Origin of the sequence: uncultured Pontibacter sp. (genome assembly GCF_947499215.1) — a bacterium.
Classification (GTDB): Bacteria; Bacteroidota; Bacteroidia; order Cytophagales; family Hymenobacteraceae; genus Pontibacter.
Window position 1 is genome coordinate 173,015 of the sequence record NZ_CANMNI010000001.1, and the last position, 57,671, is coordinate 230,685.

52 protein-coding genes and 3 tRNA genes (1 of these 55 cut by a window edge) are annotated in these 57,671 nt (G+C 47.2%); 27 read left to right on the forward strand and 28 right to left on the reverse strand.

Annotated features, from left to right (window positions below; all coding sequences use genetic code 11):
• Both mtaB and Q1A04_RS00730 read left to right on the forward strand, forming a co-directional pair.
• Nucleotides 1-1,195: the 3' portion of a tRNA (N(6)-L-threonylcarbamoyladenosine(37)-C(2))-methylthiotransferase MtaB gene (gene mtaB, locus Q1A04_RS00725; protein WP_299699807.1), read on the forward strand. The gene continues 125 nt to the left of window position 1, outside the view; only the last 1,195 of its 1,320 coding nucleotides appear in the window; its start codon lies off the left edge, out of view; its stop codon occupies nt 1,193-1,195.
• Nucleotides 1,196-1,269: 74 nt separating this feature from the next.
• The gene (locus Q1A04_RS00730; protein WP_299699810.1) at nt 1,270-1,902 is read left to right on the forward strand and encodes an OmpH family outer membrane protein; all 633 of its coding nucleotides are present in this window, start codon (nt 1,270-1,272) and stop codon (nt 1,900-1,902) included.
• A 67-nt stretch (nt 1,903-1,969) separates the two neighbouring features.
• Here the strand turns inward: Q1A04_RS00730 and Q1A04_RS00735 are convergent, their stop codons facing one another.
• Complete coding sequence (locus tag Q1A04_RS00735; protein ID WP_299699813.1) at nt 1,970-2,347, reverse strand: DUF6678 family protein; 378 nt, start codon at nt 2,345-2,347, stop codon at nt 1,970-1,972.
• Nucleotides 2,340-3,578, reverse strand: coding sequence for an ABC transporter permease (locus Q1A04_RS00740; protein ID WP_299699815.1), 1,239 nt, complete (start codon nt 3,576-3,578; stop codon nt 2,340-2,342). Before Q1A04_RS00740 ends, Q1A04_RS00735 begins: the two co-directional genes overlap by 8 nt.
• Before the next feature lie 130 nt (nt 3,579-3,708).
• Between Q1A04_RS00740 and Q1A04_RS00745 the strand changes: the two genes are divergently transcribed.
• Complete coding sequence (locus Q1A04_RS00745) at nt 3,709-4,977, forward strand: asparagine synthetase B (RefSeq protein WP_299699818.1); 1,269 nt, start codon at nt 3,709-3,711, stop codon at nt 4,975-4,977.
• Between the two features lie 168 nt (nt 4,978-5,145).
• On the opposite strand, the gene Q1A04_RS00750 is transcribed toward Q1A04_RS00745, so the two are convergent.
• The 3 genes from Q1A04_RS00750 to lpxK all read right to left on the reverse strand — a co-directional run bounded on the left by Q1A04_RS00750 (nt 5,146) and on the right by lpxK (nt 8,786).
• Nucleotides 5,146-5,751 carry a tRNA-(ms[2]io[6]A)-hydroxylase gene (locus Q1A04_RS00750; protein ID WP_299699821.1) on the reverse strand — a complete coding sequence of 202 codons (606 nt, stop codon included), beginning with the start codon at nt 5,749-5,751 and terminating at the stop codon, nt 5,146-5,148.
• Nucleotides 5,752-5,762: 11 nt separating this feature from the next.
• Nucleotides 5,763-7,649: a putative porin gene (locus tag Q1A04_RS00755; protein ID WP_299699824.1), complete on the reverse strand. Its 1,887-nt coding sequence runs from the start codon at nt 7,647-7,649 to the stop codon at nt 5,763-5,765.
• 96 nt (nt 7,650-7,745) lie between these two features.
• Nucleotides 7,746-8,786 carry a tetraacyldisaccharide 4'-kinase gene (gene lpxK, locus Q1A04_RS00760; protein WP_299699827.1) on the reverse strand — a complete coding sequence of 347 codons (1,041 nt, stop codon included), beginning with the start codon at nt 8,784-8,786 and terminating at the stop codon, nt 7,746-7,748.
• 122 nt (nt 8,787-8,908) lie between these two features.
• Here lpxK and Q1A04_RS00765 point away from each other — a divergent pair, with 122 nt between their 5' ends.
• The 12 genes from Q1A04_RS00765 (at nt 8,909) to groL (ending at nt 21,479) form a co-directional block, all read left to right on the forward strand.
• Nucleotides 8,909-9,367 carry a hypothetical protein gene (locus Q1A04_RS00765; RefSeq protein ID WP_299699830.1) on the forward strand — a complete coding sequence of 153 codons (459 nt, stop codon included), beginning with the start codon at nt 8,909-8,911 and terminating at the stop codon, nt 9,365-9,367.
• A 58-nt stretch (nt 9,368-9,425) separates the two neighbouring features.
• Nucleotides 9,426-10,535 (forward strand): Nif3-like dinuclear metal center hexameric protein, encoded by a 1,110-nt coding sequence (locus tag Q1A04_RS00770; protein WP_299699833.1) that lies wholly within the window; start codon nt 9,426-9,428, stop codon nt 10,533-10,535.
• 4 nt (nt 10,536-10,539) lie between these two features.
• Nucleotides 10,540-11,271 carry a C4-type zinc ribbon domain-containing protein gene (locus Q1A04_RS00775; protein WP_299699836.1) on the forward strand — a complete coding sequence of 244 codons (732 nt, stop codon included), beginning with the start codon at nt 10,540-10,542 and terminating at the stop codon, nt 11,269-11,271.
• Between the two features lie 26 nt (nt 11,272-11,297).
• Nucleotides 11,298-12,782 carry a DUF3808 domain-containing protein gene (locus Q1A04_RS00780; protein ID WP_299699840.1) on the forward strand — a complete coding sequence of 495 codons (1,485 nt, stop codon included), beginning with the start codon at nt 11,298-11,300 and terminating at the stop codon, nt 12,780-12,782.
• 9 nt (nt 12,783-12,791) lie between these two features.
• Nucleotides 12,792-14,105 carry an anthranilate synthase component I family protein gene (locus Q1A04_RS00785; RefSeq protein ID WP_299699843.1) on the forward strand — a complete coding sequence of 438 codons (1,314 nt, stop codon included), beginning with the start codon at nt 12,792-12,794 and terminating at the stop codon, nt 14,103-14,105.
• A gap of 74 nt (nt 14,106-14,179) precedes the next feature.
• Nucleotides 14,180-15,619, forward strand: a complete 1,440-nt coding sequence (miaB, locus tag Q1A04_RS00790; protein ID WP_299699846.1) for a tRNA (N6-isopentenyl adenosine(37)-C2)-methylthiotransferase MiaB — start codon at nt 14,180-14,182, stop codon at nt 15,617-15,619.
• A 103-nt stretch (nt 15,620-15,722) separates the two neighbouring features.
• Nucleotides 15,723-17,000 carry a sigma-54 dependent transcriptional regulator gene (locus Q1A04_RS00795; protein WP_299699849.1) on the forward strand — a complete coding sequence of 426 codons (1,278 nt, stop codon included), beginning with the start codon at nt 15,723-15,725 and terminating at the stop codon, nt 16,998-17,000.
• On the forward strand, nt 16,984-17,508 hold the full coding sequence (locus Q1A04_RS00800; protein ID WP_299699852.1) for an LptE family protein: 525 nt from the start codon (nt 16,984-16,986) through the stop codon (nt 17,506-17,508). Before Q1A04_RS00795 ends, Q1A04_RS00800 begins: the two co-directional genes overlap by 17 nt.
• A gap of 27 nt (nt 17,509-17,535) precedes the next feature.
• A complete protein-coding gene (locus Q1A04_RS00805; RefSeq protein ID WP_299699854.1) occupies nt 17,536-18,876 on the forward strand; it encodes a tetratricopeptide repeat protein in 1,341 nt (446 codons plus the stop codon).
• Between the two features lies 1 nt (nt 18,877).
• Nucleotides 18,878-19,261 (forward strand): preprotein translocase subunit SecG, encoded by a 384-nt coding sequence (secG, locus tag Q1A04_RS00810; RefSeq protein WP_299699856.1) that lies wholly within the window; start codon nt 18,878-18,880, stop codon nt 19,259-19,261.
• Between the two features lie 253 nt (nt 19,262-19,514).
• Nucleotides 19,515-19,805 (forward strand): co-chaperone GroES, encoded by a 291-nt coding sequence (groES, locus tag Q1A04_RS00815; RefSeq protein WP_299699858.1) that lies wholly within the window; start codon nt 19,515-19,517, stop codon nt 19,803-19,805.
• 36 nt (nt 19,806-19,841) lie between these two features.
• Nucleotides 19,842-21,479, forward strand: a complete 1,638-nt coding sequence (gene groL, locus Q1A04_RS00820; RefSeq protein WP_299699861.1) for a chaperonin GroEL — start codon at nt 19,842-19,844, stop codon at nt 21,477-21,479.
• An 86-nt stretch (nt 21,480-21,565) separates the two neighbouring features.
• Here the strand turns inward: groL and Q1A04_RS00825 are convergent, their stop codons facing one another.
• Nucleotides 21,566-22,156: a hypothetical protein gene (locus tag Q1A04_RS00825; RefSeq protein ID WP_299699863.1), complete on the reverse strand. Its 591-nt coding sequence runs from the start codon at nt 22,154-22,156 to the stop codon at nt 21,566-21,568.
• A gap of 159 nt (nt 22,157-22,315) precedes the next feature.
• Complete coding sequence (locus tag Q1A04_RS00830; protein ID WP_299699866.1) at nt 22,316-23,902, reverse strand: peptide MFS transporter; 1,587 nt, start codon at nt 23,900-23,902, stop codon at nt 22,316-22,318.
• A gap of 213 nt (nt 23,903-24,115) precedes the next feature.
• Here Q1A04_RS00830 and pckA point away from each other — a divergent pair, with 213 nt between their 5' ends.
• Nucleotides 24,116-25,732 carry a phosphoenolpyruvate carboxykinase (ATP) gene (gene pckA / locus Q1A04_RS00835; RefSeq protein WP_299699869.1) on the forward strand — a complete coding sequence of 539 codons (1,617 nt, stop codon included), beginning with the start codon at nt 24,116-24,118 and terminating at the stop codon, nt 25,730-25,732.
• Between the two features lie 67 nt (nt 25,733-25,799).
• On the opposite strand, the gene Q1A04_RS00840 is transcribed toward pckA, so the two are convergent.
• A complete protein-coding gene (locus Q1A04_RS00840; RefSeq protein ID WP_299699872.1) occupies nt 25,800-27,317 on the reverse strand; it encodes a hypothetical protein in 1,518 nt (505 codons plus the stop codon).
• Between the two features lie 47 nt (nt 27,318-27,364).
• Between Q1A04_RS00840 and Q1A04_RS00845 the strand changes: the two genes are divergently transcribed.
• On the forward strand, nt 27,365-28,084 hold the full coding sequence (locus Q1A04_RS00845; RefSeq protein ID WP_299699875.1) for a 16S rRNA (uracil(1498)-N(3))-methyltransferase: 720 nt from the start codon (nt 27,365-27,367) through the stop codon (nt 28,082-28,084).
• Nucleotides 28,085-28,095: 11 nt separating this feature from the next.
• On the forward strand, nt 28,096-28,761 hold the full coding sequence (locus Q1A04_RS00850) for a DUF4159 domain-containing protein (protein ID WP_299699878.1): 666 nt from the start codon (nt 28,096-28,098) through the stop codon (nt 28,759-28,761).
• Nucleotides 28,762-28,884: 123 nt separating this feature from the next.
• Here Q1A04_RS00850 and Q1A04_RS00855 read toward each other — a convergent pair whose 3' ends face one another.
• Nucleotides 28,885-29,436: a hypothetical protein gene (locus Q1A04_RS00855; protein ID WP_299699880.1), complete on the reverse strand. Its 552-nt coding sequence runs from the start codon at nt 29,434-29,436 to the stop codon at nt 28,885-28,887.
• A 141-nt stretch (nt 29,437-29,577) separates the two neighbouring features.
• Between Q1A04_RS00855 and smc the strand changes: the two genes are divergently transcribed.
• Entirely contained in the window at nt 29,578-33,120 is a 3,543-nt protein-coding gene (smc, locus tag Q1A04_RS00860) for a chromosome segregation protein SMC (protein WP_299699883.1), read from the forward strand.
• Between the two features lie 77 nt (nt 33,121-33,197).
• Here the strand turns inward: smc and Q1A04_RS00865 are convergent, their stop codons facing one another.
• The 6 genes from Q1A04_RS00865 to Q1A04_RS00890 form a co-directional block, all read right to left on the reverse strand.
• Complete coding sequence (locus Q1A04_RS00865) at nt 33,198-33,545, reverse strand: MmcQ/YjbR family DNA-binding protein (protein ID WP_299699886.1); 348 nt, start codon at nt 33,543-33,545, stop codon at nt 33,198-33,200.
• A gap of 32 nt (nt 33,546-33,577) precedes the next feature.
• Nucleotides 33,578-34,129, reverse strand: coding sequence for a 1-acyl-sn-glycerol-3-phosphate acyltransferase (locus tag Q1A04_RS00870; RefSeq protein ID WP_299699889.1), 552 nt, complete (start codon nt 34,127-34,129; stop codon nt 33,578-33,580).
• 97 nt (nt 34,130-34,226) lie between these two features.
• Nucleotides 34,227-34,877, reverse strand: a complete 651-nt coding sequence (locus tag Q1A04_RS00875; protein ID WP_299699892.1) for a hypothetical protein — start codon at nt 34,875-34,877, stop codon at nt 34,227-34,229.
• 134 nt (nt 34,878-35,011) lie between these two features.
• Nucleotides 35,012-35,770, reverse strand: coding sequence for a patatin-like phospholipase family protein (locus Q1A04_RS00880; RefSeq protein ID WP_299699895.1), 759 nt, complete (start codon nt 35,768-35,770; stop codon nt 35,012-35,014).
• Nucleotides 35,771-35,774: 4 nt separating this feature from the next.
• A complete protein-coding gene (locus tag Q1A04_RS00885) occupies nt 35,775-36,617 on the reverse strand; it encodes an MBL fold metallo-hydrolase (RefSeq protein WP_299699898.1) in 843 nt (280 codons plus the stop codon).
• A gap of 250 nt (nt 36,618-36,867) precedes the next feature.
• On the reverse strand, nt 36,868-37,818 hold the full coding sequence (locus tag Q1A04_RS00890; protein ID WP_299699901.1) for an acetyl-CoA carboxylase carboxyltransferase subunit alpha: 951 nt from the start codon (nt 37,816-37,818) through the stop codon (nt 36,868-36,870).
• 225 nt (nt 37,819-38,043) lie between these two features.
• Here Q1A04_RS00890 and Q1A04_RS00895 point away from each other — a divergent pair.
• From Q1A04_RS00895 to Q1A04_RS00905, 3 genes are all read left to right on the forward strand, one after another.
• Nucleotides 38,044-38,117 (forward strand) — tRNA-Asp (locus Q1A04_RS00895).
• A gap of 58 nt (nt 38,118-38,175) precedes the next feature.
• Nucleotides 38,176-38,249 (forward strand) — tRNA-Asp (locus Q1A04_RS00900).
• Nucleotides 38,250-38,307: 58 nt separating this feature from the next.
• Nucleotides 38,308-38,381 (forward strand) — tRNA-Asp (locus tag Q1A04_RS00905).
• Between the two features lie 54 nt (nt 38,382-38,435).
• Here Q1A04_RS00905 and Q1A04_RS00910 read toward each other — a convergent pair.
• From Q1A04_RS00910 to Q1A04_RS00925, 4 genes are all read right to left on the reverse strand, one after another.
• On the reverse strand, nt 38,436-38,582 hold the full coding sequence (locus Q1A04_RS00910; protein WP_299699904.1) for a hypothetical protein: 147 nt from the start codon (nt 38,580-38,582) through the stop codon (nt 38,436-38,438).
• Between the two features lie 127 nt (nt 38,583-38,709).
• Nucleotides 38,710-39,822 carry a GDP-mannose 4,6-dehydratase gene (gene gmd, locus Q1A04_RS00915; protein WP_299699907.1) on the reverse strand — a complete coding sequence of 371 codons (1,113 nt, stop codon included), beginning with the start codon at nt 39,820-39,822 and terminating at the stop codon, nt 38,710-38,712.
• 51 nt (nt 39,823-39,873) lie between these two features.
• Complete coding sequence (locus tag Q1A04_RS00920; protein ID WP_299699910.1) at nt 39,874-40,809, reverse strand: GDP-L-fucose synthase; 936 nt, start codon at nt 40,807-40,809, stop codon at nt 39,874-39,876.
• Nucleotides 40,810-41,088: 279 nt separating this feature from the next.
• The gene (locus Q1A04_RS00925) at nt 41,089-41,916 is read right to left on the reverse strand and encodes a DUF481 domain-containing protein (protein ID WP_299699913.1); all 828 of its coding nucleotides are present in this window, start codon (nt 41,914-41,916) and stop codon (nt 41,089-41,091) included.
• 170 nt (nt 41,917-42,086) lie between these two features.
• Between Q1A04_RS00925 and Q1A04_RS00930 the strand changes: the two genes are divergently transcribed.
• The 3 genes from Q1A04_RS00930 to rmuC all read left to right on the forward strand — a co-directional run bounded on the left by Q1A04_RS00930 (nt 42,087) and on the right by rmuC (nt 44,684).
• Nucleotides 42,087-42,560 carry a hypothetical protein gene (locus tag Q1A04_RS00930; RefSeq protein ID WP_299699916.1) on the forward strand — a complete coding sequence of 158 codons (474 nt, stop codon included), beginning with the start codon at nt 42,087-42,089 and terminating at the stop codon, nt 42,558-42,560.
• Between the two features lie 63 nt (nt 42,561-42,623).
• The gene (locus Q1A04_RS00935) at nt 42,624-43,280 is read left to right on the forward strand and encodes an HD domain-containing protein (protein ID WP_299699919.1); all 657 of its coding nucleotides are present in this window, start codon (nt 42,624-42,626) and stop codon (nt 43,278-43,280) included.
• Between the two features lie 72 nt (nt 43,281-43,352).
• The gene (gene rmuC, locus Q1A04_RS00940) at nt 43,353-44,684 is read left to right on the forward strand and encodes a DNA recombination protein RmuC (RefSeq protein ID WP_299699922.1); all 1,332 of its coding nucleotides are present in this window, start codon (nt 43,353-43,355) and stop codon (nt 44,682-44,684) included.
• Nucleotides 44,685-44,773: 89 nt separating this feature from the next.
• Here the strand turns inward: rmuC and Q1A04_RS00945 are convergent, their stop codons facing one another.
• Both Q1A04_RS00945 and Q1A04_RS00950 read right to left on the reverse strand, forming a co-directional pair.
• A complete protein-coding gene (locus Q1A04_RS00945) occupies nt 44,774-45,493 on the reverse strand; it encodes a pirin family protein (RefSeq protein WP_299699925.1) in 720 nt (239 codons plus the stop codon).
• Between the two features lie 143 nt (nt 45,494-45,636).
• On the reverse strand, nt 45,637-46,413 hold the full coding sequence (locus Q1A04_RS00950; RefSeq protein WP_299699928.1) for an XRE family transcriptional regulator: 777 nt from the start codon (nt 46,411-46,413) through the stop codon (nt 45,637-45,639).
• 537 nt (nt 46,414-46,950) lie between these two features.
• Here Q1A04_RS00950 and Q1A04_RS00955 point away from each other — a divergent pair.
• On the forward strand, nt 46,951-48,402 hold the full coding sequence (locus tag Q1A04_RS00955) for a S8 family serine peptidase (RefSeq protein WP_299699931.1): 1,452 nt from the start codon (nt 46,951-46,953) through the stop codon (nt 48,400-48,402).
• Between the two features lie 75 nt (nt 48,403-48,477).
• On the opposite strand, the gene recQ is transcribed toward Q1A04_RS00955, so the two are convergent.
• Nucleotides 48,478-50,613: a DNA helicase RecQ gene (recQ, locus tag Q1A04_RS00960; RefSeq protein WP_299699934.1), complete on the reverse strand. Its 2,136-nt coding sequence runs from the start codon at nt 50,611-50,613 to the stop codon at nt 48,478-48,480.
• Between the two features lie 170 nt (nt 50,614-50,783).
• Here recQ and Q1A04_RS00965 point away from each other — a divergent pair, with 170 nt between their 5' ends.
• Complete coding sequence (locus Q1A04_RS00965) at nt 50,784-51,119, forward strand: four-helix bundle copper-binding protein (protein ID WP_299699937.1); 336 nt, start codon at nt 50,784-50,786, stop codon at nt 51,117-51,119.
• Nucleotides 51,120-51,194: 75 nt separating this feature from the next.
• Here the strand turns inward: Q1A04_RS00965 and Q1A04_RS00970 are convergent, their stop codons facing one another.
• From Q1A04_RS00970 to Q1A04_RS00995, 6 genes are all read right to left on the reverse strand, one after another.
• Nucleotides 51,195-51,527: a phage holin family protein gene (locus Q1A04_RS00970; RefSeq protein ID WP_299699940.1), complete on the reverse strand. Its 333-nt coding sequence runs from the start codon at nt 51,525-51,527 to the stop codon at nt 51,195-51,197.
• A 70-nt stretch (nt 51,528-51,597) separates the two neighbouring features.
• Nucleotides 51,598-52,689 carry an agmatinase family protein gene (locus Q1A04_RS00975; protein ID WP_299699942.1) on the reverse strand — a complete coding sequence of 364 codons (1,092 nt, stop codon included), beginning with the start codon at nt 52,687-52,689 and terminating at the stop codon, nt 51,598-51,600.
• The gene (gene speE / locus Q1A04_RS00980) at nt 52,661-53,989 is read right to left on the reverse strand and encodes a polyamine aminopropyltransferase (protein WP_299699945.1); all 1,329 of its coding nucleotides are present in this window, start codon (nt 53,987-53,989) and stop codon (nt 52,661-52,663) included. Before speE ends, Q1A04_RS00975 begins: the two co-directional genes overlap by 29 nt.
• Nucleotides 53,990-54,201: 212 nt before the next feature.
• A complete protein-coding gene (locus Q1A04_RS00985; RefSeq protein ID WP_299699948.1) occupies nt 54,202-54,849 on the reverse strand; it encodes a chemotaxis protein CheC in 648 nt (215 codons plus the stop codon).
• 11 nt (nt 54,850-54,860) lie between these two features.
• The gene (locus tag Q1A04_RS00990) at nt 54,861-56,495 is read right to left on the reverse strand and encodes a chemotaxis protein CheA (protein WP_299699950.1); all 1,635 of its coding nucleotides are present in this window, start codon (nt 56,493-56,495) and stop codon (nt 54,861-54,863) included.
• Nucleotides 56,492-57,616 (reverse strand): chemotaxis protein CheB, encoded by a 1,125-nt coding sequence (locus tag Q1A04_RS00995; protein WP_299699953.1) that lies wholly within the window; start codon nt 57,614-57,616, stop codon nt 56,492-56,494. The genes Q1A04_RS00990 and Q1A04_RS00995 overlap by 4 nt, the downstream gene beginning before the upstream one ends.
• Nucleotides 57,617-57,671 lie beyond the last annotated feature (55 nt).

A 57,671-nucleotide genomic window follows, 5' to 3' on the forward strand; every position in this document is an offset into this window, starting at 1 on the left:
CGTCATCAATACCTGCTCTGTCACAGATAATGCAGATAAGAAATGTCGTAAAATTGTGAAAGAGGCACTGAAGCACTCTCCTAACGCTTTCATTACCATTGTTGGGTGCTATGCCCAACTCAAGCCAAAGGAAATAAGTGAGATACCGGGTGTTGATGCTGTACTGGGTGCTGCCGAGAAATTTCAGCTGGTTGATATTCTCGAGACTTTTGAGAAAAAAGACAAACCGCAGGTATATGCCAGCGAAATCAGCGAGGCAAATACTTTCCACAACTCCTACTCCTTCGGAGACCGCACCCGCACTTTCCTGAAGGTGCAGGACGGCTGCGATTATTCCTGCACCTTCTGTACCATTCCCTTGGCCCGTGGCAATAGCCGTTCGGACAGTATAGCCAACGTGGTGCGCTCCGCGAATGAAATTGCCGAGTCAGGCGTGAAAGAGATCGTGCTGACTGGCGTGAACACTGGCGACTTTGGTTTGCAGGATGGGGCGCGTGTTGAGACATTTTATGGGTTGGTACAGGAGCTCGACAAAGTTGAAGGTATAGACCGCTTTAGAATATCTTCAATTGAGCCAAATCTTCTTAAAGACGAGATCATCGAATTTGTAGCGCAGAGTAAGCGTTTCATGCCGCACTTCCATGTTCCGCTGCAGTCAGGTTCTAACAAGATCCTAAAATTGATGCGCCGCCGCTATCAGCGTGAGCTATATGTTGACAGGGTAGCTAAAATTAAGGCCTTGATGCCGCACTGCTGCATCGGAGTTGACGTGATCGTGGGCTTCCCCGGTGAAACGGAAGAGGATTTCTTGGAGACTTATAATTTCATAAACGGCCTTGATGTAAGCTATCTGCATGTATTCCCCTACTCTGAGCGCGAGAACACCATGGCACCTGCCATGCCGGGCAAGGTGAGTATTAAGGACAGAAACCGTAGAGCCGATATGTTGCGCATTCTGTCAGAGAAGAAGAAGCGCTTCTTTTACGAGCAGAACCTAGGCCGAGAATTCACAGTGCTGTTTGAGGATGATGTGAAGGACGGTATCATGGAGGGCTTCACTGAAAACTATGTGCGTGTAGTCGCTAAGTATGATCCGGTGCTGGTGAACGAAACAAAGCATGTTCGCCTGACTGGCATCAATGAGCAGGGGCTGATGGAGGCAGAAGAAACCTATGCGGAGGTTTTCAAGCATTAAAAATTCTGAATTTTTAAAAATTAGCGCTATATTTTCAGCCTGAAACAATTAATAAAGTTTAAAAACCAATCACTGTGAACTTATCTAAAATTCTAATGGGGGTGGCTTTTGCTGCTCTTGTGACAGCTTGCAACACGGAACAGAAGCCACAAACTACTGGTGCAACCACTTCCACTACTACTGCTTCTGATAGCCTTTCTGCCCAACCGGACATTGTGTATGTGAACTCAGACTCACTGCTTAGCAAGTATGAGTACTTTAAAGATGCCCGTACCCGTTTCCAGTCGAAGACAGAAAAAGCTGAGAAAGATCTGCAAGCAAAAGCCCAAGCTTTTGAAAGAGACGTTCAGACTTATCAGCGTAATGGTGGCAACATGACAGTGGAGCAGCGTGCCTCTACAGAGCAAAAACTGTCTCAGCGTCAGCAGCAGCTTCAGCAGCAGGGCCAGACGACAGGCAACCAGTTGGCAACAGAGGAAGCCGAGGAAATGAAAAAAATCTATGACCGTGTGGAGGCTTACTTGCAGAAGCTTAGCCAAGAGCGAGGGTACAAAATGGTGCTTACCTATTCAAGAGGTCAGAGCGCTATCCTTTTCGGTGATGCATCGCTTGATATAACAGAGGAAGTACTAGCTGGCTTGAACCAAGACTACGATCAAGAGAAAGAAGCAGCTAAGACGAAAGATGCTGCGGCTAAGAAGAAATAACCTATTACAGGTATAAAATAAGAAAGGCGGGTCTTATGAACCCGCCTTTCTTATTTTATACCAAACTCTAGTGTGGTCTGGTATATCCGTATATTCTAAAGATTCCTCTCTCTAAAACATAAGGTATATTATTTTCTTTTAAGGCCTTCTGAATAAAGGCTGTATATTCATGCTTTAGAGCTGGAACTAAAACGCCTACACGTTCATCTTTAAAAGGGTAAATTTCGAGCCATTCAATCAGTTTATAACCTTCTGCAGCAATCTCGTTCCACCAAACCGGGGCAAATTTTGCTTTATTGTCGCTATCCAGTACGTATTTAATGTTTACAGCCGGATTAAACGTTTCATCTGAAGTGATTGCACTAACTAATTTATTCCATTTGGTGTTATTCATGACAGACACCAGTTGGTGTTCGTGCAGATAACGCTCTATTACCTTACTCATATCGGAGTGCATCAATCGGGTCGAGCTTGGAGGCGCGGTGTGCCGGGTAGTAGCCAGACAATACGCCCACAACCACACAAATCGTAAGTCCTACCATTACCCAGATCCAAGGCACAATAAAACCTCCCTCTCCTATCAACGAGGCAATGCCGTTCCCCATCAAAATGCCAAGGAAAATCCCGACCATGCCGCCAAGTATACAGATCATGATTGCTTCAATCAAAAACTGCAAGCGAATCTGCTGGGCTGTTGCCCCTAAGGCCTTTCGTACGCCAATTTCACGGGTTCGCTCATTTACCGATACCATCATGATGTTCATCAAGCCAACCGAGGCACCTAGCAGGGTGATAAAACCGATCACGAAACCTCCAACCTTGAGGTAACCAGATATTTCATTCAAGCTTTGAATAAGGGAATCACTTCGTTTTATCTCAAAAGACTCTTCCTGACCGAGCCGGTCTCCCCGCACGTTGCGCATAATGCCAGTCGCTTCGCCCATCACGTAAGTCAACTCGTCAGGCTTGGCGATTGAGGTTTTTATGTTATAGGTAAGTGTCCCTGTCTGTGGAATCTGGCGCCCGGTTTCCAGCGGTATGAGAATCATGCGGTCGCCGCCACTGCCGCCCATACTGCTACCCCGCTTCTCCAGCTCCCCTACAACTTTAAATCGGCGACCTAAAAAAGACACATACTGCCCTACCGGATCTGTTTTAGGAAAAAGCTTGTCAGAAATCTCTTTGCCGATAATGGCCACATTGGATCCCAACTCAAGTTCATAGTTTGAAAAGGAACGACCTCGTTCAAGGTTCAGATTTTGATTTGGAATGTAATATTCGTCACCAGCAATGATGTTGATGTTGGGGTTGGTTTTGTCATTGGCACTTTTTACAACTGTGGCACCCGAGACATTGGCAGAAAGGCTCACTTGTGAATTTGCCTCCATCAGCGCCTTGTATTCAATAGCTTGAGCGTAGGAAATATCCGGGTATACCTTGTCAGATCGGCTCTGATTGTTTCCTCTGCCGTTGTTCGTCTTCTTGCGTATGTCAAAAGAGTTGGCCCCCAAACTCGAAAAAGTCTGGTCGATCGAGTGCTTAATACCGTCAACAGCCGTCAATATACCTACCAATGACATAATACCGATAGAAATGATAAGACCGGTGAGGATGGTACGTAGCAAATTGCTTTTGATGGCGCGGATACTCTCTCGTATATTTTCGAGCAGGTTCATAGGTCAGCTGTTATATGCGAAACGTTCGGTCCTTCGTTAAGTATAAGGAAGAACGCCAGATTTCTAATTTAGCTCCAATATCTGAAAAAAGAACCAATTTCAATACATTTGTTCCCATACCTTGCCGCCCATGATGTTATTACGCTATACTTTGATGCTTACTGTTGGTCTGCTACTTTCGTTGAAAGCCATGAGCTCCACGGTTCTTATCCCGATGGATGAATCACAAAAAGACCACCTCAAATCATATGGTGCGGCTTACTGGGTACTTTCGAAAAGCGTCTCAGTTGACTGGCTGCTCAATTACCGGGGCGGCAGTTTTGCTTTTCAGCATGCACCGCAGCTAGAAAATGAACTCATTGTAAGAGGTATCAGCTACTCCGTAATATCCGATGCGCAATACAACACTATTCTGACACAGATCAGTGACCCGGAGGCGAACATGGATGTTATGAAGCTGGAGAAAGTGCCGAAAATTGCGGTCTACACTCCTAAATCAAAAATGCCTTGGGATGATGCCGTAACACTGGTGTTGACCTACGCCGAAATTCCGTATGACATGGTCTATGACGAAGAGATCATGCGCGGTGACCTGCCCAAGTATGACTGGCTGCACCTGCACCACGAGGATTTTACCGGACAGTATGGCAAGTTCTATTCAAGCTACCACCACTACCCTTGGTATCAGGAGCAGCAGCGGGATGCGGAGGCTTCTGCCAAAGAACTCGGTTTTAAAAAAGTGTCTGAGCTGAAAGGGGCTGTTGTACGCACCATCCGTGACTTCTGCGCGGGCGGTGGCTTTCTGTTTGCCATGTGCTCCGCCACCGACACCTACGACATCGCGCTGGCCGCTGAGGGCGTTGACTTTATCGAGGCGATGTACGACGGTGACGGAGCTGATCCCAACGCTCAGAGCAAGCTGGACTACAGCAAGTCGTTTGCTTTCAAAGATTTTACGTTGGTGCGCAATCCGCTGGAGTATGAGTACTCCAATATCGACATGCAGCCACAAGAACGCGGTCTGACAGAGGCCAATGACTTCTTTCAACTGTTTACCTTTTCAGCCAAATGGGACCCGATACCGACCATGCTGACACAGAATCACGCCAAGACCATTAAAGGTTTTATGGGACAAACTACGGCATTCCGCAAAAATTTAGTAAAGCCAGAGGTTGTTGTGATGGGGGAAAACAAAGAGATGGGGGAAATACGTTACATGCATGGTACCTTTGCCCGAGGCACTTGGACCTTTTACGGTGGGCATGATCCGGAGGACTATCAACATTTGGTAGGTGAAGACCCAACGGACTTGGCACTGCATCCCAATTCCCCCGGCTACCGACTCATCCTCAACAACATCCTCTTCCCAGCTGCCAAAAAGAAGAAACAGAAAACGTGATTACAGGTATCAGTAAGCAGTTATTAATAACAAGTAAGCAGTAAACATTTTTTACAAACTTGTAACAACTTAGGTATACATATAGCCGCCTACTATATACTTACAAATGGAAAGAATACTTTCGTATACCTATGCCTGATAACTGTTTACTGATAATTGATCACTGCACTAGTGCATCCTGTCCGGGCGGGGCTCTAGATTACGGATGATCTCTGCTTCGATCTCGAGCAGTTCCTTCAGGCGGGCATCCACTACATCAACGGGCATATACTCTTTAGCCAACTTCACAAAGCTTACATAATGGCCGGCTTCTGAAACCATCAATTCGTAATAGAACTTTTGGAGCTCTTCATCCTGAATGTTTTTCCAGAGTAGCTTGAAACGCTCACAGCTGCGAGCCTCTATCAAGGCGTTTATGAGCAAGTGGTCCATTAGCTGACGCTCGCGTTGACCTCCTTTTCGGATGTGCTTTGTCAACTCCACCACATACTCGTCCGGGCGGTTGCGTCCCAAGCCAAAGCCCCTCTTCTTTAGTTGGTCCATTACCCGTTCAAAGTGGCTCCACTCCTCTGCCACCAGATCAGTCATTTCCTCCACCAGCCTTGTTTTGTCAGGGTACTTCACGATGAGGGATATACCTGACGTTGCCGCTTTTTGCTCACAGTAAGCGTGGTCAACGAGTATCTCCTCAATATTTTTCTCAGCAATATTCACCCAACGCGGGTCGGTGGGCAGCTGTAATCGAAGTATGGTTTTGGTTGATTGAGAAGACATAAAGGGAAATATTAATCAAAGAACATCCACTTGAGACCGAAGATAAAGCTGAACTGGTTTCCGGGATAATAAGGCGTCATGAAATAGCCCGGGTCTGTGAGTCCTTGCGCGACATTAGATAGCTTCAGGAAGACATTCACACTTTTAATATCGGCCGTGATAAATACATCGGCAAGTGGGTATTTGCGAATCATGAAGTTGTTTTGCAGATGAAATTGCTGCGTCACCGGCATGTAAGCATCGGCCAGATAATCTGACGGGCTGTATACCTGCACTCCTAGCTGACCAATAAGGGCCCTTCTGAACAGGGCGCCTTCAAAGTACAGTTTGGAGTCAAATAGCCATTCTGGTATGCGGATCGTCTCTATATTGTCGGTGTTGGTATAAGCGACGAAATTCTCGAAGTTGATGGCTCCGAAGCGAATGCGGTGTTGCAGCTCCACACCATATAGGTGCTGGTTGCCTTGGAACTGGGCCGGCCGCGCTTGCTCGTTGAAATAAATGTGTCGCTTAATGTGGTTGTAGTGTCCTGTCAGGCGAACAAACTGCCGATTGCCTATTTTGGAGGCGAATGTGCCTTCGATGCGATCGGTCACAGAATTGTTAAAATTGTTGATCCATTCAAAGTGGTTGCTAATCATGCGTCTCTCCACCAAGGAAGGCGAGCGAAGCACACGCGTAACACGCCCTTGTAGAGGCCCTAGGCGCACATTGCCGCTTACCTTGTAGTCATTTGTCATCTGAAACTCGCCCTCTACCCCTACTAAGGCTTTCCCGTGGGTCAGGCGAAGCTCGCCGCCCACGAACAACTGCTCAAAGCTTTCAGCTATATTAACATAGCTTTCGGATGCTACAGAGTCTACGACAAACCGCTCCAGCACACGATTGTCTAACTTTGAGCTGCGTTGCTTTACATAAGCCTTGTAAAAAGACAGTTTGTTGTTACCGGTTACGCCTGCCACATTCTCCATTTCGCGATAGAGGGTACGATCGTCTGTTCTCTGAGGGTGTCTGTAGAGCGTGCTTGGGTAAAAGAAAGGCGTGCCGAGCGAATCGGCCATGGGGATTTGGTCATCCTCATAATCGTTTCGCTGGCGTCCCCAGTCAAAACCGTGAAACAGCTTTAGATTCTCTCCTGCCAGTTTGTAAATGTGCAGCAGGTGGTAGTTGTTTCGAAACTCTTGCGAGGCTGCCTGATCTAAATTGGTGATCGCATCCTGAAACAGGAACAAATTTTCTTCTCGTGCCTGTAAACCTCCCGTCTCTATCTGCTCGTGGTTTAGGTGGGTAAAGTTTGCAAAGAGGTCATACTTCTCATTCTCAGAGCGGTAATGTGTAAAGACCTTCACGGCTTGGCTGCTCACGTAGCCGTCCCGCCGCAGGTTTGACAGACCTATCTGCCGGTTAGCCGATACAATCTGGTAAGCGACACCGGCGCTCCAGCGTGGCGTGATGTTTCTGGCATGGGTGCCTTCAAATACCTGCTCCCCGCGCTGACCCTGTATGTAATAAAGGTGCGAGTAAGGAGATCGTGTGTCGAAATAGTTAATGCGGTCAGGTCGGTAGGCATAACGGTTAAACACCGGTTTGCCTAAGCGGGCCCCTATTTTGTCCGGCATTCTGAAAAGAATAGGCTGAGCCGCCGTGCCCACATTGCCTAGATGCTGAAAATAAGCCGTGTCTTGATACCAGAAGCGCTCATTATGCATGTTCTGAGTACTGGTGTCGATACGCTGTAGCAGATAGCGCCCTTCCAGCACATCGTTCTCGTAAAGTTGAAACGTGGTTCTGGGGCTGTACAACACTTTGGTGGTGTCGTCAATGATTTGCGCCTGTACCATTGGGGCAGACAGCAAACCGACTAAAAGCCATATTCCTACTAAGAGCTTACTTTTCACAAGCCAAAATTAGTGATTTTCATGCAACCCGTATACGTTCCGTTGCAAACTATGAGTTGATTTAAGACGAATTTAATAAATCGATCTCCTTAAACTTTAGTAAAAAGAGCTAACATGACGCTTTACTAATTTATTAAAAACCTCCTCCTGCTTTAAAAAATACACCTCAATCGGGATGTAAAACAGCGGCAGTTGGTGTGTTATTACAGATAAGGCGTCATCAGCAAGCTTAGCGGCATCCTTACGTGTCGTTATAACGCTGACCTCATCTTTGTGGTCCTTTCTTAAAATGTCCTTCAGTCTTGCGAGGTCTTGCAAGGTATAGTTGTAGTGATCAGGGTATTCAAGGTGCCGGATGACGGTATAGTGCTGGCTCAGGAAATCAAGCAAGGGCTGCGCATTCGCTATACCTGTCAGGAGAATGATGCTTTTTTTTACCTTTTGTGCATTGCCCATAGGTATGGAATTGCCATAACGAAAGCCACTAAAAAACACTAGTGCCTCGGGACGAGCATAGGCTTTGATTTGGCGCTCGATTTTCGTCATGCCTGCCTCCTCCAGTTGTTGTGGGCATTTAGTTACTATAATGACATCCGATCTTTTCGCCCCACTTCTTGGTTCACGCAATAGTCCGGCAGGAAGCACCAAGTCATTAAAAAATAAACGGTTATAGTCCGTTAGCATAATATTGAGCGATGGTGTAACCGGCCGGTGCTGCATAGCATCATCGAGTATGACTGCCTGCAGTTCTGGCTGCACTTGCAATAGGTTGTCTATACCCAAAGGCCTGTTCTCGCAGACGGCAACGGTTACCTCAGGAAAATCTCGGTGGTACTGATAAGGCTCATCACCGAGCAAAGCTGCTGTTGATGTTTCGTTAGCCAGCACAAAACCTTTGCTGCTGCGCTTGTACCCCCTGCTCAGTACCGCGCGGCTATACCCATTCAGCAGCCGGAGAAGGTACTCCACATGCGGGGTTTTACCGGTGCCCCCTACCGTTAGGTTGCCAACAGCCACCACAGGTATGGGAAATCGCTTGGAAGTAAGCCAACCCTTATCGTAAAGCCAGTTACGCACGAGCATGATGGCGCCGTACAGTAAGGAAAAAGGCCAGAGAAGGTAACGAAGAAATGTCATAGACGGCAGTATACCTGACAAAGGTAGGCAATAAAGCGAAAACAGGCTGTGATGTACTTGTTTTATATAAAGCAAAAGCACTATATTTATTACCGACAATACACGACCCAATTTACCTTCACATGAAAGCAAACAAATCTGTCACCCCGCTCTTGCTGCTCCTCTTGCTTTTTGGGGTGGCCTGCAGCCCCTGCGCCACCTTGCGGCCAGAGCCACCTGCCCCGGTAGCTTTTTATTTGGTGGACGCCTCTGGCAAAAGCGCATTCCTGAATCCAACCAAAGGCATACATCCGGACTCACTTCAACTAACACTTGATAACGAGCCATTCAACTATCTGTTTACAGGTATGGATGAGTCGATCGGTAACATGGTTTTCGAAACATATCCGGTTATTTACAACAAGTCGCGCGTGCGGATGCTGCTGCACTTAAACAGCCTGAACACCGACACCCTTGACATCGCCTATACCGTCAGCCGCGGCAAGTGCTATACCGACTATACCTACTCTGCCTTTTACTTTAACGGCAAAGAGCTGAAGCGCCACCCTGAGACCGGCTATCTGCAGTTACAAGTGCTATAAACTTTCAAGGCTGCTCTGATCTTAGTATTTTGCCAAATCTAATCAGACTGTATATTCTATGAAAGACAACCCCACCATAGCAGACATCATTAAACTACTGGAGCAGTATGCCCCCGTTCCCTATCAGGAAAGCTACGACAACTCCGGTTTGCAAACCGGTAACGCTGCTGATGAGGTAAAAAGCGTATTGCTCACCTTAGATTGCACCGAAGCCGTCATAGAAGAAGCCATAGCAAAAGGATGCAATCTGGTTGTCGCACACCATCCCGTTATTTTCAAAGGGCTCAAAAGCCTGACGGGGCGCAGCTATGTCGAGCGTACGATTATCAAAGCCATACAGCATAACATTGCCATATACGCCTGCCATACCAATCTGGACAGCGTGCATAACGGCGTGAATGCCAAGATCGCCGAGAAGCTCCAGCTATTAAACACACGCCTTTTAACATCCAAACCGCATACACTAATGCAACTGGCCTTCTTTGTGCCGGTAGATAACACCGAACAAGTATTGGAGGCTATACACAAGGCCGGTGCCGGGCGAATAGGTGAATACAGCGACTGCAGCTTTCAGGTACAGGGCACAGGCCGTTTCCTACCTTCCGAAAGCGCTGATCCGACCATAGGCAAACCGGGAAAACCCGAGCAGGTGAAGGAAAACCGGGTGGAGGTAATTTTCCCAGCTTTTAAGCAGCAGCGGATTATGCAAGCGTTGCTCGAGGCGCACCCCTACGAAGAAGTGGCACACTTTCTCACGCTGCTGGAAAACGGAAACCAAGAAGTTGGCATCGGGATGGTGGGCGAACTGCCGGAGCCGCTACAAGAGCAGGAGTTTTTGGATTACCTGAAAAGCCACATGCAACTGTCCGGTGCGCGCTATACCCCTGTTGGCGATAAAAAGATAAAACGGGTAGCCGTATGTGGTGGCTCAGGCAGTTTCCTGATCAAAGACGCCATCCGGCAGGGTGCCGATGCTTACGTGACGGCCGATGTAAAATACCATGAGTTTTTCGACGCGGAAGGCAAACTGCTGATCGCCGACATTGGACACTATGAGAGTGAGGTATTTACAAAGGAGATTTTTTATGATACAATTTCCAAAAACTTTACTAATTTTGCAGTCTATTTATCGGAAGTAAACACAAACCCTATCAGATACACCTATTAACTACATGGAAAGTACGGTAGCCAGCAAATTAGAAGCATTACTAAAGCTTCAGAACATCGATTCGCAGCTTGATGAAATTAGACGCGTAAGAGGCGACCTCCCTGAAGAGGTTCAGGACCTAGAAGATGAGATTGAGGGCTATGAAGTAAGGGTTCGTAAGTTTGACGATGAAGTGGCGGCACTCAACGACAGCATCGCCCAACGCAAACAGTCGATCAAAGACGCCGAAGGTCTGATCCGCAAATACGAAGACCAGCAAACTAACGTTCGCAACAACCGCGAATACGACGCCATCACGAAGGAGATCGAACTTCAGAAACTCGAGATGCAGATCGCTGAGAAGAAAATCAAAGAAGCGCATTATCAGATAGAGCAGAAGATCAACGAGATCGAAGGCACTAAAAACCGTCTGGAAGAGCGTCGCAAGGATCTTGACAACAAGAAGCACGAACTTGACCAGATCGTAGCTGAAAGCGAGGAAGAGGAAAACAAACTGGAGCAAGAGCGCGAAAAAGCTTCTCAGCAGATTGAAGAACGTCTGTTGACAGCCTATAACCGTATCCGCAAAAACGTTCGCAACGGTCTTGCCGTGGTATTGGTGAAGCGTGATGCGTGCGGTGGCTGCTTTAACACGGTTCCTCCCCAGCGTCAGGCTGACATTGCCGCTCAGAAGAAAGTTATCGTATGCGAGCACTGCGGCCGTGTAATGGCTGGTGTGGAGCAGCGTATATACTAATCAAAAAGGCTTTGAGCGTTTTTCGCTTGAACATATCAGAAAAAAGGATGGCGTTTGCCCATCCTTTTTTTTTGTTGTGGGCGCTGCTACTCTCCCTTCCGGCAGGGGCAGGATCTGTTTTCAATCCTGCAGTTAAGGAAGCCTACACCGAAACTATTAGTCTGCGCATAGGCGAGGGCCGGCGTTTACTAGCGCGTGAACTTCAGGAAAACCCTTCTAATGCTGTTGCGCTGCTGGTAGCCAATCAGCAGGACTTTCTGACTTGGGCCGTTCAGCAAAACCCAACCACCTACACAGGTATATTAGCTAGGCAGGAAAAACGGTTACAACAGCTAAGCAGCTTGAAGGAGCGCTCCGCTTGGGTAGGCTACAGTATAGCGGAAGTCAAGTTACAGATCGGCTTAAGCAAGCTGCTGTATGGCAGCAAACTCGCCGCTGCTTGGGATATCCGGCAGGCCTATTTGCAGTATGCGGAAAATGCCCGCCGTTACCCGCAGTTTCTGCCCAATCGAAAAACACTTGGAGCTTTGCAAGTGCTTATCGGATCTGTGCCTGAATCCTATCGCGTGTTTCTAAATATTATCGGCATGCAGGGTGATATCAAAACAGGTATGGCCAATCTGCATGCCGCTTCCTCACAAACTAACCCCTTTCAGGAGGAGGCGCAGCTATTGCATGCTTTACTAAGCCATCTTGTTAATCCTGATACAGACGAAAACTCAGCTGAATCGCTATACCTATTAAGCAAGGCAAACCCAGACAACTTGCTCTTTCAGTTTGTCGCGATTCATATTTTGAAGAAGACCAAGAAAAGTGATCTGGCCCTGCAGGTATACCAGCGCCGACCAGTCGGTCAACAGTATATAGCTTTTCCGTATCTGCATCATATGGCAGGCGATCTATACCTGTACAAAGGCGATTTTGAAAGGTCCGTGAAGCTATATCAGCTATTCCTTTCGCAACACAAAGGTTTGCATTACCTAAAGGCTTCCCATTTTAAACTATACCTTGCCTACTGGCTCAATCAGGAGCATAATAAGGCTGAGCAGCATTACCGTAAAATAAGTGAGCTCGGGCAGACAGATATGGAGGAAGATGCGTATGCTGCCCGTTTTGTAAAAGATCAGGAAGCGCCAAACCGGTACTTAATGCTGGCCCGTCTGCAATCAGACGGAGGATATTACAAAGAAGCCCTTACAGTAATAAACAGAATGCCACAAGCCTCTTCTCTGACTGAAAAGGCAGAGTATCTTTATCGAAAGGCGCGCATTTATCACGGAATGGACAACCTGCTACAGGCAAAGCGTTTCTACGAACAGGCTATCGAGGCAAGTCGGAACACATCGCTATACTATGCGCCTTACTCCGCCCTACAGCTCGGCTACATCTGCCTAGAGCAGGGTCAGCGTGAAATAGCTAAAGCTTGGTTTGACCGTGCGCTTTCCTACAAAGGCCATGAGTACAAAAACAGTATTGATAGTAAGGCAAAACTGGCCCTGCAAGCGCTTTAATTTTTTCCCATGTCGAATACCCTGACAATCGGAGCACACGAGTTACCCTGCAGTCTAGAAGATTTCAGGTTAAAAGCCATGGTATGGGCGCAGCAGTTTGAGTTGGTGGCAAGCTATACCTCCAATGGTATACCTTACCCTTATGATGGATTTGAGGATCTGTTGGCCGTATCAAATGGCTCGCCTATTCCACTTCAAGGAGGAGACACGTTCGAAAAACTGCAAAGACAGATCGACCAACAGCAGGGGCTCTTGTGCGGTTATCTGGGGTATGACTTGAAAAACCAGATCGAGAAACTCTCCAGTGACAATCCCGATCATGTGGCTTTTCCTGAAGTGCTTTTCTTTGAACCAGAGATATACTTAAGCTTTAAACATAACAGCTTAACTATCTATTCATCAAGTGCTAATGTGGAAGATATAAAGCAGCAAATTATTTCTACCTCCACTCCTATAAACTTTGAGCCACCCATAATCCAAATACAACAGCGGGTTAAGCGAGACGACTACATCGGCAAGGTGGAACGTATCCGCGACTACATACGCGACGGGGAGGTATACGAACTGAACTACTGCATGGAGTTCTTTGCGGAACAGGTTTCCATACCTTCACCTTTGAGTCTATATCTTCACCTGAACACGCTTTCCCCTACCCCTTTCTCTGGCTTCCTGAAATATCTTGATCGCTACCTGCTTTGCGCATCACCTGAACGATTTCTTAAAAAAGAAGAACGCAAACTTATCTCCCAGCCCATAAAAGGCACCATACGCCGCGGCAGTACACCTGAGGAAGACAAACAACTACAGCACCAGTTGCGGCACGACGAGAAAGAGCTGGCTGAAAACATGATGATCGTTGATTTGGTACGGAATGATTTGCGCCGCTCTTGCGCCACGGGCACCATTAAAGTAGAAGAGATGTTCGGCATTTACGGCTTCCGGCAGGTCTCCCAAATGATATCGACCATCACGGGCGAACTCAGGCCTGAGTCTTCCATTTCGGATGCTTTAAAAGGGGCTTTCCCGATGGGCAGCATGACGGGTGCGCCTAAAATTCGGGCGATGGAACTGATCGAAGAGCTGGAAGTAACCACACGCGGTCTTTACTCCGGTGCATTCGGATACATCAAACCCAATCAGGATTTTGACTTCAATGTCGTGATCCGAAGCCTGCAGTACAATGCCACTACGGGCTATCTTTCCTTCATGGTGGGCAGCGCCATTACTTATGACTCAGTACCCGAGCAGGAGTATGAAGAATGCCTGCTCAAAGCAAAGGGTATCCTGAAAGCGCTGGGACTGGAAAGCTTAGATAGAAATTAGGAATTCCTCTGCCATTCTGTCACGTTAATACAGGGGATTGTAGTATATTTGCACCTGCAAAGAGATTTTAGAGCATGGACCCAATCGTTGATTTAGATTTTATAGATAACCGTACCCCTGAACAAGCCGCTGCGGCAGCGTCTTGCGACACCAAGGTGACGGCAGAAACCAATACAGGCAAAACACGCAAACTCTACATTGAAAGCTATGGCTGTCAGATGAACTTCTCCGACAGTGAGATCGTGTCGTCGATCATGCATGAGCAGGGTTTCGACACCACGGCGCAAATCGAGCATGCCGATGTAGTATTTCTGAACACCTGTTCTATTCGTGAGAAAGCGGAGACAACTGTGCGCAACCGTTTGGGCCAGATCAACTACTTTAAGAAAAAGAAACCGGAAATGGTGATCGGTATTCTCGGCTGCATGGCGGAACGTCTTAAAAAATCGCTTCTGGAGGAAGAAAAAATCGTGGATCTGGTAGTTGGTCCGGACGCATACCGCGACCTGCCTAATTTGATCAACGAAGTTGATGGTGGCCAAAAAGCGGTGAACGTGCTGCTTTCCCGTGAGGAAACCTATGCCGATATTAACCCGATCCGTTTGAATAGCAACGGCGTAAGCGCCTTTATCTCCATCATGCGTGGTTGCGACAACATGTGTTCTTTCTGCGTGGTGCCGTTTACTCGTGGGCGTGAGCGCAGCCGTGATGCCCATTCCATCGTGAAAGAGGCCGAGGCGTTGGTGGCGCAGGGCTACAAAGAGGTTACCCTGCTTGGTCAGAACGTGGACTCCTATAAGTGGGCCTCAGAAGACGGCACAGAGCAGGTAAACTTTGCACAGCTACTTGAAATGGTGGCGAAACTCAGCCCAATGCTGCGTGTACGCTTCTCTACCTCCCACCCGAAAGATATCACGGATGAGGTGTTGTATACCATGAAAAAGTACGACAACATCTGCAAATACATCCACCTACCCGCCCAAAGCGGCAATTCCCGTGTGCTGGAGTTGATGAGCCGCACTTATGATCGCGCGTGGTACCTAAACCGTGTGGATGCCATTCGTGCTATACTTGGCGAAGAATGTGGTATTTCTTCCGACATGATTGCGGGCTTCTGCACCGAGACGGAGGAAGAGCATCAAGATACGCTTTCGCTGATGGATTATGTGCAGTACGACTACTCCTATATGTTCTTCTACTCCGAGCGCCCGGGTACATTGGCCGCCCGCAAGTTGGTGGACGACATCCCATTGGAAGTGAAGAAGCGTCGCCTTGCCGAGATCATTGAAAAACAGCGCGAATGCTCCCTGAATCGCAACAAGCTTGATGTGGGCAAAGTGCACCGCGTATTGGTTGAGAACTTCTCTAAGAAATCCGACCAGCAGTTGAGCGGACGCAACGACCAAAACAAGGTCGTGATCTTCGACAAGAAGCACTATAAGAAAGGTGACTACGTGAACGTATTGGTTAACGACTGCTCCGTAGGCACACTCTTTGGCGAAGCGGTAGACTAATTTGGAGATTTGAAAATTTGAAAATTGAAGATGAATGATAGTATCCTTTGCTCTTCAAAACCATTTTCAAATCTGCACATCTCCAAATCTCAATTCATAAAACATGCGCAATATCGATATACAGAGTATAAAACAGCGCTTTGGTATTATTGGCAATTCACCTTTGCTGAACTATGCCATACAGGTGGCGGCACAGGTGGCCCCTACCGATATGACGGTACTGATAACAGGCGAGAGCGGTAGTGGCAAGGAGTCTTTTTCCAAGATCATCCACCAACTCAGCCCGCGCAAGCATGGCCAGTTCATTGCCATTAACTGCGGCGCTATACCAGAGGGCACCATCGATTCTGAGCTCTTTGGTCATGAGAAGGGCTCTTTTACAGGAGCTACAGACACCCGCAAGGGTTATTTCGAAGTAACGGACGGCGGCACAATTTTCCTTGATGAGATCGGCGAAATGCCGTTGGGCACACAAGCCCGCCTACTCCGCGTGCTGGAAAACGGGGAGTTTATAAAAGTAGGCTCTTCGAAGGTCCAAAAGACAGACGTTCGTGTGGTGGCTGCTACTAACGTCAATCTCTTAAATGCGGTTGAAAAAGGACGTTTCCGTGAAGATCTATATTACCGCCTCAACACGGTGCCTATTACGGTACCTTCTCTGCGCGAGCGTGGAGAGGACGTATATCTGCTTTTCAGAAAATTCGCCTCTGACTTTGCGGAGCGCTACCGTGTGAAACCCATCACCCTGACACCTGATGCGGTAGAGGAACTGCTGAGCTTCCGTTTCCCGGGCAACATCCGTCAGCTCAAGAATATTGTAGAGCAAATTTCTGTACTAGAGTACGACCGTGAAATAGACGCTGCCAAGTTGCGCCACTACCTCCCACGCGAAAAGGGCGGTAGTCAGGTGCCTGCCTTGTTAGCCAAAGAGCCGGGAGCAGATCAGTCTTTCTCGGAGCGTGACCTTTTGTACAAAGTGCTCTTCGACATGCGCCGCGATGTATCGGAACTTAAGAAGTTGGTGTTTGAGTTAATGACACGTCAGCCTAACGACCATGAATTGTTGAAAGAGCATGGCCATTTGTTTGAAAATATCGAACAAGTGGGCCAAGTGCGCTCATACAAGTCTAGTGAGCAGCCAGAGCCTTATTACCTGCCCATGCAGCAGGCTAGCCGCGACGAGGACGACTACGAAGAGAAAGTGGAGGATATTCCGCACGAAACAGAGGAAGAGAGCCTGTCGCTTGAATCGAAAGAAAAAGAAATGATTCTGAAGGCCCTCAAGAAGCACAACAATAAAAGAAAGTACGCCGCCAGTGATCTGGGGATTTCTGAAAGAACATTATATCGAAAACTCAAGCAGTATGATATTGAGAACTAAACATCTTGCTTTATCCTTGCTAGTACTGGTGGCGCTATGCTGCAATGCCTGCGGGGTATACTCTTTCACGGGTGCGACGATATCGGCGGATGTCAAGACGATATCTATCCAAAACTTTGAAAACAGCGCTGGGGAAGGTCCTTCTAACTTAACGCAAATCGTTACCAACAACTTTAAGAACTATTATCAACGAAACACCAATCTAACCATTTTGCAGCGCGATGGCGATTTGCAATTGGAAGGACAGATTATTAGCTTTACACTGACGCCGGCCGCCGTGCAGCGCGATGGTAACATCGACCAAGCCACGCTCAACAGACTGACAATGGGTGTACAGATTCGCTTTGTGAACACAAAGGACCCTGAGCAGGATTTTGATCAGCAGTTTACAATCACGGAGGATTTTCCTCAGAATGTGGATATTACAAATATTCCGCCTTCAGCCATCGAACTTATGAGTGAGCGCCTTATAGCGGAAGTATTTAACAAGAGCGTGGCCAACTGGTAGTCATTTTTGAGCGACAGCACCCTTTACATGAATAAATCCGCCTTTCTTAAACTGATACAGCAGGCATCCAACATCACTGACCAGCAGCAAAATGAGCTGGAACAGGTGGCGGCCGCCTTCCCCTATTGCCAGACGGCTCATTTGCTGCTGGCAAAATCAGCTTATGACAAAGGCAGCATGCTCTCTACCCAGCGCTTGCGCCGTGCCTCATCCTACGCCACAGATCGTCAGTTGCTTAAGCGCATCATCTACACCTCTCCTATTTTGGAAACTGTGGCTATAGCAGATGAGCCTATTGAGGAGCAGGATGACGAAGCAGTACTGACAAATGATCATTTATCTGCTCATGATACAGATAATATTCAAGAAGTAGACACTGCTGTAACAGTAGGTGAAACTAGAGCTGAGGAGATGTCTGATCAGGAAGAAACCTTGGAAGAGGTATATACTCCTACTGTTTCGCTCCCTGAGCCCTATCTAACTGATATTGAAGACGTAGTCGAGGAAGAGAACCCCGAAGCGGAGATAGACTCTGAACTAGCCCTGCTCTTTACATTCAATAGCATCAGTTCCTCTTCAACGGATTTGCTGAGTGAGCGCGAATTAGAGGAGACAAGTACAGATCAACTCGAGCAGGAAACAGAGGTCGGCCATTTTGCAGAAACGGCTGAAGCCCTTGACGAAATTGAAGAGTCGGAAGGAGAGACTATCGACGTTGCCGATATTGAGACGGTAGAAGCGTTTTCAGAAGAGCCTATGCCTGAGCAAGTAACTGAGAAAGCACTTGCTATACCTGAAGAGACAGCCATACTACCTCCTACCAGCGAGTCAGAACTATTTGAAGAGGAGGAAGAGCAGCCAGTAATTAAGCCGGAGGATGCTGAGATCAACTATTCCTTTGATGAGATTGATCGACTATATGCCGAAGATGCTTTAGGTTACGCGATGGGATCTAGCCGTATGGGCGAAGTACTGCAGCTGAAGGACGACTATACCCGTCCGCGACCGCAAAGTTTCCATCCTGAGCTTATCCTAGAATATAGCAAGACCCACGAACTCGAAAAAGCGATACAGCCAACGGCCAATGTACTAAGCCATCAGCTTAACATAATTGATCAGTTTTTGAAGCTCAACCCAAGGCTCAAGACCATGGCCAGCGTGAAGCTAAAGCCTGAACCACAGGAGGATTTGTCGCTTAAGAGCTCTAAAATAAAGAAAGGGATGGCTTCCGAAAGTCTAGCCTCCATCTTCCTCAAACAGGGTAAGACCAAAAAAGCCCTTAAAATTTATGAGCAGCTTATTTTGAAATATCCGGAAAAAAAGTCTTACTTTGCCGAACAGATAGAGAAATTACAAAACATAACATAAAATGTATATCGCCCTCATTAGTATCATTCTTTTCATTTGCGTACTTCTTGTACTGGTAGTATTAGCTCAAAATCCTAAAGGCGGTGGACTTTCCAGCCAGTTTGGCGGAGGCGGTGCCAGCCAGCTAATGGGTGTGAAGCGCACAGGCGACCTGCTTGAGAAATTGACTTGGGGCTTTGCCATCGCTTTAGTTGTCCTGACACTGAGCACACACATGATGATCGACACATCAGGCGACACAACTATCCGCAGCGTGAATGAGGAGCGTGCACGTCAGTCTGGTATGCCAGCTGCCCCTGCTGCCCTTCCGGGTGCTGAAGGTGAAGAAGACATGTCAATACCGGGTGCTGCTGATATTCCTGAAATGGTTGACACTGCCAAGTAAGCATAAAACCAATATAAAGAGAAGCCGGCCTTTTGGGTCGGCTTTTTTGTTTCATACCGCTTCCATTCTGACACTGTCATTCCAAGCTGTCCCTTATCTGACAGAGCCTGTCAGGTTTGTCAGGTATAAAGTTCCTCAAAACTGAAAAAATGGCCTGAAATGGCAGAAAATGAGGCTTGGCACAGGAAATGATAGAAGCTGTATGGTTTCAACGTTAAATCATTAACCACAAAAAATAAAAACATAACAAACTATGTCAATCAGCATTAAACCATTAGCAGACAGAGTGATCGTAGCTCCTGCTGCAGCAGAAGAAAAAACGAAGTCTGGCATCATCATCCCGGACACTGCTAAAGAGAAACCACAGCGCGGCGAAATCGTGGCTGTAGGCGAAGGCAAAGTATCTGAGCAAGGCGCTCTGATGAAGCCACAGGTTGCAGTAGGCGACCAAGTGTTGTATGGCAAGTACGCAGGTACTGAGATCTCAGTTGATGGCAACGACTACCTGATCATGCGTGAGTCAGATCTTTTGGCTATCCTTTAATCTATTCTATTTAATTAAAACCAAAGCAATATAACTATGGCTAAGAACATCACATTTGATGCGGACGCTCGCCACAAGATTAAGTCTGGCGTTGACAAACTGGCAAATGCTGTAAAAGTTACCTTGGGTCCAAAAGGCCGCAACGTAATCATCGATAAGAAATTCGGTGCCCCTACCATCACGAAAGACGGTGTTTCAGTAGCGAAAGAAATCGAGCTGAAAGACCCTATCGAAAACATGGGTGCGCAACTGGTAAAAGAAGTAGCCTCTAAAACTGCTGATCAAGCTGGTGACGGTACTACTACCGCCACTGTATTGGCTCAGGCTATCTACACAGCCGGCATTAAGAACGTAGCGGCTGGTGCCAACCCAATGGACCTGAAGCGTGGTATCGACAAGGCGGTTCATGCTGTAGTAGAGAACCTGCGTTCGCAGTCTAAGAAAATTGAGAACTCTTCTGAGATCTCTCAGGTAGGTACTATCTCTGCTAACAACGACGCCGAGATCGGTAAAATGATCGCAGACGCGATGGACAAAGTTGGCAAAGACGGTGTGATCACTGTGGAAGAAGCCAAAGGTACAGAGACTGAGGTGAAGACTGTAGAAGGTATGCAGTTTGACCGTGGTTACCTCTCCCCTTACTTTGTGACCAACGCAGAGAAGATGGAAGCTGAGTTTGACAACCCTTATATCCTGATCTACGACAAGAAAGTTTCTACCATGAAGGAATTGCTTCCAGTATTGGAGCAGGTTGTTCAGACTGGTAAAGGCCTTGTAATTGTATCTGAGGATGTGGACGGTGAAGCACTTGCTACGTTGGTAGTAAACAAACTGCGTGGTTCCCTGAAGATCGCTGCCGTTAAGGCTCCTGGCTTCGGTGACCGCAGAAAAGCTATGTTGGAAGACATCGCGATCCTGACTGGTGGTACTGTGATCTCTGAAGAGCGCGGTTACAAACTGGAGAACGCAACACTTGACTACCTAGGTCAGGCTGAGAAGGTAATTATCGATAAGGACAACACGACCATCGTAAATGGTGCTGGTCAGAAAGATGATATCGTAGCCCGTGTGAATCAGATCAAGTCGCAGATGGAGTCTACTACATCTGACTATGACAAGGAAAAACTGCAGGAGCGTCTGGCTAAGCTTTCTGGTGGCGTTGCCATCCTTTATATCGGTGCTTCTACTGAGGTGGAGATGAAAGAGAAGAAAGACCGTGTTGACGATGCATTGCACGCAACAAGAGCTGCTGTTGAAGAAGGTATCGTAGCCGGTGGTGGTGTTGCTTTGATCCGTGCACTGGATGCCCTGAACAACATCGACGTATACAACGCAGATGAGCAGACAGGTGTGAGCATTATCAAAACAGCATTAGAGTCTCCGCTTCGTACGATCGTAGCTAATGCTGGTGGCGAAGGTTCTGTAGTGGTACAGGCTGTGCGTGAAGGCAAAGCTGACTATGGCTACAATGCTCGTGATGACAAGTATGAGAACATGTTTGCGGCCGGTATCATTGACCCAACCAAGGTTACGCGTCTTGCGCTTGAGAACGCTGCTTCTATCGCTGGTCTGCTGCTTACTACCGAGTGTGTGGTATCAGAAGAGCCTTCTGAGGAAGGTGGAGCTCCAGCCGGCATGCCAGGTGGCATGGGCGGTATGGGTGGTATGATGTAATCAAACATTCCCATAGAACAATAAGTATAAAGCCCCGGGCCTATTGGTCCGGGGCTTTATGTTTTATCAGGGTATGGCAGGCAAGCTTACAAGTCCTTGATTAGAATGGTGACCGTATGCGGCGCCGTTTCATCGCCGCCGAAATATGGGTATAGCTGATAGCCAAGACCAGCCGCGCCAACACAGAACCGTGGCATACTAACCTGTGTGTCGTTTACGCGGAAAATATACTCCCGCTCCCCTATTTCCAACTCATACCTACTCGATTTCTCCAATTCAACCGTTGTAATATAGGCTGTGTTACGCTTTTTGTTTTGATAGGTATAGGCATGTATCTCCAGCCTGTTTGCGTACCAGCGCCAACCAAAGCGGGCGCTGTTACTGTGGTGGTCTGATCCGCAATCAGACATGCCGTACAATTTGTTGATGTCAGCCTGATTCTTGGGATCTGTTGTTGCGTAGACAGCTGAATTGTCAAATGTTGCCTCAAAGCGCATCACAGGGCTTTCTATAAACTTAAAGGGGCTCTGTGTGGTATGCTGTCCCTGCGGGATGGTATAAGTAACGGCAATAGGTTCCGGTGGCCTTGGCTGAACTTCAACGGTCTCTACTTCGCAGGATACACAAAGGAGCAATAGAGCGGCTGCAGATAGCCGCTTTATCAAAAAAGAAAACATGACAGACGTAAAATTGTACTATATGAAATTATTAAAGGGTATAAAGGCTTAAAGAGAGGCCATTAAAATCGGTTCGCAATATCAAAAATTGAATTATAAAAACAAAAAGGCCTACACAATTAAATGTGCAGGCCTTTTAGCTTTATACTATTATTAAGATTAGTGAATGCCGTGCATCCACTTACGCATAATCGGTGTGAGCAGCAGGGCCAGTACGGCAAAGCCGAAGGCCACATAAGCGATTTGCTCAAATACGCCCGTGTACACCATGAGAGATGCCATACCTGTGGCAGCCTCGCCTTCACCACCGCTCACGGCAGTAAGCTGGGCGATTAGACCTGCGATATAGTGAGCGAAAGATGAAGACAAGAACCAAATACCCATGATGAAAGCCACGATCTTCTTAGGAGAAAGCTCCGTCACCTTAGACAGGCCCACAGGTGAGATAAACAGTTCACCCGTAGTGATGAACATATAACCTAGAATTAAGAACCAGATTGATACGCGTCCATCTGTATCCGCATAATTTGCGCTCCAAGCGAAGATCAGGAAGCCAAGACCCAGCTGTGCTATACCTAGTGCAAACTTCACCGGAGTGAACGGATTTACGCCCCTCTTTGACATAAACACCCACATGGCTGAAAAAGGAAGTGCAAATAATATGATAAAGAATGGGTTAATTGAGTTTGTCTGAGCCGCATTCATAAAGGTCAGATTCACGTTACGCTCTGCAAACAGTGTGAGGGATGAACCCGCCTGCTCAAAGAATGACCAGAACACCGTAATGAAGAAAGTAAGGAGAATCACCACAAAAAGGCGCTGACGTTCCACGCTATCCACTTTCACCAAGTTATAGATCAACACAAGCGTGATAACGGGAAGCAATATGTAGTTCATCACAATGTGCATGATCGAACCATCAAAAACAGTTTCACCGAAACCTGGTAGATCAAGTGTGCCATTGAACAACAGTAAACCGAACACAGGAAGCGACAAGAAGCTTAATATTGTTACCCAAGCCTCTTTTGTGACACCAGCAACACGTTCCTTAATAACAGTTGGCTCCGGAGGTAGGCCATTGCTACCGAACACGCCACTGCGGCCGCCCTGCCAGAACATAACCAAGCCTAGCAACATACCTATACCAGCAGCTCCAAAGCCGTAGTGCCAGCCGTAGGTCATACCTAACCATCCACAAACAAGCGGGGCTACCATAGCACCGATATTGATACCCATGTAGAAAATAGTGAAACCGGCGTCGCGACGGGTATCACCTTCTTTGTAGAGCGTTCCTACCAAAGTTGAAATATTTGGCTTAAAGAAACCGTTACCTACAATCAAAAGGGCAAGAGAACCGTAGAAGAAAATAGGATGCTCGATAGCCAAGGCAAAGTGGCCTAGCGCCATCAAGACGGCACCCAGCATAATAGCTTTTCGATAACCCAGCAGTTTATCGGCAATCATGCCGCCAATTACAGGCGTCGCATAAACTAAGGCGCCATAAGCTGCGTAGATACCAATTGCTATTTCATCACGATTTGAAAAAGACTCAAACAGGTTATTTACCATGTATAGCACCAGCAGGGCACGCATACCGTAAAAACTGAAGCGTTCCCAGAGTTCAGCGAAGAACAGATAAAACAGTCCTTTCGGATGCCCGAACATCTCTGGTCCGGTCGGATCAGCGCCAATCGGGGCATTTTGCTCACTTACTTGGTCTGTAAGCGTATGTTCTTTATAAGACATAGGTTTTTGTTAATTGATTGTTTAGTTTAGTTGAGCGTACAAAGAAGGTAAATATATCGGTTTAAACGAACACAGACAAATATTTTTTGGCTTACGGCACGCTGAACGGTTCCTTTTTTAATTAATGCCTCTTATCTTATTTAAATATCTAATATTTTATATTTTTGTACCACAGTTGTGAAACAAAACTTCACTTAAACCCTTTATTTTCAAATGAAAGAATCTGGTAATAAATCAGGTACAGTTGGTCTTGAAAGCCTGGGCATCAAAGAAGCGCAGGAAGTACTTTGGAACCTCACTCCTGCTGAGTTGGTAGAAGAGGCACTTAAAAACGGCGAAGGCGTGCTGACAGACACTGGGGCACTAATGTGTGACACAGGCAAATTCACGGGTCGCTCTCCAAAGGACCGCTTTGTTGTGAAAGACGCCAAAACCGAGAATACAGTGTGGTGGGGTGACATCAACATCGCCTTCGACCCAGAGAAATTCGACAACTTGTACAACAAGATGGTTGATTTTCTGAAAGACCGTCGTCTATATGTGCGTGACGCCTATGCCGGTGCACACCCTGATTATCGTCTGAACCTGCGCATCGTTAACACACAGGCATGGCATAACCTCTTCTGCAACAATATGTTCCTGCGTTTAACGCAAGAAGAGCTTAAAGACCACAATCCTGAGTTCACCATTATCTGCGCCCCTGAATTTGAGGCCGATCCTGAAGTAGATGGCACCCGCCAAGCTAACTTTGCCATCATCAACTTCACCCGTAACATCATCCTGATCGGTGGTACAGGCTATGCTGGTGAGATGAAGAAAGGTATATTCGGGGTGTTGAACTACATCCTGCCTGAAGAAAAGAACACCCTGTCTATGCACTGCTCGGCAAACGTAGGCAGAGAAGGTGACACGGCTATTTTCTTCGGTCTGTCAGGTACTGGCAAGACTACCCTTTCCGCTGACCCGCACCGTGGCCTGATCGGTGACGACGAGCACGGCTGGACAGCAGACAGCGTATTCAACTTCGAGGGTGGCTGCTACGCCAAAGTGATCGACCTAACGCACGAAAAAGAGCCTCAGATCTGGGATGCCATCCGTTTTGGCGCTATTGTGGAGAACACCCGCTTTGTTGAGGGAACACGCACAGTGGATTATGAGAACAAGTCTGTAACGGAGAACACCCGTACTGCTTATCCTATTCACCACATCGACAACGCAGTAGAGCCATCCAGAGCGGATATTCCGAAGAATATCTTCTTCCTGACCGCTGATGCGTTTGGCGTACTGCCTCCGATCTCTAAATTGAACACGAGCCAAGCCATGTACCACTTCATTTCCGGCTATACAGCGAAAGTAGCAGGTACAGAGGTTGGAGTTACGGAGCCTCAAACCACTTTCTCTGCTTGCTTTGGTGCCGCCTTCCTACCGTTGCACCCAACCAAGTACGCCGAGATGCTGGGCCAGAAAATGAATGAGAATAACGTGAACGTATGGCTGGTGAACACTGGCTGGACAGGTGGTCCTTACGGCGTTGGCTCGCGCATGAAGCTGCCTTATACCCGTGCCATGATTACGGCTGCCCTGAATGGCGAGCTTGACAACGTGGAATACACCAAGCACCCTATATTCGGTGTGGAAATGCCAAACGAATGCCCACACGTACCAAATGAAATCCTGAACCCGCGCAACACGTGGTCTAACAAGGAGGAGTACGATGCGAAGGCTACTGACCTTGCTTCTAAGTTTGTGAAAAACTTCAGCAAATATGCTGACTACGCAAACGAAGACATCTTGGCAGGAGCCCCGCAGGTAGAGGTTTCTATTGACTAATCCTTTTTATTAGGTATAGAAAGCCTCCTTGCTTCGGCGGGGAGGCTTTTTTGCTTTATAGCCTAGTCTATCGCTCATTTAAAGCTAATGTAACAATAACGCCATCATTGTATTTACTAACCTTGGTGATATCGTACTCGGGCAGATGAGTCTCTACCAGTTCTCGCAACTTAGGCAGGTCACCAAACCAAATAACAATTTTATAATCAGTTCTTTTTTTAAAGTTTTCACTAATTCTACCTTTCGGTCCGCCTGTTACCCTATATACCCCATACACATCATTCACATAAAGCTTTTCTGCAAAATTTGAATATAATATGGGCTCCCTGAACGTGTATAAGCTGGCATCGAAGCTTTTAGCTGCTTTGATAAGCTCGGAGCTCCTTGTACTCAGATCGCTATACCCTAAAACTCCTGCTTCTCTGGATCTTTTAATGTAGTGCAGGTACGCAAACAGGTTATAAGTTATTATTAAGCATAATACTAGGAAAAACCCTGCTTTATAAGTATATCTACTGCTAAGGGGCAAAAATTTAACACTATAGGTAATAAGCAATAAGAAAGTGACAAAAGCAGGAGCCGTTAACCTATAGTTAGGAGCATCGCTTGACTGCAACATGGCGGACATTAAAACTATCGCCAAGTGGCTTATTGTATAAATAAGCAATATTAGCAGCAGTCTCCATTGTTTTACTCTTAAATTTATAGCTATAAGTATTTTGATTATCAATATAGTGAATACCAAAGCAGTTACTAGAAAGGTGATAACACCGCCATACCTGAAAGTCAAAGGTGGAAGAAACCACTCCCAGCAGGCATTGGCAAACTGAAGTACGGTGTATGTAACATTTGTCAATTCAGTTGTTCTGCCAGAGCCAGTCAAAGTAGAGTTTATGGCATAATTCCTAAATAACCACAGGATAAGAGGAAAAGAAGAGAGGGCAACAAAAACTATACACTTCTTGAACTTCGCAAGTTGGTTGCCATTTGTAAAGAATAAAATAATTAGTCCAGCTAATGCTAAATTTATAACACCTACGTACCTTGTGAGCGCGCTAAGACTTGCCAAGATCAGGCTTAAATAAAAAAATCTTCTAGCTTGGTGTGTTACATACTGATTGAGGTTTATTATGAATAAAAGTGTAATCAGAATAAAAGCAGGTTCGGACCATAAGTAAGAAAAAGTCTTATAGACGGGAGGAGAAATTATGAGCACTATAGTGCTTAAAACACACAGCAATTTAGATTCTGTTAACCGAAAAGCAAGTTTTGAGAAATTATAAACGACAAGAATATAAATAGCCGCATTTAAAAATCCGTAATAAGAAAATATATACTCAGACTTAAGAAAATACCCAGTTGAAAGGATAATGCTAAAGAAGGGGGGCCAATCTGAAAGATACTCCCGTCTAAAAGGAAGATATAGATTTTTGTTTAAGTACAGACTTTCAGCGGATGCCCAATAAGATATTGAATCAGACGTTAAGCCTAAGCCATACTTAGCTATACCTATAATATATAAAGTAGCGGCTATGGTTAAGATAGGAATCAAAAATTTTGAAAAACCTTTTTCCAGTAGGAACATATTGTCAAAATTAAACAAAAGTAACAAACTTCCGTCAAGAGTAAAAAATGCATTTATTCTACACCCCCGACATAGCAACCGACCATTATACCCTTTCCGAAGACGAATCGAAGCATTGCACGCGTGTCTTGCGCTTGCAGCAAGGCGACACGGTATACCTTGTGGACGGGCGTGGGGTAAGGTATACAGCTATAATTCAGGATGCGCATCAGAAGAAGTGCCAGCTGCAGGTGATTGACAAGCAGATCGAATACGGCAAGCTCCCCTACTACGTGCACATCGCCGTGGCGCCGACCAAGAATATGGACCGCATCGAGTGGTTTGTAGAAAAAGCAGTAGAGATTGGCGTGAGTGCCATCACTTTTCTGGAATGTGAGCATTCAGAGCGAAAGCAATTGCGGTTGGACCGTGTCGAGAAAATAGCCGTAAGCGCTATGAAGCAGTCACAGAAAGGCTTTATGCCTCTTTTAAATGACATGACTCCATTTCAGCATTTCATTAAAACCTGTATACCTGAGGACACCTTTATTGCGCACTTAGAAGATGATGCCACCAAGTCGATCAGGGAGTATTACAGACCTGACAGACAACATTGCATTCTGATTGGGCCTGAGGGAGATTTCTCACATGAGGAAATCCAAGCAGCCTATGCCCTAGGTATAAAACCCGTGACGCTGGGTCAGAGCCGCCTCAGAACGGAAACTGCCGCACTGGTAGCTTGCCATACCCTAAACGTGCTGCACGACATTTACGCCCCCTTATCATAGCGAAAGAAGCCATGAAGCGAACCATTTTATGTATTTGCATTATCCTGTGTTGCGGTCTGATAGCCGCTCAGCAAAAGTATAGCTTTAAAATAGCCAAGCTCAAGTATAACGGTGGCGGTGACTGGTATGCGAATAAAACGGCATTGCCCAACTTGATTCGCTTCTGCAATCAGAATTTGAACATGAACATTGCCCCAGAAGAGGCCGTTGTAGAAGTGGGAAGCCCTGAACTGTTCAGCTACCCTTTCGTACACATGACGGGACATGGCAACGTGGTTTTTTCGGATGCCGAGGCGCAGAACCTTCGCAACTACCTCATTAGCGGAGGCTTCCTGCACATCGACGACAACTATGGACTCGATCAGTACATCCGCAAGGAAATGAAAAAGGTGTTTCCGGAATATGAGTTTGTGGAGCTTCCCTTCGACCATCCGATATACAGCCAAAAATATGTGTTCAAGAATGGCTTACCCAAGATACACGAGCACGATAACAAGCCACCACAGGGCTTCGCTATCATACACAAAGGCAGACTGGTATGCTTTTATACCTACGAAACTGATTTAGGAAATGGATGGGAAGACGCAGAGGTACATAACGACCCTGAGAATAAACGGCAAGAGTCACTTCAAATGGGCGCTAACATTTTAGCTTATGCTCTAACGCAGTATTTATAGGTACTGTCTTCACTTAATAGTACCATAGCTAGTTGAAGTATTTTTCAATTTAGAACTAAGAATACAGAGAAACGGTTACTTCATTCTTAATTCTTTATTTCTAATTATTAATTCAGCAAAGCCTTAGTACTGCTTCCTATTGAAAATCTCTGATAAAATGAACGCCTGACGGATCGATTGGGGGTTGTGCAGCAGTTCTCCATACACGTTCGGTACTACTTTTCTCTCCTGCTTCTTTATTTCATATAGCGCGTCAGCGGCTTCTATTCTATCTTTCCTCTTCTTGTTATAAAGACGGGCTTGCTCAGGATCCTCCAGAGAAAGCGCTCGCATAGGTACACGCTCTTTTGCTGCAGGCTGCATAACAGGCTGTAAAACTGGTTTTGGCTTTTCCACAGGTGGTCTGTTCTGCTCATTTACCCGCTCCATCTTTGTCTGCATTTCCCGCAAAATATCCTCGAAGGAAGTGGCGGGTGCCGATGGCCTTTGCTGCTGCCGTGGCTGTGGCTGCTGGGTAGATATGGGCCTTGGCGCGGGCCGTTCACGCTGTGGCTGCTCCTGCGGTGCGTCAGGGCGCCCATCGTCATCAGGCGTCTTAAACGCTTTGCGCCAAGCCGTGTAGATGAAATATGCTACAATGGCCAATATGTATAGGATCAGTTTAAAATCTTCCATGCTGTCAGTATCTTATCAAATATAGCAGAAATAAAGTATTCTGCCCACATACTTCACTCATATTTATACTGCTGTGGTGCGCTATGGTAAACAAATTAGTCTTATTTTTGAGTTTAGTTTGAATAGATTCCGCTGACGCGAATGCAAGTATCAAGATTAGAAATTAAAGGATTCAAGAGTTTTGGCGACCGCGTCGTCATCAATTTTGATGAGGGTATTACAGGTATCGTAGGCCCGAACGGTTGCGGCAAGTCCAACATCGTAGACGCCATACGCTGGGTGCTAGGAGAGCAGAAAACCCGCAACCTGCGCTCCGACAAAATGGAGAACGTAATCTTTAACGGCTCCAAAACCCGTAAGCCCGTGCAAATGGCGGAGGTATCCATCACCTTCGACAACAACAAGGGCATCCTCCCTACTGAGTACTCACAGGTAACCGTTACGCGCAAGTACTATCGTAACGGGGATAGCGAATATATGCTCAACGGCGTGACCTGCCGTCTCAAGGATATTAATGAACTCTTCCTAGACACAGGTATAGGCTCTGACAGTTATGCCATCATCGAGCTCAAGATGGTGGACGAGATCTTGAACGACAAAGAAAACTCGCGTCGCTTGCTTTTTGAAGAGGCAGCTGGTATTTCCAAGTTTCGTGTGCGCAAGAAGCAAACCCTCAAAAAACTGGAGGAGACTGATGCAGACTTAGAGCGTGTCGAAGACGTTCTGTTTGAGATCGGCAAGAATATGAAGACACTGGAACGTCAAGCCAAACAGGCGATTAAGTACTTCCAGTTAAAGAATGACTATAAGAAATACAGTCTGGAGTTTTCGCGCCGCAACATTGAGCAATATCAGCATACGCTGCAGCGCTTAGACCAAGATTTGCAGCAGGAGACCAACTTGAAAGAGGGGTATGTGCTGGCCGTCACAGAGGCCGAAGATGCTATAGCTGATCAGAAAGCTGAACTGAACCAGACGCAAGAGCAGCTGGCTGAAATGCAGAAAACCATGCAGGTGCAAACAGCCAAATTGCGCCAATTGGAGAACGATATCAAACTGAAGTCTGAGCGAAGCAACTTCCTGAAAGAGCGCATGACGCAACTTCGTCAGCAGATCAGCCAGGACACGGCCAATCTGGAGCATACCCAAGAGAGCATTGTGGAGCTGCGCGATGAACTGCTAGAGGTGCAGGATGGCTTTGCGGGTGCTGAAGAACAGGTAAGCGCACTCAAAGAGCAGTTGCAGGAAGCCAACGAACAGAAACAGAGTATGCAGGAGGCTTATCAAGAACTGACACAGGAGCAGCGCACGAAGCAGAATGCCGTGTTCCAGTTAAATAAGTCCCTTGAAATTAGTCAGGTACAAATTCAGAACCTGACGAATGACTTGGACCAGTTGCGTCAGCAACAACTCACAGCTGATGAAGATGCGGCTATACTTGCGGAACAGCTGCAAGAGGCACAGGCCGAGTTGGAGGATAAGACATCCGAACTGGTGCGACTGCAGGCCAAAGAGGAGTCGCTGCTACAGAATATCGAGAGAACAGAGGGCGATATAGAGATTCTAAAAGGGCAGTTTGTCGAGCTGAACCGAACGCTTGATGCCCGACAAAACCAGTATAACCTGACCAAGTCACTGGTGGAGAACATGGAGGGCTTCCCCGAGGCGATCAAGTATCTGGCACAGTCCGATAAATGGCGCAAGCCTGCCCCTCTCCTTTCCGATATCATCGTTTGTGAGCCTGATTATAAGTCGCTTATAGAAAGTTACCTCGAGCCTTACATGAACTTTTTTGTAGTGGAAGAGCTACAGGATGCCGTGGAGGCCATTGCCTTGCTCAAGCAGCACAACAAAGGCAGAGCGAACTTCATTATCCTCACCGAAATAGAGGAGCTTGAACCGACGGCAACGTTCAGCGATGGCAGCCTAAAAGCGGCCTATGAGGTGGTGAAGGCTGATAAGAAGTATGGCAGTCTCCTCAAGTATATGCTTCGCAACGTCTATATCAGCGATGAGACCGAAGAGGACTTCTCAACCGAGGACTACCGCACGATCATCTTGAAAGACGGCTCGGCAATTAAGAAACCTTTAAGTCTTTCAGGCGGTTCAGTGGGCCTTTTCGACGGTAGCCGACTGGGTCGAAAGCAAAACCTCGAGAAGCTGGCTGAGGAGTTGGAGCAACTGCAGCAGGAAGCGGAGTTGATGCAGAGCCGTGTGAATGCCCAGCAACAGATTCTGCTCAACTATAAGAGCGAATCGCAGAAAGAGGCTATTAAGCAGCTCGAAAAGGAAGTTGCCAAGCAGCAGCAGGACCTCCTGACGATCCGCATCAAAAACGAGCAGCACCAGCAGAATCGCAAAAACTTCGACCAGAAGCAGCAGGAGCTACAGCAGCGTCTCGACGACTTGTACGTGCAGAGTCAGCAGGTTTCGCCGCAGGCTGAGGAGGACATGCAGGAGCTGAAGCAGCTGGAAGAGCGCTTGGCGGTACTCAACTCCCAGATCAACCAGCAGCAAGAGCAGATTACAGTGATCTCTGGTATGTATAACCAAGAGAACATTCAGTTCCATCAGCTAAAAAACCGCTTCGGTAGTCTTCAGCAGGAAATTAGCTATAAGCAGAAAACGGTTGAAACCAATCAGGAGCGTATAACGGGACTTCGTCAGGAATTGGAAAAGTCAGAAGAGGAAACCGTGTTGGCGACTGAGTTTATTGAAGAGAACGAGGCGCTGGTAGAGGCCATGATCGAAGCCCGCCGTGAGTTCGGCTACGAACTGGATGCTGTGGAGAAAAAGTACTTCAGCCTGCGCGGTGAACTGGATGAGAAGGACAAGACCATTCGAGAACTACAGCGCAAGCGCCAGAATGCCGATGAACTCCTGATGCGAATGCAGCAGGCCATCAACGACACGAAGATTAAGTTGGTGTCGGTGCAGGAGCGTCTGGCAGCTGAGTTTAACATATCCACCGAGGATCTGGAGCAGCCTATACCTGAACTGGAGCACGATGGCCTTTTCCAACTGAGCAACGAAGAACTGAGCAAGAACATTGCTGAGGCGAAATCGGTACTAGATAAAATGGGGCCTGTAAACGCCATGGCTGCCGAAGCTTACGTCGAGATCGAAGAGCGCAACAAGTTCATCACCGAACAGCGAGACGACTTGGTGAATGCCAAAAACGCCTTGATCGACACGATCAACGAAATCGACACGGTAGCCAAAGAGAAATTCCTGTCATCATTTAATGAGATTAAGCAGAACTTTATACGCGTGTTCCGCAGCCTGTTTACCGAGGAGGACAATTGCGATCTGGTGCTCACTGATCCAAAGAATCCGCTGGACTCACGCATTGAGATCATGGCGCAGCCTAAAGGAAAAAGACCGCTGACGATCAACCAACTGTCAGGTGGAGAGAAGACCTTGACTGCCATCTCCCTCCTCTTCGCCATCTACCTGCTCAAGCCGGCACCATTCTGTATCTTCGACGAAGTAGACGCACCGCTGGATGATGCAAACATCGACAAGTTCAATAACATCATCCGCACCTTCTCCAACGAGTCGCAGTTTATTGTGGTAACGCACAACAAGCGCACCATGGCCTCTACGGACGTGATGTATGGAATTACCATGATCGAGGCAGGTATATCGCGTGTTATACCTGTAGACTTAAGGCAGATCGCTTAAAAAGACCTATACCTTAAAAGCAGAAGAGCCGCTGAAATGTCAGCGGCTCTTCTGCTTTATAACTTGTTAGGCTTTACTTACTCCGAGTCTATTTCCTTCTGCAGCTTTTTCGTGAGCTTAGCTTTAACAAGCTCATAAGACTGCTTTACATAAAACTCCCACTCTGCATCCGCGAAACGATCCCAAGCCTGCACTTGCACCCACTTATTTCGAGCCATGTAAGGAGCAGGAATAATGCCTGTTAAAGTTGAGATCTCTCCATAATCTCCTTCAGGCACTTTAAACGATATACGTGACTCTCCTTCCAAATTGGTCACACAAAACATTTTGCCACCCACCAAAAGGCAAAGGTCATTGTCCCACTTCACATCCTCCGTAACGCCCTTTAAGCCTAGGCAATAGGCTCTTAGATCTTCAATGTTCATACTTAAATCCCTAAAGCGTCAAACTTCAAAACTTACCTTACCCCCTGCTCTGGGAATCTACCTGTTTTGGTTCTGTAGAAGGCGTAAATTTTTTCTAAATCGGCTTCGATATCGCCCGATGGATGGATGGTTGGTCCTATGCCGGCTTCTTTTTTGGCATAGTCCACATAGCCTAATACAATTGGTACACCAGCCCCAATGGCCACATGGTAAAAGCCCATACGCCAGCGCGGCTGATACTTACGAGTTCCTTCTGGTGTCACGAGCACGCACATATCGCCCGGTGTCTCCTTTATGATTTTAATCATGGCGTCCACCATGCGGGTGTTTTTAGAGCGGTCAATTGGCAGTGCACCCATACCTTTTAGTAAACCTCCAAAAGGGAATTTCATAAACTCCTTTTTTATGGTGAACCGAATGGGAGCCTCCATCATGTAAAAAGCCGCGCGGGCGAAAATAAAATCCCAGTTACTGGTGTGTGGTGCCGCAACCATCACGCAACGGCGCTGGTCTGGTGCCAAATTTCCATTTAATCTCCAGCCTGCAATTTTAAAAAGAAGTTTAGAGAGTGCTTTTGCTAACATATTATCAGACTATAAAAAAATGCTAATCCAGTGCTCGAAACGAGACAATGGATTAGCATTCCAAATATAGTATATAATATTTTAAATCGGGAAAAGATTACAGCCCCTGTTTGATAACGTGAGCTTTCTTTCTGAGCAGGTATACCTGCAAACCGAAGCCAATGGTAGGTCCCATTTCTTGGTAGAGTTTACCATCGCGATCCTTTTTCTGAAAATAACGCATAGAGATGATCGGCTCCAATGAGAACTTCTCATTAATAAAATGTGCATATCCAATACCGATGCCACCTTCCAAAGCCTTATGTTTTTTATTCGCATCATTGAAGTTGTGCAAGCCAATCAGAGCAGAGGCTTCGCCAAAAACACCGTTTAGCAGATAATAACGGACAAAGGGCCCCGCTAAGGCCAGTGTTTCGCGATTTGGCTCTCGTTTACTGTCAGAAAAATCTGTAATCTTTGAGCTTTTATGGGTGATGTTAAGATCGAGCCCGACTGCTAAATCCTCTCTTACAAAATAACCATTTTTAGCACGCATGATAAAATTGATCTGCCGTGCATTGACTTTGGTTCCCAAGTCATCGACCTCTTTAGAGGTTACCAAGTAGTTACCGCCCATATTGCCTCCTAACAATAATGAGCCATGTTTCACTTTAGCTCTGATCAAAGAACTTTCATTTTCCTGAGACCAAGCCTGAGAAGAAAAAATCAATAAAAGTGAAATAGAAAGAGTGAATATACGTTTTAACATAGGCTAAAGAGTTTATTACCAAAGTACGTGTAAGCTACAAAATTGATCTAAGTTTTTCTAATTAAATTTATAAAAACTAAGCCATTCTAGTAACAATCATACTTTTAAGCCTATTTTAAGGCAAATATATACAATTAAGTATATTTTAATAATTCCTTTTTTATACTCATTGTATAACGATATCCTATCTCAAACATTTCATCCGCTTTGCTAAAACTCATTAACCGGTAAAACTTTAGATCAGTTGGTTCAATGAAATAGTCGCACAAATGCATTCGAAGTTTCACATTATTGTTAATGGCAAGGTGCGCCGTGCGCTCTATCATACTTCGAAGGCTGGTTATGCGGGCGTCATGGTTCAAGGGATTACTATGCACTCCGATTTTAACATCACATTTCCCCACCAAAGCTTCAACCGGCATGTTGTCGAGCAGACCGCCATCATTCAATAGCATACCTTGATATCGCACGGGTCTGTAAAGAACTGGAACGGCAGAGGAGGCTATTAACGGCTTGATTAGATTACCGCTCGAAAAATTGACTGTGCGTCCGGCATGCATATCAGTTGCCCCTATGATAACGGGAATGTTTAAATCCTCGAAAGTGGCGTTTTCTCCAAGGTACTTATAGTACAGCTTTTCTACCTCATCAAGGTGCATAATACCGACTTGGCCAATAGCCAGCCGCATAATGCGGTAAATCCGCAGTTCTTTGATGAGCTTTAGCACTTCATCAGGCGTGAATCCTGCAGCATAGAATACACCTGTGATCGCCCCTGAGCTCACACCAGATATGATACTTGGCTTAATACCGATCTCATCGAGAGCCTTGAGTACGCCCAGATGTGCTATACCTCTGGCTGCACCTCCCGACAGCGCCAGCCCTACCTGCATACGATTAGAGTTCGTTTAGTGAGAATGTGGTATCTAAACGGACACCCTTTTCGGTCTGTTGCACCGTGCAGCATTCGTTTACAGCATCGTGCTCTAAGTACAGCACATAATTCTCCTCAGCAGCGGTCTTTAGAAAACGGGCTTTCTCATCGAGTGTTAGGAGAGGCCGCGTGTCGTAACCCATTACGTATGGCAAGGGAATATGACCTGTACTTGGCAGCAGGTCAGCCATAAAAGCCACCTTACGATCTTTATAAGGAATGATCGGCACCATCATTTTATCCGTGTGACCGTCTGCATAGAAAATGTCAAACTGCGGAAAAGGTGATGGTTTGGCAGGGTCTATGAATTGCAAGTGACCGCTCTCCTGCATAGGCAGAATATTCTCTTTTATAAAAGAAGCTTTCTCGCGGGGGTTTGGCTCAGTGGCCCATTTCCAGTGGTCGGGGTTAGACCAATAGGTGGCATTCGGGAAAACCAATTCAAGAGCACCATCGCCGTTCTTATATTTTACGCCGCCGCCACAATGGTCAAAGTGCAGGTGGGTAAGAAAAACATCCGTTACATCAGCATGAGAAAAACCGGCAGCATGCAGGGACTTTTCGAGAGTGGCATCCCCATGCAGGTAATAGTGACTGAAAAACTTGGCATCCTGTTTGTCTCCAATACCATTGTCGATCAGAATCAGTCGGTCGCCATCCTCTATCAGCAGACAGCGCATCGCCCAAGTGCATAAATTATTCTCATCGGCGGGATTGGTTCGCTGCCAAAGCGATTTGGGAACTACCCCGAACATAGCGCCGCCATCGAGTTTAAAAAAGCCAGTATCTATCACGTGTAATTTCATAATTTTAGTTTAGAGTTTGGGGGTTTATGATGTAAGGTATTTGAGGATTAGAAGCTTAATCAATGATTACATATTTTTGAATCGGTATATCTACAATTTACTCATCAGCTTAAAGATATTAAAACAAAGAGAGGTGGCAAAGCTTAAATGCCTCGCCACCTCTCTTTATATGCTGTTAGGGGTTTAATGTTCAGAATTAACCCAACTCACTAAACCCTCAACTCACAAACTCTTAAAACAACATAGCTCTCTAACCTTCAAGCACTACTCCCATAGAAGAGAACTTGTCGATACGTTGCATGATACGATCTCCGGCATCTACACCTTCCAGCTCGTCCAGCATCTTGATGATTTCTTTCTTTAGGGTGCGCATCATACGATCCGGCTCAACATGCGCGCCTCCAAGCGGCTCTTTGATAATACCGTCAATCAGCTTATGCTGCAGCATGTCGGTGGCGGTAAGCTTAAGAGCTTCAGCGGCCTGCTCTTTGTAGTTCCAGCTGCGCCAGAGAATGGACGAGCAAGACTCAGGGGATATAACGGAGTACCAAGTGTTCTCGAGCATCATCACGCGGTCACCAATGGCTATACCCAAGGCACCGCCAGAGGCTCCCTCTCCTATGATGATACAGATAACCGGCACTTTAAGCATGAACATCTCTTTCAGGTTGCGGGCAATCGCCTCCCCCTGTCCGCGCTCTTCGGCCTCTAAACCGGGAAACGCACCCGGTGTGTCGATGAATGTAACGATCGGACGTCCGAACTTCTCAGCCATTTTCATGAGACGGAGCGCTTTGCGATAGCCTTCCGGATTGGCCATACCGAAATTGCGCATTTGGCGCTGTTTCGTGTTACGGCCTTTCTGCTGACCGATAAACATGATACTGCGGCCGTCTACTTCACCAAATCCGCCTACCATGGCCTTGTCATCGCTTACAGTGCGGTCGCCATGCAGCTCTACGAACTTAGAGGTGATACCAGCAATGTAGTCTAAGGTATAAGGTCGGTCAGGGTGACGAGAGAGCTGTACACGCTGCCAGCGCGTTAGGTTGGCATATGTCTCTTTCTTAAGCGTCTTTATTTTTTCTTCAAGCGCTTTAACTGCTTCTGATACGTCCACTTGGCTTTCGCTAGCCAGTTTTTTCATCTCTTGCAGTTTGCCTTCGAGGGCGGCTATAGGTTGTTCAAAATCCAAAAGCATATTTTCTAATTGCTGATTGAAGCACAAATTTAACAGTTTCCGTTAATGCTACAGCGAAAGTGAGAAATTTATACGGAATTAATAAAATAGAATATTTGGTTATGAGCAAGTTATATATTTGAGCTAAAAAATATAGGGGTAAAAAGTGGGCCTACTCTTGCAGAATCAAAAATTACCCTCTACATTTGTGACACTTTAACGGACAGCGTTAAGGAATAACAGTCTGGTCTGGTAGTTCAGTTGGTTAGAATGCCGCCCTGTCACGGCGGAGGTCGCGGGTTCGAGTCCCGTCCAGACCGCAGAATTTAAACTGCGGTTTATCTTTCAGAGTAAATGGCTCTGTATTTTCAAAGTATTGGTCTGGTAGTTCAGTTGGTTAGAATGCCGCCCTGTCACGGCGGAGGTCGCGGGTTCGAGTCCCGTCCAGACCGCAGAATTTAAACTGCGGTTTATCTTTCAGAGTAAATGGCTCTGTATTTTCAAAGTATTGGTCTGGTAGTTCAGTTGGTTAGAATGCCGCCCTGTCACGGCGGAGGTCGCGGGTTCGAGTCCCGTCCAGACCGCTTAAAAGCTCTTGTGAAAGCAAGGGCTTTTTGCATTTATAGCCCTCCCCTTTTCTAGCCTATACCTATACCTATACCTATACCTATACCTATACCTATACCTATACCTATACCTATACCTATACCTATACCTAAGTCAACTCCTTGTCCCCATCGATCATAGTCTCCCTGAAAATCATCAGGTCGGCTATACCTCGTCATTAGATTAATCCCCAATTTAGCCTGCTAACATATTTGGCAAGCCTGTATCGAAAATAAAAACGACAGATCCACCGGAGTGAAGCTGTCGTTTTCTATCTAAGCTATACCTCGTTAAAGGTATAAGAGATTACTCGTGGTAGTTGAGGATGCGGTGACCGCCTTCCATCAGGTAGGTGTCGCGCTTGAAGAGCTCGATGTCGTTTTGCATCATGTCCGTCACCAGCGCCTGCAGGTCGTACTTGGGCACCCAGCCCAGCTTCTCCTTCGACTTGGTCGCGTCGCCTATCAAGAGCTCCACCTCCGTCGGACGGAAGTAGTTCGGGTCCACGCAAACCACTTCTTTGCCGATCTCCAACTGGTATTCCGGGTTGTTGCAGGCGGCCACATAGCCTTTCTCCTCCACGCCCTCGCCCTTGAACTCGAGCTCGATGCCCACGTGACCGAAGGCCATGCGGATGAAGTCGCGCACCGTCGTCGTCACGCCCGTGGCGATCACGAAGTCCTCCGGCTCGTCCTGCTGCAGGATGCGCCACATGGCCTCCACGTAGTCCTTGGCGTGGCCCCAGTCTCGCTTGGCGTCCAAGTTGCCCAGATACAGGCCGTCCTGCAGCCCCATGGCGATGCGGGCGGCGGCGCGGGTGATCTTGCGCGTCACGAAGGTCTCGCCTCTCAGCGGGGACTCGTGGTTGAAGAGGATGCCGTTGCAGGCGAACATGCCGTAGGCCTCGCGGTAGTTGACCGTGATCCAGTAAGCGTAGAGTTTGGCCACCGCGTACGGGGAGCGCGGGTAGAACGGCGTGGTCTCCGTCTGCGGCACGGCCTGCACCAGACCGTACAGCTCGGAAGTGGATGCTTGGTACACCTTTGTCTTCTTGGTCAGTCCGAGAATGCGGATGGCCTCGAGGATGCGCAGCGTGCCCAGCCCGTCGGCGTTGGCCGTGTACTCGGGCGTGTCAAAGCTCACCTTCACGTGGCTCATGGCGGCAAGGTTGTAGATCTCGTCGGGCTGCGTCTCCTGTATGATGCGGATCAGGTTGGTGGAGTCCGTCAGGTCGCCGTAGTGGAGCTTGAAGTTGATGTTCTTCTCGTGCGGATCCTGATACAGGTGGTCGATGCGCTCGGTGTTGAACATGGAGCTGCGGCGCTTCACGCCGTGCACTTTATATCCTTTGCTAAGTAAGAGCTCTGCTAAATAGGCACCGTCTTGTCCGGTAACGCCAGTGATAAGGGCTGTCTTCATGTGATATACTTCTTTAATGTAATTCTCTTTTATGGGTTATATAAGGTATGACTAAGCAGTCACGTATTTTTCTTTGAAATCGGCATAGGCCAAGGCTATACCTTCACGCAGTTCTATTTTGTGTCTAAATCCAAGGCTGTGGAGTTTACTCACGTCCATCAGTTTGCGCGGGGTTCCATCAGGCTTGGAAGTGTCAAATTCCAGTTCTCCCTCAAAACCGATCACATCCTTTATGAGCATGGCCAGTTCCTTAATGGAAACATCCTCTCCTGTTCCGATATTCACCAGCTCGCGGCCGTCGTAGTTTTCCATTAGGTATACGCAGGCTTCGGCCAAGTCATCCGCAAAAAGGAACTCTCGTTTAGGATTCCCTGTGCCCCATACGGTAACAGCAGGCGCGCCGTTGTCTTTTGCCTCATGTATTTTGCGGATGAGCGCCGGTAGCACGTGTGAGTTCTGCAGGTCGTAGTTGTCATTGTAGCCATACAGGTTGGTGGGCATTACGCTGATGAAGTTGCTGCCGTACTGGTCGCGGTAGGACTCGCATAGCTTGATGCCGGCGATCTTGGCGATGGCGTAGGGCTCGTTGGTCTGCTCCAGCGGGCCAGTGAGCAGGTACTCCTCCTTGAGTGGCTGCGGAGCCATCTTCGGGTAGATACAGGAGGATCCGAGGAACATCAGCTTTTTCACCCCGCTCAGGTGGGCGGAGTGGATGATGTTGGCCTCGATCATGAGGTTGTCGTAGAGGAACTCGGCCCGGTAAACGTTGTTGGCGTGGATGCCCCCCACCTTGGCGGCGGCCAGAAAGACGTAGTCCGGCTTCTCTGTCTCGAAGAAGTTCTGCACGGCCTGCTGGTTTCTCAGGTCCAGTTCGGAGGAGGTGCAGGTGATGATGTTGGTGTGGCCGCTGGCCTCGAGCTTGCGCAGGATGGCCGAGCCCACCATGCCCCGGTGGCCGGCAATGTAAATTTTAGAAGTTTTTTCCATCGATCAATAAAGTACAAATGTGCGCAGGTATGGCACTCCGGTATAAGCCGGGTATTTGATTATCAAATAAATAAAAAATAGAATGAGAGCTTAGGAATTGGTGTATTAAGGAGCACTATTGCAAAAGGCCCGTATTTTTAATACATATACCCTATGCCGCAGCATACGCCATTACAGCCTACTTTGTTTGACTGGATGCTATTAATATTACAAAAGTTTTATATAAACACCCGCAAACAGGTGCTATTTACTATTGGTAATAAGTCTAGGTGGCGTCTCTTAAAAGTCAACCTGCAGGCCGTTGGTGATGGTATAGATGAATCGCGTCACGGGCACGATGGGCCTGTCCTCAAAAGTAAAAGTGAAATTGGTGCGCATCGATACACGGCTAACTAGTCTAACATTAAGCCCTAAATCGCCACTGATCCGATTGCGCAGTCGACTGATACTGGGGTCGTATCCTGTCTGATAGTAGGCTATGTTATTTGTCTCGACATGCTCTGATAATTTGGAGCGCAAGCTGATGTAATTTGTGGATTTGGGCAAGTTTGCTACTCGGGTCACCCCCTCCTGCTCCGGATCCTGCCAAGTCTCATGTTCGTGCATCAAACCAGTACCAACAAACCATGTTGTTTTATCCGATTGGTATAAGGCAAACCTTAGGCCTGCTCCTGTCAGGACACGGCGATCAAGTCCCCGGGCCAAGTCAGCCTGATACTGGGCAAACAATTCATAAGACAGTCTTCGCTTCCGCATCAGGTTTACCCTGAAATGCGAATAGCCATTGCTGGCCACGGTATTGCGCAGCTCCCGCGAGTCGTAGTTCACCAGCAGGTAGTTGTAGTAGTTTAAGAGCAAGTAGCTATGCTGGCCGGATATGTAGGCGAGGTCTCCGGTAAAAGTGAGCTGCAGAAAGTTGTTGGGATTATTGCGTCCTGCATTGCGGTTAAACATCGAAAAATTCAGTCCCGCCTTTCCCGCCAGATAATTGGCTGTGTCACGCTCCACACGGGAGCGCTCGATATTCAGAATCTGGGCACTGGCTGTGACTGGAAAAAGATAAAGGCTAAGAATCGAAAGGCTAAAAAGGCAAAGTATAAGGCGCATATAATAATGTTCACTAAGAGCGGAACTGTACTTGCAAAGGTAAAGAGACCACAGCAGGTATAAAAGTGAAGACGGGTTTTCAAAACATTTTAGAACAACGCACGCTTTATATTATAAGAGTATGCTTCATGCATTTTCTTAAATTATCACCACTATTCACTGATACATTTATGGCAAAGAGTTCGGTAAAACTGGTAGCGGCCATACGTGAGACGGCAGACCGCCTCGCCCTAGGCGACAATTACCAATGGGGACATATGGGCAATTGCAACTGCGGCCATTTGGCCCAAACCATTACCCATTACGACAAAGGTCAGATACACGGAGCCGCCATGTGGCGACACGGCGACTGGACGGAGCAGCTGCGGGACTACTGCCCACAGAGCGGTCTTCCCATGGATGAAATCATAGATCAAATGCTGGCTTGGGGGCTGAGCCCTACAGATTTGGCATACCTCGAGCGCCTTTCAGACCCGGCTGTGTTAGATGCATTACCGCCAAACCGGCGCTGTTTAAAGCACAATCTCCGGGATGATGTTGTGCTATACTTACAGGCTTGGGCAGCCTTGCTTGAGTTGGAACTTGTCACACACCTAAGTCTGACGCCTATAAAAAACAAGTCAATTGATTTACAGCAGGTATAATTAAGTCCGTTGCTGCTTTGCGGTATATTTTGCAGTTTTGGCGAAATACATACCCGTAACGCCATGCAAAAACAAGATATTATAGCCAAAACCATCACATATGTAAAAGAACTGCTGCAAGGTGAAGGCTCAGGCCATGATTGGTGGCATATCTACCGGGTTTGGAAAAACGCACTACACATTGCTTCAAAAGAAGAGGGTGCAAATCTGTTTATAGTGGAGCTGGCCGCCCTGCTGCACGACATCGGTGACCACAAGTTTCACAATGGCGACGAATCCGTGGGCCCTCGCATGGTAAGGGCTTGGCTAGAGAAACAAGGGGTTGAAGAATCTATTATCCAGCAGGTTTGTTTAATCGTGAGCGACCTATCATTTAAAGGAGCTGGCACCTCTTCAGCCATGGAAACTTTAGAGGGGCGAATTGTGCAGGACGCCGACCGCCTCGATGCAATTGGTGCGATAGGTATAGCAAGGGCATTTGCCTACGGTGGACACAAAGGCCGCGAACTTTATAATCCGGAAGTCTCACCTGAGCAGCATGACTCTTTCGAGGCCTATAAATCAAGTGCAGGACCTACCATCAATCATTTCCATGAAAAACTCCTGCTGCTGAAAGAGCGCATGCACACGCCTTCTGCTATAGCCATGGCGGAAACTCGTCACTTGTACATGGAAGCGTTTCTGAACCAGTTCTATGCGGAATGGGAAGGTATAAGGTAGGTATAAGCGCTGTAGCAAAACTAAAATAGTTAGCATATAGTAAGGAATGCTAAAAAAACATACCTTTACAGTATGGAGATATTGGTAGGTATAGCGGCATTCTTGGTTGGTCTTGTGTTGGCCTTTGTGGCAATGAGAGGCAAAATCAACGCCCTGCAGGAAAATGCTAATGCAGCCACAGTTGCAAAAGGCGTGGCTGAGGGACAGGCTAAACAGAAAGCGCTGGAATCGGAGGAGCTGAAGGCGCAGTTACGGGAGGCACAGGCCGAGACTATGGAGTTGACCAATGCCCTTACCAAAACCGAGTCAGATTATGAGCACTTGCGGACACGCATGCATGAACAGGCCCGTGAGTTGGAGCAACTCCGGGAGAAGTTTCTGCAGCAGTTTCAGCACATCTCCAACCAGGTACTCATGACCAATGCGGAGCATTTCAACAAAGCTTCATCCGAAAATCTGGAACGCATACTTACTCCTTTAAAGGATCGGATCAAGGAATTTGAAGCCAAGGTTGACCAAACCTATGAGAAAACACTCAAGGAAAGCATCTCTCTAAAAGAACAGATCACGCAATTGGCATCGCTTAACCAGCAAATGAGTCAAGACGCCCTCAACCTGACGAAAGCACTTAAAGGCGAGAGCAAGACACAGGGGAACTGGGGCGAGTACCTGCTGGAGAGTTTGCTCGAGAAATCCGGTTTGCGCAAAGGGGTACATTATGAACGGGAAGAAGTCCGACAGAATGACGATGATAAGGTATACCGTCCCGACGTCATTATCCGACTGCCCGACACAAAACACTTAGTGATCGACTCCAAGCTTTCGCTGGTGGCTTACGAAGCTTACTGCAGCTGTGAAAATGAAGAACAGCTAGAAACCTATCTCCGCAGCCACATCAATTCGATCCGGACACACTATACCGATTTGGGCCGCAAAAACTATCATAGACTGAGTGGCCTTAACTCACCGGACTTCGTGCTCATGTATATTCCCATCGAGCCGGCCTTTAATTTGGCTTTGCAGCACGATCAACATATATTCACGGATGCCTTTGAAAAGAACATTGTGCTAGTGACTACTTCTACCCTACTGGCAACACTCCGCACCGTGGCTGGCGTATGGCGCCAAGAGGACCAGAAACGAAACGTACTAAAAATAGCAGAGGAAAGCGGCAAACTATACGACAAGTTCGTCGGGTTTGTGGACGATCTCAAAACAGTAGGGCGCCACTTGGAGAGCAGCCAAACAGCATATGGAGCCGCCATGAATAAGCTCACCGACGGCAAAGGCAATTTAATACGCCGCGTGGAGATTTTGCGTGAACTTGGGGCAAAGACGAGCAAGCAGATAGATGAGCAATTGTTGCAAGAGGCAAACATCACGCCGGCTGAAGATACTGAATAAACAACAAATAGCCCCCCAAAAGAAAAAGCAGATACGTTACGGTATCTGCTTTTTTTATGGTAAAGCTTTTTTAAATCAATTGAATTGGCTTAGTAATTTACCTCCAGTGCCGGCACATCCACCAGAATAAAAGTAGCCTCCGAAGTACCGCGGATAGCAATAAGTTCTTGGTCGTCCAACCTGATTTGATCATGGGTGTCCGCTTCCACGTTGTTAATTAAAACACTGCCGCTTAGCACATAGATGAGTGTTCGCCTAATTTTGAATGTCCTGAAGTTGACAGCTTCCCCTTGTGACACGTTGCCATAATAGACTGTAGAGTTGGAGTTTAGAAAGGCGACATCCTCCAGCACCTTCTGCCCGGTCACCAAAGGGATTAATTCATTTTTAGCTTTCAAAAACTCAATGTCCAATACTTCATACGAGGGGGCCAGTTCACGCTTATTGGGCACGAACCACAACTGCAGCAAATGAATCTCCTCATCGGTTTCATTTGTCTCAGAGTGCGTAACACCTGTGCCGGAGGTCATGCGCTGCACTTGTCCCGGCGTAACCGTTGCCTGATTGCCTATATTGTCCTTGTGGGTTAACTCACCGGACAGCACAATAGTCACGATCTCCATTTCGGAGTGCGGATGCGTCGGGAAACCGGATTTGGGATTTACGTAATCGTCATTGAACACCCGCAAAGGACCGAACTCCATATTTTCAGGATCATAATAATCAGCAAAAGAAAAAAGGTAGTGCGAGCGTAGCCAGCCCTCCACTTGGGCTTCATATCGTTGGGAAGCGGTAATTAGTCGTATCATATAGCGCTTTTCATTTTATGCTATGCCTTTACGGATAAAGCCGTTTGTTGTTAGCTGCGCAAACAAAAAGCCCAAAAACAGCGAATCCTACCCATTATTAGAGTAGGATCCGCTGCATAAGAAAAAAAATGATCAAACGAGATTTATTCCGCTTTCTTGAGTTTAAGCATCTCCTTTTGGAGATCTAGTACAATGGAAGAAAGTTTGTCAAGTGAGATATCCGCAATGGGAAAAGTGGAGCTGATGTATGACTTCGCCTCCCAAATCTCAACCACATCCTCCACATGCAGCTCATAAGGTGAGTATACAGGGTTATCAGAATGTAGGCGAAGCGTTGAGGCCTCTTTTAGCTTGTTGTAAACACGCTTAAACACCACACCCTCTTTCTCGCTTACGATAATGCAAGGTGTGCCGTCTTTGATTGCGCTCCAGTCCTCCACAAAGCGCCCAACGATAACAGTACCGGAGGAAAGCGGAAGCATAGAGTCACCGCTAATCTCAAAAGCGCGGTAAGTACCGCCTGCACCTAAAGTCGGAAGCCTAAAACGGGGAAGCTCTTCGATAAACTCAGGATCAGCATAACCATTCAGATAACCGGCACTGGCTTTTTGCGGTACGAGTTCAATATTTTCCCGCTCATCTTGATCAACCGTAATGGCTAGGACGCGAAGCTTGCCGCCGCCACCTTGTGCAGATGCGGTTTTAAAACCGGGCTCTGAAAGATCAGCGGTAATAAGCTCGTCTAGCGAAACATCGAAAAGTTTAGCAACATTCACCAAAGTGCTCAATTTAGGCTCCGCCCTCCCCTCCTCATACGCTCCCACAAGAGAACGCTTTATGTCCAGCTTTTCTGCAAGCTGTGCCTGCGTATAGCCAGCATGCTTGCGTAAGTGTCTTATATTGGATGTTACCTTTTCCACAGTATAGTCTTTGTTCTTATCAACATGATCCGTTAAAAGGCAGAAATGTGCCTGCTGTAAACTTACTAAATATTTACGTACAATACTAATGTGATTAGCATAAATTGTACATTTATTTCTGTCATATAATCTAAAACTTGAACCTAATGGAATAGTGCAATATCTCAACAAATATTTTATTTTATTAAGTTATACCCACACCATCTATAGTACAATTAAAAAAAAGTTACACAAAAATTTGTATTCTTACTTTTTATCCAATTATCTTTCGCCAAAACAAACTGAAAACAAGCTTTATATGGTAAAAATCTACTAAACTTATACAATCCCTTTCTTTACCGGCTCTGTCACAAATACTTCGAGAATCCATATTCTCGCAAGTAAACGGAACCACTATGCCCTTTCCAAACTGACTAGTGTATAATTTTTTTACAATTTATACCAAATAGTAAACTTTTCAGAAAATCGTGTTGTTGCGATGCTTTGTACAAAAAGTTTAATTTTTTATTTATAACAACACTTCCAACCAAACTTATTATGATGAACAATTCTACACTATTCAAGGCATTTTCAGGTATTGCCTTAGCATCGGTATTCTCACTCACCAGCTGCCAAAAAGAAGACTTTATGGAGGAGCAGTTCCAGACGGAGACTGAACAGGTAAACCCACTGCACGGACAGGCCATACCGGGACAGTACATAGTAGTATTCAAAAATGGTAGCAATAAGCTGAGCGCCACGGGCATCAGCTCTATGAATATGGCTGGACGCGCAGCAACCAATGCACTGCGTGAGCGCATGCTCTTGGCAGCCGGAGTAGAACGTGAAGCCCTGCAGCAGACTTTTGAGGGAACAGTAAACGGTTTCGCAGCACGTCTCACAAATGAGCAGCTGAATAAATTGCGTCAGAATCCAGACGTGGCCTACATTGAGCAGGACCGTATCTTAGCGCTTGCCAGACCTACCAAAGATGGTGATACAACTACTAAAGGCGGCGGCAATAAAAATACCGATAGCGGCACTACTACCAAAGGTAATGGCAAGAAAACAAGTGAACCCGCCCCTACCGATCCTATTGTAGAAGAGCCTACGCCTACTGAGCCAATAGCAGAAGAACCCGCCCCTACTGAGCCAGTTGTTGAAGAGCCTGCTCCTTCCGAACCAATTGAAGAACCAGTTATAGAGGAGCCTGCTAGCAGCCCTTATAATAAAATCACCGCCCTTCCGGGTGAAACTATTCCTTGGCACATCGCGATGAACGGCTACGGTGATGGAACCGGCAAAACTGTTTGGGTAATTGACTCAGGTATAGATACCGACCACCCTGACCTAAATGTCGACCTTTCTCGCAGTGTATCCCTGATTTATGGTGTATCATCTGTTGAAGATGGTTATGGCCATGGAACAACAGTTGCTGGTATCATTGCAGCTAAAAACAATGGCACCGGTATGATCGGTGTGGCTGCAAATGCCACCGTGATAGCTCTCCGTGTGTTTGATGATACAGGTTACGGCACCATGTCACGCGCTATCAGCGCTGTAAACCATGTGATCAACAACGGTAAGGCCGGTGATGTGGTTAACCTGAGTCTTGGCGGAGGTATATCAAGCACCTTGGACAACGCTGTGATTACAGCTGCGAACAAAGGTATACTGTTTGCGATTGCCGCCGGAAACAGTGCTGTTGACTGCTCTGTAAACTCACCTGCTCGTGTGAATGCACCGGGAGTATATACTGTATCAGCTATGGACAGATACCAGAACTTCTGGGCAAACTCTAACTATGGTGCACCAGTTGACTTCATAGCGCCAGGAGTAAGCGTGACCTCCACCCGCATAGGTGGCGGCATCGGAAGCGGCGGAAGCGGTACATCTTATGCCTCTCCTCACGTAGCCGGTATCCTGTTGCTTCGCGGCGAAGTATTGTCACAGGGAATTGTAAACGGTGACAAGGACAGCTGGCCAGATCCAATCGCCTCTGTAGAATAAGCTTAGGTTACTAAAAAGAGAAGGCCGTCCCAAAAATGGGACGGCCTTCTCTTTTTAGTAATAAATTGCTTTTTACTACCACGCAAACTGCATTTTGTACATAGCCAGCGATAGCCTGATCTTAAAATATTCGTACTGTTCACCCAGATGCTCAAAAATATCCTTCAGTTTGGCATCAGGCCCCAACTTATCGATAGCCTCCTTTATGGCTGCATACTCGCGTTTTGTCACAAAATCTTTGACAGGTATATCATAGCCTTGCTCTAAGAGTGTAGCCAGATGTGAATAGATGGTCACGGGATTTAAATTGCGCCGCTTGGCGATTTCCTCTGGGCTATGCCCTTGCTGGTAAGCTTCCCAAGTGACTAAATGCGTGGCACCCTTTATAGCGCTTCCTTTGGACTGCTCCTCAGTCATAAAGGCGATTATCTCATTGATAAAATCATGTCCGTAACGCTCAAATTTCTGGGCGCCCACACCACTGATCGCTAACATGGCGATCCGGTTGGCAGGTTTCTCAGCGGCCATCTCCTGCAGTGTGCTGTCAGTGAAGACCACATAGGGAGGCACATTCTGCTGATCAGCCAGTCGCTTGCGCAAGGCTCTCAAACGCTCAAACAGCGCATCACGTATGATTTCCCGCTTCGGTTTTTCGCGTTGCTGCGTTTCGGTCTGCTGCTTTGCATCTTCAAACTTAACCAACTCCACCTGTCGGCCTTCGAACAGTACTTGCCGGCTCTGCTCTGTCAGCTTTAAGGTATAGTTCTGGTCATAGGCAAGTTCTACAAACCCTGCATTCAGCATTTGGTGCAAATAGCGGTGCCAGTCCAGTGTGCCGATATTGCGACCGGCCCCATACGTCTTTATACGGTCATACCCACCTGAAAGTACCTGACTGTTTCTGGATCCTCGCAGCACATCAACCAAAAGGCTCATGTTTACACCTTCTTGGGTACGTGCAATCGCGGAAAGGGCCTTCTGAACAATAAGCGTTCCGTCGAACCGGCTCGGTGGGTTACGGCAGATATCGCAGTTGCCACAGTCTTTCTTCATGGTCTCCCCGAAGTACTGCAATAGGATACGCCTTCTGCAAAAGGTGGCTTCGGCAAATTGTTGCATGCGCTCCAGCTTAACCAGTTGCAATTCTGTCTGTGCCTTGTCATTATCTGACAGCATGTTGCGCATGTTCATCACATCCGCAAAGCTGTAAAATAGAAGCGCGTCGGATTTAGCCCCATCACGTCCGGCACGTCCGATTTCCTGATAGTAGCCTTCAATGTTTTTGGGGAGATTGTAGTGTATCACCCATCGCACGTTCGATTTGTCTATACCCATACCGAAGGCGATCGTGGCACAGACAATCTGCACATCGTCCCGCAGGAAGGCTTCCTGCGCTTTGGCACGCAATTGGGAACTCATACCGGCGTGGTAGAAGGTGGCCTTATACCCATTGTCCCGCAATTTACCAGCGAGGCTCTCCGTGGCTTTGCGGCTTAAACAGTAGATAATGCCCGGCTGCCCATGATGCCGACTCAGAAAATCAGTGATCTTCTGAAAGCGGTTCTGTCCCGGCAGTACCGTCAGGTTGATATTCGGCCTGTCAAACGAGGCCACAAAAACCTCCGGCTGCCTTAACTGCAGCTGCTCCTGTATATCTTTTTGGGTAAGTTTGTCTGCGGTGGCTGTCAGGGCAATGACAGGTATAGCAGGAAACTGCTGCTTAAGCGCTTTGAGCTGCGTATATTCCGGTCGGAAGTCATGGCCCCATGCGGAAATACAGTGGGCCTCATCTACGGCAAAAAGAGAAACCTGCAGCCGTTTCAGGAAAGAGAAAAAGCCGGCCGACAGAAGTTTTTCAGGCGACACGTAAAGCAGTTTGATCTGACCATTCAAGCATTGATTCTCGATGGCATACTGCTGCTCAGAAGTCTGGGAACTGTTGAGGTAAGCCGCGGGTATGCCGTTTGCCAAAAGCGCCTCTACTTGGTCCTTCATCAAGGCAATGAGCGGCGACACGACTACGCTTAAGCCCGGTAGCACAACAGCAGGCACTTGGTAGCAGACGGACTTGCCCCCACCCGTAGGCATCAGCACCAGCACATCCTTCTGTTGTAGTATATCGGAAATGATTTGCTCCTGCATCGGCCTGAACTGCTCATAGCCGAAATAAAGTTTTAATGCTTCGCGTGCCTCTCTTATACCTATACTCATACTGTACTACAACCTATACCTGTGTGATAAAAACAATGGATGTGCTAAACCCAAAGTTAACCATAATATACGTGAAATAGGTTCCTGCTTTTTGATGAACCGGACGAGATTCCGAACCAACCAAATGTGACACCGTAACTTAAAGGATTATGAACCTTTAAACCTTAACTATGAAATCTGAAAGAACAAACGAACTAGAGCACGTTCTCATCAAATGTATTACAGCCTGCGAAACCTGCGCCACTGCCTGCCTGCAAGAGGATGACGTGAAAATGATGGTGCGCTGCATCATGCTTGACCGTGACTGCGCCGATATCTGTACTATTACAGCTCGGTTTGTAGCCCGCGACTCGGCCCATGCCAAGCATGTGATTAAGGAGTGTATTGAGATTTGCCGTCTTTGTGAAGAAGAGTGCCGCAAGCACAAGCACGACCACTGCCAGAAATGTGCCGACGCCTGCCGAGAGTGCGCTGACGCCTGCGAAGCTTGGATGAGTACCCGATAGCAGCACATTTCCGCAAATGTAAAAGCCCCTGCTACGCGTGCGTAGCAGGGGCTTTTTTACTAGCAATTTTATTGTCTAGAAAATGGCATCTAGTATGGCCTCGATTAACGATAGCACCAAACTGAACACAAGTGCCCAGATAAAGCCATCTACGTCAAAGCCACCAATCAGCGAGTCAGCCAATAAGATAATGAGCGCGTTGATGACCAACAGAAACAACCCTAAAGTTAGTATTGTCACCGGTATAGTCAATATAACCAATATCGGGCGCACAACAGCGTTTAGCAATGCCAGTACGACAGCCAAAATTAAGGCGGAGCCAAAGCCGGCTATTTGTACACCCGGCAGAATGTAGGCAGCCAAAAGAGCAGCCACACCTGTCAGCAGAATCTTAATGATAATTCCCATTTTCTTTGTCTATATAGTGATAAGATTTTATTCTTACCCCGCTATACGGCAAAGCGGAAATAAAGGTAACTTACTGCACCTCGAGGCGCTTCTGTGACACGGCCATCCAGTTGCAAAGCTTATAAAGCAGCCTTGCGCCCACATTGCCGTTCCACTCGCTGTCACCCGGCGCTACTTCACATAGGTCAAAGCCGATGATCTCACGACCAGACTTCACCAGCGCTTTAATCAAATATATTGCCTCTTCAAATTCGAACCCACCCGGCACAGGCGTACCCGTAGCAGGGCACAACTTAGGATCCAGTCCGTCTATATCAAAGCTGATGTACACCTTCTGCGGCAACTGAGCAATGATCTTTTTGCACTCCTTCTTCCAACTATTACCCTCGTACATGTTCTCCTTCAGCACGCTGTCGTAGAAAATAGTCACGCGTCCGTTGGATTGGTCCGCCAATTCGGCCTCCGCCTGACAAATGTCGCGAATACCTACCTGAACCAGTTTTTTAACCTGCGGCAGTTGCAGCGCATTGAACATAATGGAGGCATGCGAATACTTAAACCCCTCATAGGCATCACGCAAGTCAGCATGTGCATCCACTTGCAAAATGCCATATTCCTCATGGCGTTCCGCAAGTGCGTGCATTAAGCCAAGTGGCGTGCTGTGGTCTCCACCAACTACGCCTACAAGCTTTCCTTTATCCAAATGGGCCAGCGCCTTGGCTTTTAACCACTGCAAGAGTTCCTCCCCTTTCTGAGTAACCTCAGCAGGCAGGTTTTCAAACTCAGACCTGTCAGACTCTGGGCTTCCTTCTTCCAGCCAGTTAATGTAGTTCTCGGCTTTCTGACGCAGGTTGTCGCTCACGGCAGCCCAATCCTCAGAGATCTCCTCCATCGCAATGCCCAGTTTCCAAGCTTCTTTGATGGCGGGCTCGAACAAATCGAGCTGTGGGGACGCCTCCTTGATAGCCTGCGGACCTGCTGCCGTACCGGCACTATAAGATACTGTCACCTCCCAAGGCACAGGGATCAGCACTACTTCCGACTCCTCGACTGTAAAAGGAAGACCGAAAAGACCACCGTTTACATCACCCACACCATTTGGGTCGAAGTTGGCAATCTTCTGCTCTTTGCTGTTAGTTGGTTGGTTCTGCGGAGTATTCATCAGTTACATTGTCAGGGTTTGAATTCAAAAGCTCTTGCACAAAATTCGGCAGCGCGAAAGCGGCCGTGTGAATCGCTTCGTTATAATACTTAAGCCCTTCTCGCTTCGAGAAGGCAGCAGCGGCCTCCGTATCGAAACGCAATGGGTGCGCCTCGCCTTTGGCTGAATATGAGAAGCTCCACGTACCGGTTGGGTAGGTAGGTATAGCGGCAAGATAGCAGTGCACTTTCTCCTTACCGAATATCTGCTTGTAGGTATCATAGATCTCTACGAACACGGCGCTGTTAAAGCGCGGTGACTCACTCTGCGTGATCATAACACCATCTTTAGTCAGGCAGCGGTATACCTCTTTGTAAAACTCTGCCGTGAACAGACCTTCACCCGGTCCTACCGGATCGGCAGAGTCAACAATGATCAGATCATAGTGCTCATCCTTGCATTCTTTAATGTATTTGATGCCGTCTTCCACTAGCAGGTTCAAACGCGGATTGTCAAATGCCACGGCTGTTTCTGGCAGGTGGAGTTTACATGCTTCGATCACCAATTCATCTATCTCCACTAGGGTAACTTCCTCCAATTGCTCATAGCGCAGCAATTCGCGCACCGTTCCGCCATCACCGCCACCTATTACCAAGGCGCGCTTCGCATTCCTGTTGCTGAACATAGGAATGTGCGTGATCATTTCGTGGTACACATACTCATCTTTCTGAGTACACATCACCATGCCGTCCAGCGTTAGCATGTTGCCATAGGCCAGCGTCTCGTACACTTCCACACGCTGGTAGTCAGAATCTTTTTTATAGAGCTGCTTGCCAGAGTGTTTAAGGGAGAGCGCAATGTTCTCATCCCGCTCCGTGAACCACACATCGCGCGTAATAGAACCATCTGCTTCAATACTCTTTGCTGCAACGTCACGCAATGACTCGAGGTTAAACTCGTTGCGTTTCAGGAGACTCAACTGACCACGACGTAGCTCCATGGAGGAACCGTGACCGGCTTCAAACGCGTCTTTCAAATATTTATAAGAAACCCATGGGTCAACAGAGTCGCCACAGGTAAACAAGTCTACGGCTGCGTAGCCATACTCCGGCCAAGTGTGTATGGCCAAGTGGCTTTCCTGAATTACCACCACACCTGAAACGCCATAAGGCGAAAAGTGGTGAAATGTGCTGTTGATGACTGTGGCACCGGCTGTTTCGGCGGCGGCTACCATGCTGTTTTCGATGTGTACTACATCGTTCATCAATTCAGGAGAGCAATCGTAAAATTCAACTAAAATGTGTCTTCCTAAGGCGTTCATTAACTGACTTTGTGGTTTCAAAAAATTAAAGATGCAAAAAAACGAAATCTGAGGCTATAATCAAAAGAACTGTCTCCAATAAGCCTGTACGATGTTAGGCTGTGAGGGATCATCTTAAATAAGAAAAGCTATACCTTAAGGGCGCTCTGGCGCTTGCAGGTATAGCTTTTCTTAGTCTTTATACCCCTAGTCAGGTATAGGACAGCGCTTTATTAAAGTTTGAATTCCCGGATTATCTCGAGCATCTTAATGAGAGTGCTAGTGTCGAAAAAGAGCAGCAGAGGAAGCTCCACGTCTTTTGAGTTATGCTGAAACTTGGTGATAACAGTGAACACGAGCGGCTGGAAAAGCGGATGCTGCACGAGGATGTCTTTCAGCGAATTGGCGATATGGCTTTTGGGTGCCTTTGGCGGGGAGCCATAAATGTTGCTTTTCAAAATGTTGGCAAGCTGCGTTACTAGTGCCCCTGTTATGATGTTGCTAATCTCCAAAAGCAAGGACTCTTGCATCACATTCAGCTCACCTTTCTGAACGTTAAGCATACTCAGGCACACATTGGAGAGAAGGCTGATGTGCTCATCTGAAAAGAGCATGAGCGTCGCCCCGTTAAAATCCCCTTTTATATCCGATTGGATTATAAAGTGTGAATCCTCATATTTAGAAATCAGGGAAATAAGGTCTTTCACTTCAATCAGCTGCACATCAGGCACCTTGAGCATCACCTTATCTTTTGCTATTACCGCAAAAGAGTCTGCTGCCCGGGCTAAACCTATGTTCAGGATCTCTTTGATAATATCTTTTTCCAACTCGGTTACATGAGTATCCATCATGGTCGTTGTCTTGTTAGTTCTGTTATCCATCCCCACTTACCTTACCTTCTGCTTATAAAATATTTGGTAATGGCCGGCACATCCAGCACTAAGCATACCTTGCCCGTGCCGAGTAGTGTCACACCACCATATATGTCAATGCTGTCTAGCGGCTTGCTTAGCGGCTTTACCACTATATCCTGCTGCCTGTAGAGCTTGTCCACGATCAAACCGAGCTTTCTGTTATTGTATGATACAATAATGATGTTCTGTACCTGCCCTTTCAGTTTCGTCTTATCCCCTAGGCGCATGGCGCTTTCAGGTATATTCAGAAGCTCATCCAAATACACCACGGTCACAGTCTCCCCTTTGATGTCAGCCACAAGCACATCACCCACCTCATGCAGCTCATCCTTATCAAGAGCAACTACCAAATCAGTATGTATGAGCGGTATGGCGTAAAAAATACTGTCTATCTCAAATAGTAGCGCTCCTTTTACGGCGATCGAGGTAGGCAACTGGAGCGTAAACGTGGTTCCTTTGCCTTTCTTAGAGTCTATACGGATGCGGCCGCCGATCGAGTCGATGGCATTTTTCACCACATCAAGCCCCACACCTCTGCCGGAGTACTCTGTGACTTCCTTAGCCAGCGAAAAGCCGGGCTCAAACAGGAAAGAGAAAACCTCCGTATCCGGAAGGCCGTCCGCCACGTCTGCCGGCACAAGCTGCTGTGCAACCGCCGCCTTTCTTACTTGGTTCAGGTCTATACCTTTGCCATCATCAGTTAAACTGATAACCACACTCTCGCGGTCGCTTCGGGCAGAGAGCTCTAGCTGTCCAACTTTTGGCTTGCCGGCTTTTGAGCGCTGCTCCGGCTTTTCCAATCCATGCGTGATGGCATTTCGCACTAAGTGAAGCAAAGAGTCCGTCATGATCTGCAGGATGTTTCGGTCAATCTGAATATCCTGACCTGACAGCTCCAAGTCAACTTCTTTCTTTTCTGCCGTAGCTATATCCCGGACCACCCTTGGAAACTTATTGAACAAGGTTCCAATGCTTACCAGTCTGGCATCCATTACGCTATACTGCAAGTCCTCAGTAATGCGATATAGGTGCGAACTCACCATTTTAAGCTCATCGTTATCCAACTCCCGGCTGAGCGACAGGATGCGGTCGCGGTCGATGATCAGCTCACCCACGAGGTTCATCAGGTGGTCAAGCTTCTTAACCTGAATGTAGATGAGATCAGAAAGAGTCAGGTTGCGTGAGCTGCTGAACTTCTGTACCTTGGCCAGTTCCACCGTGCTGTCGGACAAGCTGTCGACAATGATGTCGAGGTTGCGAATCAGTATCGGGTCGGGCTCTATTTGCTGTTCGCTGTCGATGTTTTTGATGAGTTCACCCAACAGATCAATCCCATCAAAAAGCACCCCCACTACTTCATCACTAAAGCTGAGTTCCTTGTTACGGATAAGGCCGAACGCGGTCTCTAGTTTATGTGATACATCGGAGATCTGCAGATAGCCAATTGCTTTGGCATTCGCCTTCAGGTTATGCAGCATACGGAAGATCTCCGCCAAAACCTTATCGTCTTGCGGTCGCTTTTCCAGTTCGCTGATGAGCCTGTTAAGGGCGTCGAAGTACTCCAGCGCTTCTGCTATAAATATCTCTTTATACTCCTGCTCTCTCGATTTCATGTATTCATGTCAGTTGTACTGACTTGCTGCTGCTGTTCGGCCACATACTGGTTTAGGTAGTTGGCAATTTTTGACAAAGGCAGCACTTTGTCGGTATACCCGCTCTCTATCGCGGATTTGGCCATCCCGAAGATGGCTGACGTTGCTTCGTCTTGTGCGATGACGTGGCCCCCTTCGCGCTTTGAAATCGCTAGGGCACCGGCTGTACCATCTTTGCCCATACCGGTCAAAATTACCCCAACCACACGGCGTACACTACTATGCGCTACTGTTCGCATTAAATGGTCGACAGAGGGCAAGTCATAACTGAAAGACGAATCCTCCTCATCGAATGCAATTTTAAGGCTAGCCGTATTACCCATTACAGTATTAACCACCATATTGCGCCCGCCCGGTGCCACAATTACCTTTCCCGGTTTTGGGATAAGGCCAGACCGACCCTCAATCACCGTTAGGGAAGTAAGCTCCTTTAGCCTACGGGTATAAGTATGCGTAAATTTGGGCGGCATATGTATAGCGACTAAAACCGAGGCGTTCAAATCAGGATCAAGCTGTCGCACGATCTGTTCCACCGCCTGTGTACCTCCAGTAGAAGCTCCTATCACAATAACAGTTTCAGCAGTCGCATTTTTAGCAGGCTTTCGCACCACTTGTTTTGCCAGTTGAGAAGTCTCCTCTAGCATACGCAACCGCTTTTCCGGAGCCCAGTATTCTGATTCCCGAACCGCCAGCACCTTTTGGCGAATCTCATCGGAGATGCTTCTGTAGTTCGGTCTCGAAGTTGGGCCCGGCTTTGTAACTACCCCATAAACGCCGATATCGATTGCCTCTTTTAGCATGTCAAGGCTAAGCTGTTCTTTTTCTACGAGCATCACAATGGGCGTAGGACACTCACTAAAGATCCGCTTAAAAGCTAATAATCGGTCATTATGACGAAGTTCAGCTGAAGCCAGTACTACATCCACTTTTTGCAGATGCAGTAAGTTCAACAACTGATCACCATCGGAAGCCAGTCCTGTAACCTCAATATCTTTTGCCTCGGCTAAGATTCCCTCCAGCACTAAGCGTGCGTGACTTGACTTGTCTGCCACCACCACTTTCAGCCTTTTTGTCTGTCTCATCAAAGTACACCTCCTTTCCTACTGTCTCGAATGTGCAACCAGTACTTTAACTATG

Excerpts from the sequence above, each read along its gene's own strand:
- Q1A04_RS00925 (WP_299699913.1), bottom strand. The coding sequence starts at position 41,916 with ATGCGCCTTATACTTTGCCTTTTTAGCCTTTCGATTCTTAGCCTTTAT.
- recQ (WP_299699934.1), bottom strand. The coding sequence starts at position 50,613 with ATGAGTATAGGTATAAGAGAGGCACGCGAAGCATTAAAACTTTATTTC.
- Q1A04_RS00770 (WP_299699833.1), top strand. The coding sequence starts at position 9,426 with ATGAAAGACAACCCCACCATAGCAGACATCATTAAACTACTGGAGCAG.
- speE (WP_299699945.1), bottom strand. The coding sequence starts at position 53,989 with ATGAACGCCTTAGGAAGACACATTTTAGTTGAATTTTACGATTGCTCT.
- Q1A04_RS00840 (WP_299699872.1), bottom strand. The coding sequence starts at position 27,317 with ATGTTCCTACTGGAAAAAGGTTTTTCAAAATTTTTGATTCCTATCTTA.
- Q1A04_RS00920 (WP_299699910.1), bottom strand. The coding sequence starts at position 40,809 with ATGGAAAAAACTTCTAAAATTTACATTGCCGGCCACCGGGGCATGGTG.
- Q1A04_RS00750 (WP_299699821.1), bottom strand. The coding sequence starts at position 5,751 with ATGTCTTCTCAATCAACCAAAACCATACTTCGATTACAGCTGCCCACC.
- groL (WP_299699861.1), top strand. The coding sequence starts at position 19,842 with ATGGCTAAGAACATCACATTTGATGCGGACGCTCGCCACAAGATTAAG.
- smc (WP_299699883.1), top strand. The coding sequence starts at position 29,578 with ATGCAAGTATCAAGATTAGAAATTAAAGGATTCAAGAGTTTTGGCGAC.
- Q1A04_RS00880 (WP_299699895.1), bottom strand. The coding sequence starts at position 35,770 with ATGCAGGTAGGGCTGGCGCTGTCGGGAGGTGCAGCCAGAGGTATAGCA.
- Q1A04_RS00775 (WP_299699836.1), top strand. The coding sequence starts at position 10,540 with ATGGAAAGTACGGTAGCCAGCAAATTAGAAGCATTACTAAAGCTTCAG.
- Q1A04_RS00855 (WP_299699880.1), bottom strand. The coding sequence starts at position 29,436 with ATGGAAGATTTTAAACTGATCCTATACATATTGGCCATTGTAGCATAT.
- Q1A04_RS00805 (WP_299699854.1), top strand. The coding sequence starts at position 17,536 with ATGAATAAATCCGCCTTTCTTAAACTGATACAGCAGGCATCCAACATC.
- Q1A04_RS00955 (WP_299699931.1), top strand. The coding sequence starts at position 46,951 with ATGATGAACAATTCTACACTATTCAAGGCATTTTCAGGTATTGCCTTA.
- lpxK (WP_299699827.1), bottom strand. The coding sequence starts at position 8,786 with ATGACATTTCTTCGTTACCTTCTCTGGCCTTTTTCCTTACTGTACGGC.
- Q1A04_RS00825 (WP_299699863.1), bottom strand. The coding sequence starts at position 22,156 with ATGTTTTCTTTTTTGATAAAGCGGCTATCTGCAGCCGCTCTATTGCTC.
- Q1A04_RS00995 (WP_299699953.1), bottom strand. The coding sequence starts at position 57,616 with ATGAGACAGACAAAAAGGCTGAAAGTGGTGGTGGCAGACAAGTCAAGT.
- Q1A04_RS00975 (WP_299699942.1), bottom strand. The coding sequence starts at position 52,689 with ATGAATACTCCGCAGAACCAACCAACTAACAGCAAAGAGCAGAAGATT.
- Q1A04_RS00970 (WP_299699940.1), bottom strand. The coding sequence starts at position 51,527 with ATGGGAATTATCATTAAGATTCTGCTGACAGGTGTGGCTGCTCTTTTG.
- Q1A04_RS00785 (WP_299699843.1), top strand. The coding sequence starts at position 12,792 with ATGTCGAATACCCTGACAATCGGAGCACACGAGTTACCCTGCAGTCTA.
- Q1A04_RS00850 (WP_299699878.1), top strand. The coding sequence starts at position 28,096 with ATGAAGCGAACCATTTTATGTATTTGCATTATCCTGTGTTGCGGTCTG.
- Q1A04_RS00740 (WP_299699815.1), bottom strand. The coding sequence starts at position 3,578 with ATGAACCTGCTCGAAAATATACGAGAGAGTATCCGCGCCATCAAAAGC.
- pckA (WP_299699869.1), top strand. The coding sequence starts at position 24,116 with ATGAAAGAATCTGGTAATAAATCAGGTACAGTTGGTCTTGAAAGCCTG.
- Q1A04_RS00845 (WP_299699875.1), top strand. The coding sequence starts at position 27,365 with ATGCATTTATTCTACACCCCCGACATAGCAACCGACCATTATACCCTT.
- Q1A04_RS00890 (WP_299699901.1), bottom strand. The coding sequence starts at position 37,818 with ATGCTTTTGGATTTTGAACAACCTATAGCCGCCCTCGAAGGCAAACTG.
- Q1A04_RS00945 (WP_299699925.1), bottom strand. The coding sequence starts at position 45,493 with ATGATACGACTAATTACCGCTTCCCAACGATATGAAGCCCAAGTGGAG.
- groES (WP_299699858.1), top strand. The coding sequence starts at position 19,515 with ATGTCAATCAGCATTAAACCATTAGCAGACAGAGTGATCGTAGCTCCT.
- Q1A04_RS00735 (WP_299699813.1), bottom strand. The coding sequence starts at position 2,347 with ATGAGTAAGGTAATAGAGCGTTATCTGCACGAACACCAACTGGTGTCT.
- Q1A04_RS00800 (WP_299699852.1), top strand. The coding sequence starts at position 16,984 with ATGATATTGAGAACTAAACATCTTGCTTTATCCTTGCTAGTACTGGTG.
- Q1A04_RS00765 (WP_299699830.1), top strand. The coding sequence starts at position 8,909 with ATGAAAGCAAACAAATCTGTCACCCCGCTCTTGCTGCTCCTCTTGCTT.
- Q1A04_RS00985 (WP_299699948.1), bottom strand. The coding sequence starts at position 54,849 with ATGGATAACAGAACTAACAAGACAACGACCATGATGGATACTCATGTA.
- Q1A04_RS00875 (WP_299699892.1), bottom strand. The coding sequence starts at position 34,877 with ATGTTAAAACGTATATTCACTCTTTCTATTTCACTTTTATTGATTTTT.
- secG (WP_299699856.1), top strand. The coding sequence starts at position 18,878 with ATGTATATCGCCCTCATTAGTATCATTCTTTTCATTTGCGTACTTCTT.
- Q1A04_RS00990 (WP_299699950.1), bottom strand. The coding sequence starts at position 56,495 with ATGAAATCGAGAGAGCAGGAGTATAAAGAGATATTTATAGCAGAAGCG.
- Q1A04_RS00965 (WP_299699937.1), top strand. The coding sequence starts at position 50,784 with ATGAAATCTGAAAGAACAAACGAACTAGAGCACGTTCTCATCAAATGT.
- Q1A04_RS00870 (WP_299699889.1), bottom strand. The coding sequence starts at position 34,129 with ATGTTAGCAAAAGCACTCTCTAAACTTCTTTTTAAAATTGCAGGCTGG.
- Q1A04_RS00745 (WP_299699818.1), top strand. The coding sequence starts at position 3,709 with ATGATGTTATTACGCTATACTTTGATGCTTACTGTTGGTCTGCTACTT.
- rmuC (WP_299699922.1), top strand. The coding sequence starts at position 43,353 with ATGGAGATATTGGTAGGTATAGCGGCATTCTTGGTTGGTCTTGTGTTG.
- gmd (WP_299699907.1), bottom strand. The coding sequence starts at position 39,822 with ATGAAGACAGCCCTTATCACTGGCGTTACCGGACAAGACGGTGCCTAT.
- Q1A04_RS00795 (WP_299699849.1), top strand. The coding sequence starts at position 15,723 with ATGCGCAATATCGATATACAGAGTATAAAACAGCGCTTTGGTATTATT.
- Q1A04_RS00935 (WP_299699919.1), top strand. The coding sequence starts at position 42,624 with ATGCAAAAACAAGATATTATAGCCAAAACCATCACATATGTAAAAGAA.
- Q1A04_RS00910 (WP_299699904.1), bottom strand. The coding sequence starts at position 38,582 with ATGACGAGGTATAGCCGACCTGATGATTTTCAGGGAGACTATGATCGA.
- Q1A04_RS00930 (WP_299699916.1), top strand. The coding sequence starts at position 42,087 with ATGGCAAAGAGTTCGGTAAAACTGGTAGCGGCCATACGTGAGACGGCA.
- miaB (WP_299699846.1), top strand. The coding sequence starts at position 14,180 with ATGGACCCAATCGTTGATTTAGATTTTATAGATAACCGTACCCCTGAA.
- Q1A04_RS00830 (WP_299699866.1), bottom strand. The coding sequence starts at position 23,902 with ATGTCTTATAAAGAACATACGCTTACAGACCAAGTAAGTGAGCAAAAT.
- Q1A04_RS00865 (WP_299699886.1), bottom strand. The coding sequence starts at position 33,545 with ATGAACATTGAAGATCTAAGAGCCTATTGCCTAGGCTTAAAGGGCGTT.
- Q1A04_RS00885 (WP_299699898.1), bottom strand. The coding sequence starts at position 36,617 with ATGAAATTACACGTGATAGATACTGGCTTTTTTAAACTCGATGGCGGC.